Raw genomic sequence first — 55,184 nt, 5'->3', positions numbered from 1 at the left:
GAGGAGATTGCCGTCGTCGTCGTGGAAATCGAGCTGCCAACCCGCCGGGTGTTCCTCTCCAGGCCGGAGAGCGGCCAGTACGCAGGTGGCGTGCTGCCCACCTGACAGCCGCCGTGCCCAAATCGTTGAGGTGAGCATGGGGCGGGGCGATCCAACGGATGCCGAGTGGGCACGGCTGCGGCCGTTCCTGCCGGTCAGCAACGGGCGTTGCGGCAGGTGGCGGAATCACCGGCGGGTGATCGACGGGATTCTGCACCGGGTGCGGACCGGGGTGCAGTGACGTGATCTGCCCGAGAGGTTCGGACCGTGGAAGACCATCTATGCACGCCACCGTCTGTGGTCGGCCGACGGGACTTGGGAGCGTCTGCTCCAGCAGGTCCAGGCCGAGGCCGACGCGGTCGGGGAGATCGACTGGGACATCTCTGTCGACTCCACCGTCGTGCGTGCGCACCAGCATGCGGCCGGCGCCCGCACCGACCCGCCGCCAGCCCCCGCTTCAAAGGGGGCCGCGAATCAAGCCGGTCCTGGACAAGATCCGAGTGCCCAGACCCGGACCGGGCCGACCACGCAAGAAGCCGGACAGCCTCACAGCCGACAAGGCTTACAGTAACGGCCCCATCCGCGAGTACCTGCGACGGCGGGGGATCCGCCACGCCATCCCGGAGAAGACCGACAGCCAGGCGGCCCGCCTGCGCAAGGGCGCACGCGGTGGACGGCCGTCCGGCTTCGATGAGGACCGCTACAAGAAGCGCAACACCGTCGAGCGGACGATCAACCGCCTGAAGCAGTCCCGGGCAGTCGCCACTCGCTACGACAAGCGCGGCTACGTCTTCCTCGGCACCGTCACCGCAGCAGCCCTCGTCATCTGGCTCCGCAGGTGACCGCCCGGACAAGTCCTAGTCCGCCAGAGGCTGCCGCAGGCCGCCCGCCTCGGCGAAGAAGCCGGTGTGGTCGAGATAGAACAGCACGACTTCGCCCCAGTGTCCGGCGATCACCTGCAGGCCGGGTAACCGGTCGAAGACCCCGAGAAGATCATGCGCAGGTACTGGAAGCCGAGGTCGTCATACCAACCGAGCCCGGCTCCGGCCAGCAAGAGCCCATGGGGCCCGGGAGGTCGGAGTAGTACACGTCGATGACGGGCTGGAGCGGTGTCTGCGGGTGGAAGTGCAGCGGCACCGCCAGCCGAGAAGCGTCGGCACGCCGCCGACCGCGGATCCGGGCAGGTTCCGCTCCCGGGTCCCCCACCCGCGAGCTGCGTATCTACCTGCCGGCCTCACTCTGGGCGCAACTCAGGACCCAGACACCGTAGGCCTCGTTCGCGGGGTGCAGTTGGTAGGTGCCTGCCCGCAGGTCGACGCGGAGTCCGGCCGCCGCGAGATCCGCCTCGAACTCGGCCGCGGTGTAGGCGCGGGCGTGCGGCGGCTGGTCCTGGAGGTGGAAGCCGAGCAGGATCCGGCCGTTCTCGCCGAGCACGGCGCGCATCGCGCGCAGGGCCTCGATCTCGGTGCCCTCGGCCAGGTAGATCATGACGTTGCCGACGCAGACGACCAGGTCGAACGGGCCGTCCTCGGGGCCGAGGCCGAGGATGTCGCGCTTCTCGATCGGCAGGCCGGGGTAGATCTCCCGGGCCTGCCGGACCAGTGTCTCGTCGGGCTCGATCGCGACCACTTCGTGCCCGCGCCGCAGGAGTGCCGAGGTGACCCGGCCCATGCCCGCACCGGCGTCGAGCACCCGGGCGCCACGCGGCAGGAGCGTGTCGGCGAGTCGGGCTTCACCGTCGATGTCCTCGCCAGCCGAGACGAGATCGGCAAACCGCTTGCCGAAGTTCTCGCTGTTGCCCGCCTCCTGCCAGCGGGTCCGCCGCGTCGCCATCGATATGGGGTCTGCGTGTGCCGGCGTGGTCCTGTTCATGCTCCGCATCCTAGGCCGACAACAACGGCGTCGGTCGTGGCCGCTGGAACGACAGCCTGCAGGCCTGCGGGCCGAGTCGCGGAGATCGGTCACGGTCGACGTGCCGCCCGAGCTCGGACTGAGGCCACCCGGTCCATCAACGCGTCGGCTCATGGATCGTGTGCGATCTGACCTGCGAAGGCGGCGGTGCCCGGTGCGCAGAAAGGGCCTCATAGCGAGAACAACAAGTTTTGTATCCATCGCCACACGCGGCATCCCGGTTGTTGGCTAAGGCGTGACGTTGCATGGCCGGGCGTTCTCTCCTGACCAGCGCGTTTGCCTTGTCGCTCGCGTCGCGGCGCACCGTACGGACGGGCCGCGGCTTCGACTTCGCCTTCTGCTCGCCGCCGTTCTGGCACACCTGCGCCCTCGCGGCCCGCAGCGCTACCCGGGTCAGGTCCACGCCGGGTGGTTCTCGGGGACGAGCTCTTGGTCGTCCCCGATGTCGGCGTGCTCCGGCCGTGCAGCAGGGACGATGGCGACCCGGAGCGGCCTGGGCAGCAGGACGGGCGCCGTCAGCACGGCCGGGGCGCCGCCGGCTGGCTGCGCGGACGCAGCCTCCGTGTATCGCCTCACCGGGGACCGGATAGCCCCGGGACAACCCTTAGGTCTCGCCACCGGCGTTCAGCGATGCACCATCCAGAGCGGTATCCGTAAGGGTGGTGCGAGCCTCGGTGATGACCTCGGTGCGGCTGACTGCGGCGCAGGTCATCTCGCACAAGAGAAAGCCCACGCGATACTTTCCGCGCACCATGCTGGTGCCCACACACTCGTTCACGCCTTCGTGCAGCCAGTCGTAGAGGTCGTGGACATCGTCGTCCTGCCAGCCCTTGAGAGCGGCCGCGCGAATGCCAAGGGCCAGTTTCTCGGCCAGGTAGTTCGGGTCGAGGACGCTCCGGAAGCGAATGGTCAGACGCTCGAACTCATGGCCTGGGCCGAACTCCCACGAAGCCCGGAGCTCGTTGACGCCTCCTGCTACGGGCCGGGCTTCGAGGAACCACTGGTACTCATTCATGAAGGGTGCGTAACGGTCCAGCCACCGGTCGTGCTCCTGCGGCGTGATCGTCCAGGGACTCGGGACCTCGAGGAAGGCCGGCCATTCGACCTCCGGGCATTCCCAACGCGCCGCCCACGACCGGACCTTCTCACGGTTGGCAACAAACTTCGCCCGGAGTTCGTCTGCGTCGCGCCGCTTCGGTCTGCGTAAGCTCATACTCCTTCGCCTTCCCGCTCGGCCCGCCAAGGCATGCTCCCAGGCAACCATCGATGGCGCGAGGTGAATAGAGCCCGCGCGCGAAGATGCGGGCGCCGTTGTGGAAGGTCACGCTGAAGCCGTTCTGGCTGCTCGGCGTGACGCAGGTTGACCAGCGTTCGATGGCGACGAGAGGGTCCCGCCATCGCGGCGTCCCATGCTGGCGTCTCAATGCCGCGAGCGGGCTTGTCAGAGGCATCCGCTAGCTTCCTGACCATGGGAAACTCAGGCGGATCATTGACGACCCGGTCCACGGGGGAACTGCACCAGCTCATGCGGGCAGCCGGGTTCACGGGCATTGAAGACACGGAGGCGTTGGCGGAGGGCTGGCAGGTGACGGACTTCGCCGACGCCGGACGGCGCAGCCTGGCGAACCTCGTCCAGAGCACAGGGACACCGGCCATCATGGTGTCCTTCCTGGACAGCGACGTCGGGTTCGTCGAAGCCATCACGCCGGACGGCAGCAGTTGGGAGGGCCTGCTCAACCGCGAGATGGCGAAGAGTTACGAGATCCCTCTGGAGCACTTCCCCATCGAACCCGCCGTCGCCGGCGCACTCGCCTGGTCGGCAGCCGCCGGACTGACACCCGACGAGGAAACCATCCGGCAGACACTCACCGGGTCGGCTCTGTTCGCGGAACAGCTCTCCTCAGCCCTCCTGGCCGCCCTGGGACTACCCGGCGCAAGCTAGCCCTTCCAAGCCCAGCACCTGGGGAATTACGTGAACTTACCCCTGGGGAATAACGCGATCGTCCACAACAAGACCGGCGCCCCGGCCATGCGGTCGCTGGTCGCATTCGATCACTGAAGACATCGGACTTATTCGTCTAGGGCCGTTCGTGGGAGACCTTGTGCACGATGGTCTCGCCGGGGTGCAGCGGGCGTCCGTCCGCCGACAGCACCTCCAGTGCGCGGAGCGGCTGTCCATGCCGCCGGTCGACCAGTTCGGAGTGCTCCTCGCCGGGGGCGAAGAAGTTCCGCTCGCCCCACTGCCGCAGTGCCACGATGACGGGGAAGAGGGCTTCGCCCTTCGGGGTCAGCACGTACTCGCGGTAGGCGCTGCCGTCCGAGGCGGGGACGGTGGTGAGGATGCCGCCGGCGACCAGGGTCCGCAGGCGCGCGGTGAGGATGTTCTTCGCCACGCCGAGGCTGCGCTGGAACTCTCCGAAGCGCCGGCTGCCGTCGAAGGCGTCCCGGACGATCAGCAGGGACCACCAGTCGCCGATCGCGTCCACCGAGCGGGCGACGGGGCAGTCGCTGTCGTCGAAACGTGTCCTGGTGACCATGGCGGCGTTCCTCTCCCGAAGTGGTTGCAACATGCTACCTATCGCGGCTACCGTCCCCTACTGGTAGCAAGATGCAACCAGTAGGCAGGGGAAAGGGGCGGCAGTGGCGGGGACGGGAAGCGACGGGGGAGGGCCGATGGCTGGAGCGGGCGAGACCGTGCGGCGGACTGAGGCCGGGGTCGGGGGCGGTGAAGGGGGCGCCGTGTCCGCCCTGTCCCGGGGTGTCGTCCTGCTGTTCGCCGTCGCCTGCGGGGCGGCGGTGGCCAACGTCTACTTCGCCCAGCCCCTGCTGGTGACCATGGGGCACGACCTCGGCCTGAGCCCGGCCCTCGTCGGCGGGGTGATCACCCTCACGCAGATCGGGTACGGCCTGGGGCTCTTCTTCCTCGTGCCGCTCGGCGACATGGTCGACCGCCGCCGTCTCGTCGTGGGCCAACTGCTGCTCATGGTCGTGGCGTTGGCGGTCGTGGTCACCGCCCGTACGGCGACGGTCCTGCTCGTGGGCATGGCCGCGCTCGGGCTGCTCGCGGTCGTCACACAGACCCTGGTCGCCTTCGCCGCCTCCCTGGCGCCGCCCGGCGAACGCGGCCGGGTCGTCGGCCTCGTCACCAGCGGGGTGGTCGTCGGCATCCTGCTCGCCCGCACCGTGTCCGGACTGCTGGCCGATCTCGCGGGCTGGCGCTCCGTCTACCTCGCCTCGGCGGCGCTCACGGCCCTGCTCGCCCTGATCCTGCACCGCGTGCTTCCGCGCCGCTCCGGCACTTTGCCGACGAGGCTGCGCTACGGACAGCTGCTGCGCTCCACCCTCACCCTCTTCGCGCGGGAACGACTGCTGCGGCTCCGCGCCCTGTTCGGCCTGCTGGTCTTCGCCGCCTTCAGCACCCTGTGGAGCAGCGTCGCGCTGCCGCTCAGCGAGGCCCCGTACTCCCTGTCCCACAGCGCGATCGGAGCGCTGGGGCTGATCGGTGTGGCCGGAGCGCTGGCCGCGACCGTGGCCGGCCGGATGAACGACCGCGGGCTCTCCCGCCGTACCACCGGCATCGCGCTCGTCCTGCTCACCGCCTCCTGGCTGCCGCTGTCCCTGACGCGCGTCTCGCTCGCGGCCCTCTTCGCCGGGGTGATCCTGCTCGACCTCGCCGTCCAGGCGGTCCACGTCACCAATCAGACCGTGATCCACGCGCTCCACCCGGACGCGGGCAGCCGGCTGATCGGTGGTTACATGATCTTCTACTCGATCGGCAGCGCCACCGGAGCCCTCGCCGCGACCTCCCTCTACGCGGTGGCGGGCTGGGGCGCCGTCTGTGTCCTGGGCGCCGTGTTCAGCTGCCTCGGGCTCGTGCTGTGGGTGTGTACGCGGCACCTCGGCGACGCCATGGACCCGGCCGCCGTACGGCCTGCTCCCACAGGCGCCGCCGGCACGCGGCATTGACAAACTCCCTTCCTGTTTCTGCAATGGGCGCGTGACGGAAGAAGAGCACGAAGCGGAACACATCGATACGGTCCTGAACGAGGTCGGCCCCCGGCTGCGCCGTATCCGGCGCGAGCGCGGCGCCACCCTGGCCGGGCTCTCGGCCGCCACGGGCATCTCGGTCAGCACCCTCTCCCGCCTGGAGTCCGGGCAGCGCAAGCCCAGCCTCGAACTGCTGCTGCCGATCGCCCGCGTCCACCAGGTCCCGCTCGACGAACTCGTGGGCACGCGGCAGGCCGGCGACCCGCGAGTGCGGCCCCGCCGCCTGGTGCGCGGCGGCCGTACGCTCTACCCGCTCACCCGGCAGGCGGGCGGACTGCGGGCGTACAAGGTCGTCCACGAACCCGGAGCGACCCCCGAGACGCCCGACCCTCGGGTGCACGAGGGGTACGAATGGCTGTACGTGCTCTCCGGGCGGCTGCGGCTGATCCTCGGCGAGCACGACGTCGAACTGGGGCCGGGCGAGGCGGCCGAGTTCGACACCCGGGTCCCGCACTGGTTCGGGCCGGTGGGGGAGCGGTCGGTGGAGTTCCTGAGTCTGTTCGGGCCGCAGGGCGAGCGGATGCACGTACGGGCACGGCCGAAGCGCCAGAGCGGCCCGAGCGGCCCGAGTGGTCCGCCCGAGCCGTCCGAGCCGTCCGACGGGCCGTCCGCCTGAGCTGTCCACCCGGGCCCTCCTTCCGTCCATTCCCCCGCCTCCCTTCCCGGTCGCTTTCCGTTCCGCCCCCTTGCCTGGCGGGTGGTCCCTTCGGGTGGTTCTCCCGGACCGTTGCTCCCGCCGAACGCCCCGCGCCATGGCCGGGAAGCCGCCGTTGCCGGACCGGCCCGGTTCCGCTGGACCAAGCAACCGCTTAGTGTGCGACGCATCGTGCGCGCGGAACCCCGCGCGGCAGGGCACGGCGACGGCACCTGGAGGCCCGTATGCAGGCGTGGCGAGTGCGTGAGAACGGCGAACCCGGCGAGGTGATGCGGCGCGAGGAGACCGCCCCGCCCGTGCCGGGCGCGGGGCAGGTGCTCCTGAAGGTCCGTGCCACCGGCCTCAACTTCCCCGACGCGCTGCTCTGCCGGGGCCAGTACCAGGTGCGGCCCCCGCTGCCCTTCACCCCCGGGGTGGAGATCTGCGCCGAGACCGAGGACGGCCGCCGGGTGCTCGCGACACCCGCCCTTCCGTACGGCGGGCTCGCCGCCTACGCCCTCGCCGACGAGGCCGCGCTGCTGCCCGCCCCCGGCACACTGGACGATGCCGAGGCGGCGGTTCTCCATATCGCCTACCAGACCGGCTGGTTCGGATTGCACCGCAGGGCCGGGCTCCGCGCGGGCGAGACCCTGCTCGTGCACGCCGCCGCGGGCGGGGTCGGCGGTGCCGCCGTCCAGCTCGGCAAGGCGGCCGGCGCCACCGTCATCGGTGTCGTCGGCGGCGCCGCCAAGGCCGCCGTCGCCCGCGAAGCCGGCTGCGACGTCGTGGTCGACCGGCATGCCGAGGGCGTCGTCGCGGCGGTCAAGGAGGCCACCGGTGGCCGTGGTGCCGACGTCGTCTACGACCCGGTCGGCGGCACCGCCTACCAACAGGCCGCCAAACTGGTCGCGTTCGAGGGGCGCATCGTGATCGTCGGCTTCGCGAGCGGCACCGTGCCCGCGCCCGCCCTCTCTCACGCCCTGGTCAAGAACTACTCGATCCTGGGGCTCCATTGGGGCCTGTACGCCGCCAAGGATCCGGCCGCCGTGCGGCGTTGCCACGACACTCTCACCGAACTCGCCGCCAAGGGTCTGATCAAGCCGCACGTGAGCGAGCGGGTGCCCTTCGACGGCGCGGCCGGTGCCGTCCAGCGGCTTGCCGACGGTGTCACCACCGGCCGGATCGCCGTTCTCCCGGAAGGGGTCCGCGCATGACCGCGCAGCCCCCGGCGCACCCCACCGCACAGGCCGCCGACGGCCCGGCCGAGGACCCTGCGGGGCCGCCCGCCGACGCCGCCGGACTCACCGCCCGCACCCGCCGGCTGATCGCCGCGCACCCGCCCGCCACCACCGGCCGCACCGACTTCCTGCGCGCCCGCTTCGACGCCGGCCTCGCCTGGGTGCACTACCCGGCCGGATTCGGCGGACTGGGCGCCCCGCGCGCCCTCCAGACCGTCGTCGACGCCGAACTCGCCGCCGCCCACGCCCCCGACAACGACCCGCGCCGGATCGGCATCGGTCTCGGCATGGCCGCCCCGACCCTCCTCGCGTACGGCTCCGAGGAGGTCAAGCGGCGTTTCCTGAAGCCGCTCTGGGTGGGGGAGGAGGTCTGGTGCCAGCTCTTCAGCGAACCCGGTGCCGGCTCCGACCTGGCCGCCCTCGCCACCCGCGCCGTGCGCGACGGCGACACCTGGGTGATCGACGGGCAGAAAGTGTGGACCTCCGGCGCCCACCTGGCCCGCTGGGGGATCCTCCTCGCCCGAACCGACCCGGACCTGCCCAAACATCAGGGCATCAGCTACTTCGTCTGCGATATGACCGACCCCGGCGTCGAGGTCCGGCCGCTGCGCCAGATCACCGGGGAGGCCGAGTTCAACGAGGTCTTCCTGACCGGCGTACGCATCCCCGACGCCCACCGCCTCGGCGCGGTCGGCGACGGCTGGCGCGTCGCGCGGACCACCCTCATGAACGAGCGGGTCTCCATCGGCGGCGCCCGCGTGCCGCGCGAGGGCGGCATGATCGGGAAGGCCGCCGCGACCTGGCGCTCCCGCCCCGAACTGCGCACCCACGAGCTGCACCGCCGGCTGCTCGACCTGTGGGTGGACGCCGAGGTCGCCCGGCTCACCGGCGAACGGCTGCGCCAGCAGCTCGCCGCCGGCCGGCCCGGCCCGGAGGGCAGTGCCATGAAGCTCGGCTTCGCCCGGCTCAACCAGGAGATCAGCGCCCTGGAGGTGGAACTCCTCGAGGACGAGGGCCTGTTGTACGGCGACTGGACGATGGTCCGGCCCGACCTGGTCGACTTCACCGGCCGCGACGCGGGCTACCGCTATCTGCGGGCACGAGGGAACTCGATCGAAGGAGGCACCAGCGAAGTGCTGCTCAACATCGTGGCCGAGCGGGTTCTCGGCCTGCCGCCCGAGCCGCGCGACGACAAGGACGTCCCCTGGAAGGACCTCGCCCGATGACCACGTCCGAGACCGCAGCCACGCCCGGGACCGTGACCGCATCCACGCCCGGGGCCGTGACCACGACCATGACCGCACCCACGTCCGCGAGCATGCCCCCGTCCGGCACCGGGAGCAGGGGCACCGGAAGCGGCGACATCCTCGCACCGGCCGCCGCGCCCGATCCGGACCTGCTGTACTCCGACACCGAGGACGCTCTGCGCGCCACCGTCCGCGCCCTGCTCGTTGACCGGGCCGACGCGCGTACCGTGCTCGCCCGTGCCGAGAGCGGCAGCCCGTACGTCCCCGGCCTGTGGGACGCCCTCGCGGGCCGGATCGGCGCCGCCGGGCTGCTCGTCCCCGAGGAACTGGGCGGTCAGGGCGCGGGCCCTCGCGAGGCCGCGGCGGTGATGGAGGAGCTGGGCCGCGCGGTGACCCCGGTGCCGTATCTGACGAGTGCCGTCGTGGCGACCGGGACGCTGCTCGCGCTCGGCGACCCGGCGGGCCCCGCGGCCGGGCTGCTCGGCTCGCTCGCGAGCGGCGAACGGGTCGCCGTCGTCGTCGTACCGCTGTCCACGGCCCCCGGCGCGGACCCGGTGGCCGACGGGCCGGTCTCGGCCGTCGCGGACGCGGCCGCCGCCGACATCCTGCTCGTCCCGCGCGCCGACGGGCTGTACGCCGTCCCGGCCGCCGAGGCGCTGATCACCCCGCAGATCCCGCTGGACCTCACCCGCCCGCTCGCCACCGTCGACGCGGGCTCCGCCCCGGGCACAAGGCTCGCCGACGCGGCCACCGGCCGCGCGGCCGTGCGACGGGGGCTGCTCACGGGGGCGGGCCTGCTCGCCTCCGAACAGCTCGGGCTCGCCGAGTGGTGTCTGGAGGCGGCCGTCCGGCACACCCGGGAGCGTCACCAGTTCAACCGACCGGTCGGCTCCTTCCAGGCCCTGAAGCACCGGATGGCCCGGCTGTGGCTGGAGCTGGTCGGTGCCCGTGCGGCCGCGCGGGCCGCCGCCGACGCGCTCGCGACCGGGGCCGCCGACGCCGAGCTGACCGTGGCAGTCGCCCAGACGTACTGCGCGAGGACCGCCGTGCGTGCCGCCGAGGAGTGCGTCCAGCTGCACGGAGGCATCGGCATGACCTGGGAGCATCCCGCGCACCTCGCGCTCAAACGGGCCAAGTCCGACCAGACGGCGCTGGGTTCGGCCGGCCGGCACCAGGACGCCCTCGCCGCGCTGGTCGATCTCCCCGCTCCCCGGTAGGTCCCGGCGGCTCCCCGAGGCTCCCCGGAGGGCTCTCGGGGAGCCACCGGCACCCCCTCGGTAAGGGGCCTCCGGTGCTCCCACCCTCTACATACTGTTTAATTGCAATCTGTTCGCAAAAGCAGTTGATCTTCAAAAGAGTCCCAGAGGGGTGTGGACACCATGGCCGCCCGATCCGTCCGTCCGGTGATGGCCGCGATACTCGCCGGGGCCGTGGCCCTCACCGCCGCCTGCGCGGGCCCCGGCGGCGCCGACGGCGCCGGCCCGAAGGACTCCGCGGTCGTCGGCATCGCCTTCGAACCCGACAGCCTCAGCCCCCTCCTCGGCTACGGCAAGGACGGCAACTCCAAGATCTTCGACGGGCTGCTCGCCTTCGGCGCCGACATGAAGCTGAAGCCCGCCCTCGCCGCCGCCCTGCCCGAGGTCAGCGACGACGGCCTGACGTACACGTACAAGCTGCGCAAGGGTGTCACCTTCAGCGACGGCCACCCCTTCACCGCCGCCGACGTCGTCTTCACGTACCGCGCGATCCTCGACCCGAAGACCAACAACGCCTCCCGCGCCGAACTCGACGCCGTGAAGGACGTCCGGGCGGCCGGTGACGACACCGTCGTCTTCACTCTCGCGTACCCCTACGCGCCCTTCGCCGAGCGCACCGTCCTCGGCATCGCCCCCGAGCACGTCGCGGGCAAGCAGGACGTCAATACCGGCCCGTTCACCACCCGGCCCATCGGCACCGGGCCGTACGTCCTCACCGGCTGGTCCAAGGGCGAGAAGCTCACCTTCACCGCCAACGAGCACTACTGGGGCGGCGCCCCGGCCGTGAAGAAGTTCACCATGGCCGTGGTCAAGGACGACGACGTACGCGCCACCCGGCTGCGCGCCGGCGACCTGGACGCCGCCATCCTGCCGCCCAATCTCGCCGCGGGCTTCACCGGCACCACCGCCGGCAAGCCGTACAAGACCTACCGGGCCGCCACCTTCGACTACCGCCAGGTCACCCTCCCCGCGCACGACAAGGTCGCCGGCGACCCCGCGATCCGCCGCGCACTCGACCTCGCCGTCGACCGCCAGGCCATGGTCGACCGGATCCTCGAAGGCGCCGGCAAGCCCGCCTACGGGCCCGTCCCCACCGACAGCCCCTGGTTCGCGAAGGGCACCGAGCGTCGCCACGACCTCGCGGGCGCCCGGAAGATCCTCGACGAGGCCGGTTGGAAGCCCGGCCCCGACGGCGTCCGCGTCAAGAACGGCGTCCGCGCGGCCTTCCCCCTCTGGTACCTCTCCGGCGACAAGCTCCGCCAGGACCACGCCCTCGCCTACGCCTCCGACGCCAAGAAGGCCGGCATCGCGCTGACCACCCAGGCCGGCACCTGGGAGGTGATCGAGCCCCGGATGAAGACCGACGCGGTCCTCGCCGGCGGCGGTTCGCCCGGCGACCCCGACTTCGACCAGTACCTGATGCTCAAGTCCTCCCTCGCGGGCGACGGCTTCAACAACATGGCCCAGTACGCCGACCCGGTCGTCGACCGCGCCCTGGAGGACGGTCGCCGCACGAACGACCCCGCCAAACGGCGCGCCGCGTACGACACGATCCAGCGGCGGCTGCTGAAGAACCCCGGCTATACCTTCCTCACCCACGTCGACCACCTCTATGTCGTCAGCGACCGCTGGGAGACCGCCGACGGCGGTCTGACCACCCAGATCGAGCCGCACGACCACGGCCTCGGCTCCGGCCCCTGGTGGAACATCGAGGACTGGAAGCCGAAGGGCGCCGCGGGCACGGCGAAGAACGCGGCACTCGTGGCCCCCGGGGCCGGCGGCACGGCCCCGGCCCCGGGCACGGGGACCACTCTCGGCGCGGGGACGGCCCTGGCCGCCGCGGCCGGCGCGGCGAAGTCCTCCGGAGTGGCCGCCCGGTGAGCCGCCGCCTTCCCTGGGCGGCCATGGCACGGATGGCGGGACGGCGCGCGCTCGCCGCCGTCCCCGTCCTGTTCGCCGTCACCCTCGCGGTCTTCGCGGTCGCCGCCGCCTCCCCCTTCGATCCCGTCCGCGCCTACGCCGGCACCGCCGGACTCACCGCATCCCAGGAGAACCTCGACCAGCTGCGCGCCAACCTCGGCACCGACCGCCCCTGGCTCGCCCAGTGGGGGGACTGGCTCGCCCACGCGGTACGCGGAGACCTCGGCGACTCCGGTGTCATGCGCCAGCCCGTCACCGACGTGATCACCGAACGCATCGGCTGGTCCGTCCTGCTCGCCGCCACCGCGTTCCTCGTCGCCGTCACCCTCGGCACCGTCCTCGGCGTCCTCGCCGGGCGCCGCCGAGGCGGCCTCGTCGACCGGGTCGTCAGCTCCGCCGCGTACACCCTCGAAGCCGCCCCCGCCTTCTGGCTCGGCCTGCTCGCCGTCTGGTTCTTCTCGCTCACCCTCGGCGCGCTGCCGGCCGGCGGCCTCACCGACACCGCCAGCGACACCGTCACCGCCGGACAGGTCGCCCGCCACCTCGTCCTGCCCGCGCTCGTCCTCGGGGCCACCCAGCTGCCCTGGTTCTTCCTGTACGTCAGACAGGGCGTCGGCGACGCTCTGGAGGAGGACCCGGTGCGCGGCGCCCGCGCCCGCGGCCTCGCCGAACGCACCGTCCTCACCGGCCACGCCCTGCGCTCCGGAATGCTGCCCGTGCTCACCCTCGTCGGCTCCCGGGTCCCCGAACTCATCACCGGGGCCCTCCTCGTCGAGACCGTCTTCAGCTGGCCCGGCATCGCCGCCGCCACCGTCCAGGCCGCCGTCTCCGTCGACTTCCCGTTGCTCGCCGCGCTCACCGTGCTCGCCACAGCCGCCGTCCTGCTCGGCAATCTCCTCTCCGACCTGCTGTACGGGCTCGCCGACCCCCGGGTGGGCTTCGATGGCTGACCCGCGCACCCGGCGGCTCCGGCTCTGGAGTTCCGCCCTCGTCACCGGACTCGTCCTCGCCGCCGTCCTCGCCGTCCCGCCGCTCGCCCAGCTCGACGAGCAGGCCGTGGACCTCGCCCGAAAGCTTCAGGCGCCGTCCTGGTCCCACCCCTTCGGCACCGACGACCTCGGTCGTGACCTGCTGCTGCGCTGCGTCTACGGGCTGCGCGTCTCCCTGCTCGTCGGCCTGGTCGCCGCCCTTGTCGCCACTGTCGTCGGCACCGTCGTGGGCGCGGCGGCGGGCGCGCTCGGCGGACGCGTGGACCGCCTCCTCATGCGCGTCGTCGACGGCTTCTCGTCCGTACCGCACCTGCTGCTCGGCATCTTCGTGGTCGCCATGTTCCGGCCCGGGGTCTGGCCGGTGATCGCCTCCGTGGCGGTCACCCACTGGCTCTCCACCGCCCGGATCGTCCGCTCCGAGGTCCTCTCGCTGCGCTCCCGGCCCTTCGTCGACGCGGCGATCTCCGGCGGCGCTTCCCGGTGGCGGATCGCCGTCCGCCACCTGCTGCCCGCTGTCCTGCCACAGGCCGGTCTGGCCGCCGTACTGATGGTGCCGCACGCCATGTGGCACGAGTCGGCGCTCTCCTTCCTCGGCCTCGGCCTGCCCAGCCACCAGGCCAGCCTCGGCAACCTCGTACAGACCGCCCGCTCCTCCCTGCTCGCCGGCGACTGGTGGCCCACCCTCTTCCCCGGACTGCTGCTCATCGTCCCCACCCTCGCCCTGGCCGGCCTCGCCGGCGTCTGGCGCGACCGCCTCAACCCGCGCCGCCGATCGGAGCTGATGCTGTGAACGAGCAGCTCGCGCGTGCCTTCGGTGACCCGCCCCCCGACGCCTCCGGACGCGTCGATGCCACCGCCGCCGGACGCGCCGGGACCTCCCTGCTGAGCGTCCGCGACCTGACGGTCCGCTTCCGGCTGCGCGGCGGCCGAAGCGTGGCCGCCGTCAGCGATGCCTCGTTCGACCTGGCGCCCAGGGAGTGTCTGGCCCTGGTCGGCGAGAGCGGCTGCGGCAAATCCGTCCTCGCCTCCGCCCTGCTGGGCCTGCTGCCCGCCAACGCCGAGGCGCGGGGCACAGCCCGGCTCGCGGGCGCGGCCGGCACCGCGTCCCCGGACGCCCCCGCGCGCCCCGCCCTCGACCTCCTCGCCGCCGACGAACGGACCCTCGCCCGCACCGTACGCGGCCGCCTCGTCGGCCTCGTCCCGCAGAGCCCCGCCGCCCACCTCACCCCCGTGCGGACCGTCCGGTCCCAACTGGAGGAGACCGTCCGGGCGCTCACGGACACACCCCGCCGGGAGCGGCGGGCCGCCGCCGAGGCCGCCGCCGAACGCGCCGCCTTCCCCGCCGGGCACCTCGACCGCTATCCGCACGAACTCTCCGGCGGCCTCGCCCAGCGCGCCGCCACCGCGCTCGCCCTGATCGGCGACGCGCCCCTGCTCCTCGCCGACGAACCCACCACCGGGCTCGACCGCGAACTGGTCGACCGCACCGCCGACGAACTGCGGCGGCACACCGACACCGGCAAGGCCGTGCTGCTCATCACCCACGACCTGGCCGCCGCCCGCCGTGTCGCCGACCGGGTGGCCGTGATGTACGCCGGGCGGATCGTCGAGACGACACCCGCCGCCCGCTTCTTCGACGGCCCCGGTCCCCGCCACCCCTATGCCCGCGGGCTCCTCGACGCCCTTCCGGAACGTGAGTTCACCCCGATCCCCGGGCTGCCGCCCGAGCTGTCGAACCTCCCCGAGGGCTGCGCCTTCGCCCCGCGCTGCCCCCGCGTGAGCGCCGCCTGCGCCGTCCGCCCCGAACCCCGTTCCCAGGTCGCCTGCCACCACCCCCACGGAGAGCCGGGAGACCCCGACCGTGCTTGAACTCCACCGGATCACCGCCGGATACGGCCGCCGCGCCCCCGTCTTCCGCGACGCCTCCCTCACCGTCGCCCCCGGCGAGGCCGTCGGCCTGCTCGGCCCCAGCGGCTGTGGCAAGTCCACCCTCGCCCGGGTGGCCGCCCTTCTGCACCGGCCCGACGCGGGCCGGGTCGTCCTCGACGGTACGGAGATACGGGCCTGGCGGCACCGCGCCCCGCGCGCCCAGCGCACCGCCGTCGGGGTCGTCTTCCAGCAGCCCCGGCTCGCCGCCGACCCGAGGCTGCGGCTCGCCGACCTGATCGCCGAACCCCTGCGTGCGACCGGGTGCCGCGAGGAGATTCCCGACCGCCTGGCCGAACTCGTCCCCGCCGTCGGTCTCACCGGAGATCTGCTCACCCGACGCCCGCACGAGGTCAGCGACGGTCAGCTCCAGCGCGCCTGCCTGGCCCGCGCCCTGGTCCTGCGCCCCCGCTGGCTGGTCTGCGACGAGATGACCGCCATGCTCGACGCGTCCACCACGGCCGCGCTCGTCGCCGCCGTCGAGACCTACCGCGCCGAGACGGGCGCCGGCCTGCTCGCGGTCGGCCACGACCGTGTCCTGCTGAACCGCTGGTGCGACCGCACACGGAACTGGGCCGACTGTCTGGACGCCCCCACCACCCCCGTCCGACCCGGGCGGGGTCGCCTCATCGGCCCGCCGAAGTGATCGCACATGTCTTCGTAATTCGAAAACATGAATGTCGGTGAATCCACCCGGATGGCCGCGCTGCCATACCGACGCACTGGTCGCTCATTCCGTCACACTGTCGGCCAAACGCCGCAATTCGGGCGCGGCGCAAGGAGGGTGAGCGCGATGGCCATTTCCATTTCCGCGGTGCTGCTTCTACTGATCCTGGCCGTGATCTTCCTCCGCAACGGCGGACTGAAGCTCTCCCACGCCCTGGTCTGTGCCTTGCTCGGCTTCTATCTGGCCGGCACCAGCATGGCCCCCACCATTCACGAGGGGGCCACCGCCACCGCGAACGTGATCTCCAGCCTCAGGCCCTGACCCCGGCCCCCGCCTCGCCGCCTCGCGGCGACCGGACGATCGGATGCCCGGAGCCCCCGTGGCCCCGGGCATCCGTGATCCGGGAGGGTCACTCCATCTCGGGCATGTCGCCGACCGTCGTCTTCATGTCGATGACCGCGAACGCCGCCCCTTCCGGGTCGAGGATCGCCGCGAAGCGGCCGAACGGGCTGTCCATCGGGCCGAACACCTTGCGCCCGCCGCCCCGCTCCGCTGCCTCGACCGCCTTGTCGCAGTTGTCGACGGCGAAGTAGATCTGCACATACGAGGGGACCTCGGGCGGGAACTCCGATCCCATGGCCATCCGTCCGAGCACCGATTCGGAACCGGCGTCGAAGACACGGAAGTCCATCTTGTCGTCCTTGACCTTCTTCGAGGTGTAGCCGAAGACGGCCGTGAAGAACGCGTCGGACTTCGCCGGCTCACGGGTGAACACCTCGGCCCACGCGTAGCCGCCCGGCTCGCCCTCCAGCTCGAAGCCCTCGTGCTTGTCGGCCTGCCAGACGCCGAACGTCACCCCGGCCGGATCCTTCGCCAGGCACATGGTGCCGAAGTCGCCCACCGCCATGGGCTCCATCAGTACCGTGCCGCCCGCCGACTTGATCTTCTCGGCGGTGGCGGCGGCGTCCGGCGAGGCGAAGTACAGACACCAGGCCGACTGCGGCTCGCCGTCCTGGCCGGGCATCGGCGGCACGACCGCCGCGACGGCCTTGCCGTTCTTGTAGGCCTGGGTGTAGTTCCCGTACTCCGAGGACGATTCTCCGAAGGTCCAGCCCAGCACATCGCCGTAGAACGACTTCGCACGCTCGACGTCGCGGTACATGGCGTCGGTCCAGACCGGCGTACCTTCAGGTCGTGAGGCCATGGAAATGACTCGCTTCCGATCGATGACGGCAATTCGCCCCCATCGGCCACGCTAATCAGCAACCGCCCGGTCCGCTCGGTGACGCCGGTGACGGGCGACCGGCCGGCCGCCGCTCAGCCGCGCGCGAAGACGCCTATGCCGTTCGACACCGGCCGCTCGGTGCCGTCGCTCGGATGGTTGCGGACCACCACCGCCGGCTCGTCCGCCGCCCGGCTCACCAGCGTCGACGAGCCGCCGCCGTCCAGGCTGAACACGTCCCGCGCCCCCTCTCTCGCCATCAGCGCCGCCACCTCGGCGACCGTCATCCCCGACCGCCATTCCGGTGCACCGTCCAGGGCCATCAGCAGCAGTCGCCCCCCGCCGTCCGCGCTCCCGGCGGCCGTCCGCACGGCCGAGGTGGTGTCGTCGAGCCCGGGCCGCGGAATCCCGTTCCGGAGCAGCGGATACCCGCCGACGGCGAACCGGAACGGGACCGGGGAACCGTTCGCGACAAGACGGTGGCGCACCCGTACCCGGTCCCCGGCGGTCAGGGTCCGCAGCCGCCCGGCGCCCGCCTCCCGTCCCACCAGGACCTCGGTTCCCTCGGGGATCGGACCACGCCCCGGGGCGCCGGCGACCGCCACGACCCTGCCGCCGCGTACCGTCACCTCGTACGCGTCCGTGGTGCACGGCGCGGCCCGGTCGGTGTCCGACCCGCACACGGCGCGGGCCCGGGAGGCCGTCCCCCAGTCGGAGGTGTAGACGCCGACCGAGCCGACGGGCAGCGCGTACTGGTTGAGCCCGCCCAACGGGTACCCGCCCGCCGGGCCGGTGACCGAGCCCTCCAGGACGAGTCCGCCCATCCGCGCCCGGTGGTCCACCCCCACCCCGAACACCTCGGACGTCCCCGTGTCCGGCGGCAGCGCGGGCCCGAACCGCTGCCCTCGCGGCACCGCCGACTTCAGTACGCGGCGGGCGGCTATCGCCGGGCCCACCGCGGCCCCCGTCGCCTCCGTGCCCGGATGCTGGCTCTCGGAGATGTTGAAGAAGTCCCCGTTGATCCCCGCGAGGGCCCCGCGCGCGTCGGCGAGCCGCGATATCGGTGCCCGTGCCGCCACGGCGCCCGGGTGCAACAGGTCGACATCGACACCCCGGGCCCGCAGGTCGACGGACAGCAGATGCACCCGCACCGTCCCGTGCGCGGCCGGCGCGTCGAAATCGCGGTACGCGACCCCGGGCGCCAGCTCCTGCCACGACCCGGCGGCCCTCGCGTCCGGCGCGAGACCCCACAGCACCGCGCACCACACCAACAGCAGCGCGACCACCGTCCGCGGTCGCCTCCCTACCTGGAAACGCGTCACAGTCCCCCCGAACCTCCGGCGTCACCGCCTCCTCTGACGACGCTTCAAATGTCCCAAAGCATCCAAAGATTCGCCAGACACCCGTTCGGGTGAAATGTCAGCGGCGGATCTCGCGGGCCTGCGGGCACAGCTCCTTGACCAGCGCCCAGAAGACCGGGAAGTCGGGGATCTCCTTCGACTCGCGCGTCCAGCGGCCCGCCCCGGCCGTCCGTACGACCACCAGCCCGTCCCCGCGCCACTCGCACCGCCGCACCCGCTCCCACGGCGCGGTTCCCGACGGCAGCCCGATGCCCGAACCCTCCAGTGCCACCTCGCCGAACACGACCCGCTCGCCGGCCTCCAGCGCGGACATCGCCGGCGGCAGCGCCCGGCGCACCGTCTCGTCGAGGACGATCTGCGCCAGCTCGCGGACCTGCGAACCATCCGGCGGCTGCGCTGTCTCCTCGTCGAGGAAGCCGCCGACGGTCACCTCGCGCGCCCCGCCGAGGCTCAGCCGGTACGCGTAGTGGGTGCCGGTGTAGCCGCCGTTGACGCTGGTGCGAGTCACGTCCTGGCGCATCGCCGTCACCGACCGCCAGGGCACCGCCCGCGCCCCGCCGTCCGCCGCCGGGCAGACCAGGCCCTGCTCGTACAGGTAGACGTATTCTCCGGGGCGCAGTGCCGCCCCCGTCGCGGGGACCCGAAGCGAGCGCCACAGTGCCAGGGTGAAGACCCCGAACGGCAGCAGGAGCAGCGGTACTCCGAGCCCTTGCCCCACCAGCCGGGTGGCGAGCGCGGGCAGCCCCAGGGATACCCCCGCGAGCAGCAGCACCACACCCCGCCGCGCGGCCCCGGACCTGGCCTTGGCCTCGGACCCGGATTCCCGTCTGGTCCCGGCCCCTGATCCCGGCCCGGCCCCTGATCCCGGCCCGGCCCCCGATCCCGGGCCGGACGCGGATCCGGCCCGGTCCGGTCCGCCGCTCTCGCGGTGGCGGGCGCGGAAGGCCCGCAGATAGACGCCGAGACCCGCCTCGCGTGCCGCGACGGTCGCGGCCTCGCCCGGCGGCGGTACGGTCACGCGGTCGGACTCTCCCATGGCGCACCCCCGTCGGCATGATGACAGCGGCTCACGGCCCGTGTCAGGCCTTCCGTCACGATCCGCCGGAAGTCCGGACAGAACGCGGCGATCGGCCCGGCCCGCTCGGACCGTCCGTCACTCCCGCCCGCTCGTCACCCGGCCGTTCCCGAACCGCCGCCCCTCCGCCCGCCGCCTTTCCGCTCCTCCCCTTCCCGATACCTCCGGTCCCCCGATTCCCCCTCCCCCTGACTCCGTCAGTCCGATTTCCTCTGTTCCCCCGGTGCCTCCAGCACGCCGATGGTCTCCGCCAGCCACGCCCGCTCCTCGCTCCCGGTGGCGCGCGCGATGCGCAGCATGCCCTGCCGGAACGCGTCGGGTGCCTCCTCGGCCCGCACCGGCTCGCCCTCCTGGTAGAAGAAGCTGGTCGGAGCGTCGAGGAACGCCTGGCGGCGGCGGAGGACGGTGGCCTGCGCGGCGCGGTCCGGCAGGTGGCGGAGGAACGAGAGCAGGGTGAAGAAGCGCTGCCCGTCGCTGATCTCCACATCCTTGGGCTCGCTCAGCCGGGTCAGCAGCCGGGCGCGTCCCGCCGGAGTGAGGGACAGGATGCGGCGGGTCGTGGCGCCGCTGCCGGGCTCCGTGCGCTGATCGACGAGGCCCGCGGCCGCCAGCCGGTTGAGAGCCGGGTACAGCGCGCCGTCGCTCACCGGGCGCACATGGCCGCTCAGCGCGTGGATGCGGGACTTCAACTCGTAGCCGTGCAGGGGTTCTTCGTACAGGAATCCCAGAATCGACAGCTCCAGCATGCCGTCCTCCGCCCCTCGCTCGCGCGCCGCTCCCGGCACTTGTCCTTCCGGTGACGGCATGTTACCTCTATGCGATGCACCTCGAATCGAGGTGCATCGCATAGAGGTACAGCAGACAGGGGGATCATGAAAGCCGCGGAACACCGCCGGTCACTCACCCGGCTCGCCGGACCCGTCTACGTCGAACTCCTCGCCGGAGTCGTCGCCGGGATCATCAACGTGGTCTGGGTCGCCCGGCTCGGCGCGGACGCCGTCGCCGCGGTGGCCGTCGCCACGAACGTCGAGAACCTGCTCCTCGGCGTCGTCCTGGTGGCCGGCTCCGGTACGACGGTGCGGGTCGCCCGGGCCAGGGGCGCCGCGGACCCGGCGGCGGTCCGGTCCGCGGTGCGCGGCGGCTGGACGCTGTGGGCGCTGATCACCCCCGTGGTCGCCCTCGGCGGGTATCTGTGCCGCGAGCCACTGGCCCGGCTCGTGCTCGGCGGCGAGGCGGGAGGAGAGGCACCGGCGCTCGCCGTCGCGTACTTCTCGATCGCCCTGCCGGGCATCGCCGTGTTCTACGCCACCCATGTCGTCGACGCGATCCTCAAGGGGATGGGCGACACCCGCACCCCGATGAGGCTTTCCGCCCTCGCCAACGTACTGATCCTCGTCCTGGACCCCGTGCTCATCCTGGGGCTCGGCATGGGTGTCCGCGGGGCCGCCGTCGCCACCGTGCTCGGCCGGACCGCCGCCCTCGGCTGCGGCCTCGTGGCGCTGCGCCGTGCCAAGGCCCGCCGTGAGGCCATGGCCCCGGAGCCGCGGGGGCCGGGCGCGTCCCCAGGGCTGCGGCGGCTCGCCGCCGACGCCCGCCGCACCGCCGCGATCGGTCTGCCCATGGCGGCGGACTTCCTCACCCGCATGGCGGGAACGCTCGCGCTGGTCCGGGTCGTCGCCGGGATCGGTGTCGGCGAGGTGGCGGCCTACGGGATCGCGACCAAGGCGATGTACGTGGCGACCATGGCGTTCTACGCGGTGCGCCAGGCCGCCTCCATCCGTACGGCGCACCTGCTCGGCGCAGGCCGGGACGAGCGGCGGGCCGTGGGGCGCGAGGCCCTGCGACTGTCCGGCGGCCTCGGGCTCGCCGCCGCCCTGACGCTCCTCGCGGCCGGACCGTCGCTCATGCGCGGGTTCGGCGCCGAGGGCCCGGTCGCCGAGGCCGGCGCGCTGTATCTGCGCTGCGTCGGCCCCTACCTCGTCCTGCTCGCGTGCTTCATCGCGCTGGGCGGCGTGTTCGAGGGGAGCGGCCGGAGCCCGGCGCTGGCCCGGATCACCGCGTGCGGGACGGTGACGCAACTCGTGGGCGCGTACGTCCTGTCGGGCTGGGGACTGCCGGGCATCTGCGCGGCCATGGCGCTGGCGATGGCGGCCCAGTGTGCCGCCCTCGCCGGCTTGTACGGGCGTACGGCCCGGTCCGGGGAGGCGAGCGGTCCCGGGGCCCCGTCGAAGGAACCGGCCGCGACCCCCGGACCCGCGGTCGGCGACGAGCGCCGCATCCCCTGAGCGACGACGGTCGCGGAGGTCCTGCTCCCGGCCCCGATCCCGCGCCCGGTCCTACCCCTGAACCCGGCCCCGGCCGTGCCCGGCGGCATTGCCCGACGTCACCCCGTAGCGGTGGAACGGGCCGTCCGGAGACGGGAGTTCGGGTCGCCAGAAGCGCAGCACCTGGCCCGAGGGGACGAACAGCGCCTCCGGCAGCCGGTCGGGTGTGAACCACTCCCACCGCTCGATCTTGTCGGGTTCCGCGACCGCCGGGGTGCCCTGATGGGCGCGGATCACGGTCGCCGCCGACACACGGGTCAGCTCGGTGGAGGCGGCGGTGTCGAGGACGAAGCCGATGACCGTCACATCGGCGGGCTCGGCGACGAGCGTGGTCTCCTCGGCGAGTTCGCGCACCGCCGCCTCCTCGACGGACTCGCCCGGCTCGACCGCGCCGCCCGGCAGTTCCCAGACGCCGGAGCGGTGCAGACCGAGCAGGACCCGCCCGGCCTCGTCGAGGACCACGACGCCCGCCCCCAGGGAAGCCTGGGCGACGGGCGGCTTGGCGTTGCGGTGCGGAACGGTCGTGGGCATGAGCGGCATCTCCTGGTGCGGGACTGCGGTGGTACGTAGGCGCCTCCAGCCAACACCACGGCACTGACACACCACGCCCCGGGGCGCCCCGCCGAACCCGCCGAAGCCGCCGGACCGGGAGCGGACGGAGGAGCAAGGCAAGGCCCAGGGCCCACCCTCGCTCTCCGTCCGCCGCCCGCTCTCGCTTCGCCCCGGCCTGCCCCGGTCCGCCACGTAGTGGCCTCACCCTGGCGAGTACAGCCGAACGGCCGCCCCGGGCAACGGCGTTCCGGCCGGCTCAGACCACGACCACGTCGGCGACCGCCACCGCGTTGCATCCGTACCCGCGCGCGTTCCACGGCGCCCGCGTCGGCTGGACCGCGCCCTCCGCGTCCGTCGCCCGAGCGAGGATCCGGTACCGGCCGGGGGTGCGCGGAGTCCAGCGGAAGGACCAGTCCGTCCAGGCGTACGGGCCCGAGGGGCGGTCCAGTTCGGCGTCCTGCCACCCGGTCTCCGGCTCGTCGGGTTCGTCCTCGTGGACCGCCCGCACCTCGACCCGGCGCACGGCCACCCCGCCGCCCGACCACGCGTGCCCGCGTACCTCGGTCTCCTGCCCGCGCCGCAGATCCTCGTCCGGTTCGGGGGCGGTGATCAGGGACTTGACGAGCAGTTCGCCGACCGGCCCCTCAGGGCGGCCGGCGGAGTCGACGTACACGTACTCCTCGGTCTGGAAGACTCCCTCGAACGGATCGGTGACCGCTCGCGCCCCGGTCAGCCACTTCACGTCGGCCACCGCGAACCGGCCGGGCACCACCAGCCGGACCGGGGCGCCGTGGGCGGGCGTCAGCGGCGCGCCGTCCAGCCGGGTGACGAGCAGGGTGTCCGGATGCAGGGCGAGCGCGCGCGGCAGGCTGCGCGCGAACGTCGTTGGCCGGCCGTGCGCCATCCCGGAGTCGGCGCCGGTGAAGACGAATTCGACCGTCGCGGGATCCAACCCGGCTCGTTCGACGAGGGATTGAAAAGGGACTCCCGCGAACCGGGCGCAACCGACCGCCCGTTCCCCCCATGCCAGACCGGGCGCGGGTGGAGTCATCCGGGTGCGTCCGTTGCCCGCGCACTCCATCACCACGTCCACCTCTCGGTGCGGGAGCGCGGTCAGTTCGTCGTAGCCGATGCTGTACGGCGTGCCCACCGCGCCGTCGATCCGCAGCCGCCAGCGGTCCGCCGGAAGGTCCGGGACGTCGAAGTGGCTGCGTACGAAGAGGGCGTCGGCGGGCGTGAGACGCGGGACGAGCGCGGCCGCCGGCGTCTGGGCGTTGTAGGGGTCGGAAGTCACCGTCTCAGGGGACCAGGCGGTGGCGCCGGGGCCGGGGGGAGGTACGGAGAGATACATGGTGCGCCAGGCTACGCCGGGTACCGCGTGAGGCAAGGGAGCGCCATGGGGCGTACGGGACAGGCCCGGCCGTCGCCACCGCCCCGGCCCGCCGGATCCGGGGCATGGTCAAGCGCTCTACCCGGCGGTAACGTCCCTGCCCGGCGGCCGGCGATCCCAGACCGGCCGAGGGGTGCGGGGAGCGCGCGATGGACCAGCGGTTCGGCGACTACCAGAACGAGATCTACCTGAACGGGCTCTTCGGCACCCTGCCGAGACTGCCGATGACCTTCGCCGAGCTGGAACGGCGCGCCGAGGCCGCGCTGCCGCCGTCCGTCTGGTCGTACGTCGCCGGCGGCGCGGGCGACGAACACACCCAGCGCGCCAACACCGAGGCGTTCACGCGCTGGGGCCTGGTGCCCCGGATGATGGTGGGCGCCACCCACCGCGACCTCGGCGTCGACCTGTGCGGGATCGCCCTGCCCACCCCGCTGCTGATGGCGCCCGTCGGCGTCGTCGGACTGTGCGCCCAGGACGGGCACGGCGATCTCGCCACCGCGCGCGCCGCCGCCCGCACCGGCGTCCCGATGATCGCCTCCACTCTGAGTGTGGACCCGCTGGAGGACGTCGCCGCCGAGTCCGGCGCCACCCCGAGCCTCTTCCAGCTCTACACGCCGACCGACCGGGCCCTCGCCGAGAGCCTGGTGCACCGGGCGGAGACGGCCGGGTACCGGGGCATCGTCGTCACCCTCGACACCTGGGTGACCGGCTGGCGCCCCCGTGATCTCGCCACCGGCAACTTCCCCCAGCTGCGTGGCCACTGTCTGGCCAACTACACCTCCGACCCGGTGTTCCGGGCCCGCCTCGCCAAGAGCCCCGAAGAGGACCCGCAAGCCGCCGTCCTGGAGTGGACCGGCATCTTCGGCGCCCCACTGACCTGGGACGACCTTCCCTGGCTGCGCTCACTGACCGACCTGCCGATCCTGCTCAAGGGCATCTGCCACCCCGAGGACGTCCGGCGCGCCCGGGACGGCGGCGCCGACGGCGTCTACTGCTCCAACCACGGGGGCCGGCAGGCCAACGGGGGACTGGCCGCCCTCGACGCCCTGCCGGACGTGGTCGCCGCCGCCGACGGCCTGCCCGTGGTCTTCGACTCGGGCGTCCGCAGCGGCGCCGACGTGGTCAAGGCGCTCGCGCTCGGCGCCACCGCCGTCGCCGTCGGCCGCCCGTACGTCTACGGGCTCGCCCTCGACGGCACCGACGGTGTCGTCCACGTCCTGCGGTCCCTGCTCGCCGAGGCCGATCTGCTCATGGCCGTCGACGGCTATCCGTCCCTCGCGGACCTCCGGGCGGAGGGTGCCCTGCGCCGGCTGTGACGGCTGTGACGGGCTCGGGTGGGGAGGGCCGGGGCCTTGGGGCGGGCGCACCCGCCCCAAGGCCCCGGCCCTCCCGAACGCATCGGGCGGACCGGGGCCGTGGGGCGCTGTCCGGCGGATCTCGGCCGGGCCCCAGGGGCTGCTACGCGGGCCGGCTTTTACGGCGCCAGGAGCGCCGGGGACGGTCGGGTACCCAGCCGAAGATCAGGGTGCTGCCGATCAGACCGAAGAGCATGCCGATGAAGAAACCGCCCAGGTTCGACGTCACCCAGGTGGCCAGTGAGGCCAGGACGCCGATGATCGAATAGAACAGCCGCTGGCCGGGGTTGACCACGACGAGCAGTCCGCAGACGATCATCATGATCGGCAGTACGTACCCCGCCAGGCTGTCGGCGCCGGCGGCGAGGATCACCGAGACGCTCGCCCGCTGGGTGAGCAGGATCTCCGCGCCGCCGAACGCCAGGGCGAGGCCCGCCCCGAAGGGGCGCCGGTGGCGCCAGGTCCGAAACGCCCGCCAGGGGTGCCGGCGGTCGTCGGGAGGTGCGTCCGCCGCGGCCCGAGGGGCCTCGGGGACGTCCGCCGCGGCCTCGTCCGTGCCCGGTGCCATGGTCAGCAGCCCTCCGAGCTGAAGTTCATGTGGAGGTCGGGCAGGGTGAACCGGACCGCCGTGGTGGCGTAGTTGGTCTGGCGGAAGTCGTTCATCTCCACCGTGTCGGCCTGCTGGCCGAAGGAGCCGAGCGGGCCCTTGATCGGAGGCTTCTCGTACTCGCTGGCGTCACCGCCGATCTCGATGTTGTCGAAGCTCGCCGACTTGCCGGTGATGTCGGTCGAGTCGGTGGTCAGACCGGTCGCCTCGACCGGGCGGTCCTTCTTCCCGCCCGCCGTGATGTGCAGGTAGGTGCCCCCCAGCGCCACGCTCTGGCACAGATTGGTGATCTTCGCCTTGCGGATCGCGGTCACGATGGTCAGCACCTGGCCGCCGGTGTCGCCCGCGTTCGGGCTGTTGTCCGCCATGTTGTCGATGGCGCCCCACTGCCCGAAGCCGTCGCCCTTGAGCGAGTCGCCGGCTACGACGAACGGCATTCCGGAGATGGCGAACTGGGCGGCGAGAGCACCCTGGGCGGTGAGGACCACCAGCGTGCCGGCGGCGAGGAAGGCGGGTACCCCCATGAGGGCCGCGCGACGGTAGCGCACCCCGCCCCGTCTCTCCTGGCCGGCCGCGGCGGGCGGGCCGCCGGGCGAGTCGGGGGTGGTGGTGTCTTCGGACAGGGCCATGCGGTGCTCCTGACAGTGATGAGGAAACAGAGCGCGGCTTCGTCCTGGCGCGGACCGGTTCCCCCCACCCACCCTGGGTCTTCCTGGTAACGCGCGGAGGCAGCCGTGCCGCAAGGGAACCGATTCGGACCGTACGCGCGGTAACAAGTCACGTCAACTGCCCAGTAACCAAACGTTCTTGACGATCATTCGGAAACCGGGAAAGGTGCTGTGACCACATGGACGAGAACGTCCAGAAGCGGATCGGGACCGGCCGCCGACCTGCCCTCGGGCAGGGTGAACCGCCCGGCGTCGACCGCCCGTTGCACCGCCGCGTGCACGGCGCCGACGACCGTGTCCACCAGCTCGTCGCGCGCCATTCCGGGCGGGCCGGGCGGGGCATCCCTGAAGAAAGGGCGGAATCCGGCCAGAAGTTCCGCCCGCGCCCGCCGCCCCGAGGGCCCCAGGGACTCGATCTCGACCGCCATCGTCGCGAAGGCGGGCGTCTGGGCGAGCAGGGTCAGCAGCGCCCGCAGTCCGGCCCGGACGGCGGTCGGCCAGTCCGTCGCGCCGCCCGCCTCGTCGTAGGCCCGCTGCATGGCCCGCACCACGGTCCGGGTGCCGCCCCGGAAGGCGGCGAGCACCGCGTCCTCCTTGCCGGAGAACAGCTCGTAGAAGACGGGGCGGGTCACCCCGGCGGCCCGGCAGATGTCGCTGATCCGGGCGCCCGCGTAGCCGTTCGCGGCCACGGTGCGGGCCACACCGTCGAGCAGTCGCTCGCGCTGACGCGACGCCACCTGCTCGGGTGTGAGCCGGCGCGGTCCCGGCCGCAGCGAGCGCTCCGGCTCACGCCCCGTGCGGGCGCCTGGCAGGACGAGATCTCCCTCGGGGCAGCGAGCACTCGTCATCGGCCACATCCTTCTGCGGTTGTTGACGTCGGATACTCGGCGGGTTTACAACCCTCGTGGGTTTTCCTTTCGGTGCGCCGGGAGAACCGGTGGCGCCGCACCCCGCGGGACGGGATGCGCGCCGCCGGATCCCGTACACCGAGTATTACGCTCCACCCCGTATCGCGACACCGCCGCCGGAAGGCCCGTGGCGCCGGATCCCCGGCGGCGGCCGTCGTCGCCGTGCCGCGTCCGCGTCGCCAAGTCGGCGGCTACACGGGCCCGTTCGGACGGATTTCGGAACCAGGGCTATCGCGGAGGACGCGCCACCTGCATCATGTTCCACCCGCACCATGTTCCACGCGGACCCCGTTCCACGCGGACCTCGTTCCGCCAGGTGCGACCGACCAGTTCCGCGGAGCGGCACACATGCGACCGCGAGCCATGGGCGCACGGCGTGACACCGCTCCGTCCCGCTTCGAGTGTGTCCCGTTCCGGGTGTGTCCCGGACCGTAGGCGCGGCCGTGCGTGTGCCGTACGCCTTCGGGGCGATCCCGTACGGCGTGCTCGTCCGTTTCCACCCGTACCGCCGTACCGCCGCACCACCCGTACCGCCGTCCCAACCGCACGGCTGTGTCGCCGTACCGCAGCGCCGTACCTCCGTACCGCCGTTCTGCCGTACCGCCCGGGTGCACCGCCCGCGTCCCCACGCGGGCCACGGCCACCCACACCGACCGCCGAACCATCCCACCCTCCGCCCTGTGCGAAAGGACCCCCCCCATGAACAAGCGTCTGCTCTCCGTCGCCTTCGGAGCCGCCTTCGCCGCCGCGCTCGCGGTGACCACCTCCGCCTCCGCCACGACCGCCGCCGGCGCTGTCCTGACCGTCGGCAGCCCGACCGGCCCGGCCGTCGCCGCGAACGACAGCCTCAGCGCGACACTGGCCTCCGGTGGCACCGCGAGGATCGCCACCACCGCCGGCGGCAGCACCGGAATCACCTGTAACACCTCGGCCTTCGCGGCCACCGCCGACTCCAACCCGGCCGCCCCCGGCACCGCCACCGAGACGGTGACCTCCCACACGCTGGCCAACTGCACGACCAACATCATCGGCGCGACCGGTGTGCAGAGCATCACGGTGAACAACCTGCCGTACAAGGCGTCCGTGGTCTCCGGAGGCCCGCTCACCGTCACGGCGGGTGCCGCCGGACCCATCCAGACCACCCTCAAGATCAACACGATCCTGGGTGTGACGACCTGCGTCTACCAGGCCGGCAACCTCACCGCGACCCCGTCCAACGCCGACAACTCGCTCACCTTCAAGGACCAGCTCTTCAGCAAGACCAGCGGCCCGGCCACCTGCCCCGGCAGCGGCTACTTCTCCGCGAAGTACGGCCCGGTGCTGGACGGCTCCCAGGGCAACGGCGCGGTGTTCGTCAACTGACCTTCCCCGCCCGAGAGACGACCCCGGCGCCGTACGGCCCGGGGTCGTCCCCGCGCGCCCCGGGCGTCTCCCGTCCGCCGTGCGTCCCGGTCCGTCATCCCCCGTACACCTCCGCCGTGTTGGGGCGCGGTGCGGGACGATGCCGGGCGGCCGGGCCCTCGGCGAAGGCGCGCAGGAGGTTCTCCGTAGTCCGGGTGACGAAGACCCGGGTACGGGCGTCCATGCCGTGATCGCGGCCCCCGTCCGGAGTCCCGGCCATCAGGGCCTCCACCCACCGCATGGTGCCCGTCGCGAAGACCCCCGCCCCGCTCTTCGCGGTGTAGTACGCCGAGTCGCTGTGGCTGCGGCTCTTCTTGCACACCAGAGGGGAGTGGGCCGTGATCTCCAGCGGCCCGGGGACGGCCGGGCCCGGGGTGACCCGGTCGTACTCCACCCCGACCAGATGGGCGAAGCCGTCGCCGCGGCGCACCCTCGTCCCCTCGTACACCCAGTGGTCCGCCGCGTGGACGACGTAGGGCGCGTCCGTCGGATATCCCTCGTAGAGCACACCGGTCAGCGAGGACTCGGGGTCGGGCGCCGGGGACGCGCGGAAGTCCGTCGTCACCAGGGAGGGCCGGGAGGCGTACAGCGGGTCGGACCGGCAGGAGGACTTGTAACAGACCACCGTCCGCTCGGGCCGCGCTCCGTCCGGTTCCAGACGGACCCGGCGGAAGCAGGTGTTGGCGCCCAGGAAGGCCAGATTGGTGCCGGCGTCCCGGGCCCGGGTGACGTGCTCACGCTGCTGCGGGGTCCAGTACTCGTCGTGCCCGAGGCAGACGACGGCGGCCGCCCCGACCAGCACCTCGGGGGAACGGTGTACGTCGACCCCGGTGGTGTACGCGAGGGGAATGCCGAGCCGCTCGGCGAGAACCACCGCCGCCCGCTCGTACGCCAGGAACTTCTCCGCCCCGTCCAGGTCGTAGGGGCGGTCGAAGCTCACGGCGAGGGACCGGGTGTCGTAGTTGCCGAAGGGCCCCTGATAGAGGCTGTAGCCGCCCCACCGGTTGTACGCCTGCCAGGTCGCGGGCGCGTGCATCAGTACCGTGCGGCCCGCGCCCCGCGCGGAGCGCACGATCAGCGGGACATGGCGCTGGTGCCCGTCCTGCGAGTCGAGCCGCAGCAGATACGCGCCCTCCGGCCAGCCCGTCGTGTCGAGCCCGAGGGTGCGCCGCCAGCCGGCGTGGACCGTACGGGTGGCGGGCACGAGACGCGGCTGCGCCTGAACCCGGCCCGGAACGCGTCCGGACCGCCACACCAGCCGGGCCTCGTCGCCGCCGTACCAGCCGATGCGGAAGGCCGAGACCCGGAAGGACGGCGCGGTCGTCGAGACGTACAGTCCGCACTCTTCGCCCGGGAGCACACTCACCCGGTCGGTGTACCCGAGGACGGCCGGCGCCGGACCCCGCGACCGGATACGCCAGTCGTGTGTTCCCTGGCGGTCCCGCTCCGTCTCGGCCCGGGGCGAGGCCTCCGCCGCGCGGTCGCGGGCGGTGTGGGCGGACGGGGCAGGGGCGCAGGCGCCGACCGTCGCCGAGGCGAGCCCGACGCCCGCCCTGAGGAGGGTTCGGCGGCCCGGCGCGGCCCCGCCGGACGGCTGGTGCCGCTGGTGCCGCGGGGTCTCCTGCCCGTCGGGGCCCACGTCGCCTCCCGTGTGTCCGGTCCCTCCCTCCGGTGCCCTGCGTCCGGTGCCCGGCTTCACGGGGCACCGCCCCCGTGAGCAGCGTGGCACGGCGCGGAGGACTCGGCCGGGCGGGAGAGCGTGTGGGAGGAGGCGAGGGAGGAGGCGAGGGAGGACGTACGGCAGACCGGGTGAGCGGATACTCCGGAGGCTTCGCGCGGGGCCGGGCGGCCCGGTGGCCGTACTTTGTCCTCTGTTCCTGTCGCTTCTCCGTGGGCAGGTTCGGTCGGCCGTGGGGGCAAGCGGATGCGATGCCCGGATGGGTGTCTTCGTGAAGCTCTTGACGGCGCTCGGGGGCACGCCGGTGGACCCGGCCCCTCCTTGCCTCTCTCCGCCGTTCACGGGGAGACCGGCGGCCAGGGGTAGCCCAGTCGCTCGGCATCGTGCGAACCTCCCCAGACCTCGGCGGCGGCACGGGGATCACCGGCGGTCAGCCGCGCTTCGAAGCGCTCGGCTTGGACCGATGGGGCGTCAGGCGAGATGTGGAGGGTCATCCCGAACTGGAGCCAGGGCAGAGCGGGATCGGCCCGGTCGCGGGGATGCGTCAGGACCACGTGGACGCGATCGGGCTCCCTGTGGGAGGCCCAGACCCCTTCCAACTCGCAGTCCCACCTGACGAGCCAGTCCTCGCGCCTCCTCAGCCCCCCCTCCAGCAGCCGCGCGACCGCTCCCGCCGGCCACTCCCACCCGCGGTCCTCTCCGGCGCGCAGGACCTCGGCCTCGTACCGGTCCGTGGCGAACCTGAGCTCCGGCAGTTCGAGGTTCTCATGGGCCGGGTCTCGCCAGCCCGCCCAGACGACATGACCACCGTGACGCGTGATCGTCGTGTACAGCGCGCCACAACACTCCTCCACGCCGCACCCGGACCGGGCGAGACGCACCTCGTGGGGCGTCCGCCCGGAGTGCAACGGCCCGTCCTGGCCCAGCAGATACCGGGGACTCACTCCCTGGTACCAGGAGTCTCCCAGGCCGGTGGGTGCCACCTCGGCCAGAAGATCCCGGCCGTTGACGATCGGGCGGACCCTCGCATCGCCCTTGTCGGGTGGCGGGCACACGATGTTCAGAGTGAGAAGGTCGGGTCCCATGGTCATCGGCCCATGGTCGCGAGCCGGCTCGCGGTTGTCACTCGGTTAGGTGTGGCCACGGCGTGGGCGCCACTTCGGTCGCCTCGCCACCCCGACCCTTCGCGAGGGCCGCCCCGCCCGGCCCGGTGTCGGCCGTGACGATTCCGGGACATTCCCGGTCAGTGCGAGTGGGAACGGATCGTACCGACCATGGTCCAGTGCGGCATACGCACGGGGCCATCGCGCAAGGCAAGGAGTGCCCATGCATCCCGACCGCAAGTCCGTCGTCATCCTCGCCGCCGTCCTGCTGGCCGCCACGGCCCCCGCGGTCGCGCAGGCCTCCCCGGCGACGGGGCGGGGTGCCGCCCCCTCCGCGTGCCGGCCGGCCAACCACACCGCGAAGATCGCCGAGGCACCCGCCAGCGCGGGCCACCACCACTACCGGGTCACCCTGACCGCGCCGCGCGGATACGACCCCTGCCGGCTGGCCGGTTCGCCGGCCGACGCCCGGTTCCTGCGCCAGGGCAAGCCGTCCGGGATCACCGCCGGCCGTTACGGCGAGCAGGGCACCGCGGTGACCTTCGGCCCCGGCCACCCGGTGCACTTCGACGTCCAAGTCCCCAACGACGCCCGCCAGGTGCCGGTGGACGAGATGTCCTTCACGCTTCAGGCGCCGGGCGGGCAGATCCCCGGTTCGTCCTTCGCCGAGGGCAGGATGAACATCGCGGCCGGAACCCTCATCGGCCCGGTGGAGCAAGGATCCTGAGGACCGAAGGCGGGGTCGGCCCCGGCGGTCGTGGCGCCGCCGGGGCCCGCGGGTCCGGCAGGATCCGAAAGACAGGACTTGGAGATTCCGCGGGTAGGGGCGCGCCCTCGCGAGCGCTGCGATACCGCCGCCCGGACCAGCGGAACCCGCCCACGCCTCCGAGTTTGCGTTGGAGCACACTCCAACTCCTAGGTTCGGCGCATGCGATACATCAAACTCGGAACGACCGGACTGGGAGTCTCCGCCATCGCCCTCGGTTGCATGAGCTTCGGCGAGCGGGACCGGGGCGGCGAGCCCTGGTCGCTGGGCGCGGACGCCAGCCGGGACATCATCAAGCAAGCCCTCGAAAGTGGCGTCAACTTCCTCGACACGGCCAATGGGTACAGCGCCGGGAGCAGCGAGGAGATCGTCGGCCAGGCGGTCAAGGACTTCACCCGGCGCGAGGAGGTCGTTCTCTCCACCAAGGTCTGGATGCGGATGCGCCCCGGCCCGAATGGCGCTGGGCTGTCCCGCAAGGCGATCTTCGCCGAGCTCGACGCCTCCCTGAAGCGACTGGGGACCGACTACATCGACCTGTACCAGATCCACCGCTGGGACTACGACACCCCGATCGAGGAAACCCTCGAGGCGCTGCACGACGCGGTCAAGTCCGGGAAGGTCCGCTACATCGGAGCCTCATCCATGTACGCCTGGCAGTTCGCCAAGGCCCTGTACCTGGCTGACCTGAACGGCTGGACCCGGTTCGTGTCGATGCAGGACCACTACAACCTCATCCACCGAGAAGCAGAGCGGGAGATGCTCCCGCTCTGCGCCGACCAGGGCATCGGCGTGATTCCGTGGAGCCCGCTGGCGCGGGGCAGGCTGACGCGGGTCCGGGACACCGCCACGGCGCGTGCCAGGACCGATGAGGGCGGCAAGATCCTCTACCGCGACGGGGACCAGGCAGTGGCCGAGCGCGTTCACGAGATCGCGGGCAAGCGGGGTCTGTCCCCGGCCCAGGTCGCCCTGGCCTGGGTCATGCGCAACCCGGCGGTGACCTCGCCCATCGTCGGGGTCACCAAGCCGGCCCAGCTTGCCGACGCACTCGCCGCGGTGAACGTCGAACTCGACGAAGACGAGGCTGCCTACTTGGAGGAGCCCTACCAGCCGCACGAGGTCGCCTACCTGGAGGAGTCTTTCTACAAGTCGCGCCCTGTGGCGGGCTCCCGGTAGCCCGGGCTACCGCCGGGCCTTCGACGAGTCCTTGGCCTCGGCCTTCACAGTCCTGTGGTGGGCCTGGCGGTATGTGCGGGTGGTCGCGCGCGACTGCATGATCTGCGTGTTGCCCTGCTGCTGCCCGCCACCTCGGCCAGCGGTAAGGCCACGCGCAGCGGGACGCACGGCCGGCCCGCCGACCATGACGCCTTGTCCTCTACCCGCGGAAGCGCTTAACCGCGTGCCGACTGTCAGTGGTCGATGCGAGACTCGGCCCCATGAAGCTCGATGATCCCAAAGACGACCTGCACCGCTACCTCAAGAGCGCCCGCGAAGCGGTCGTCTGGAAGCTGGACGGACTGTCCGAGTACGACATCCGCCGCCCGATGACACCGACCGGGACCAACCTTCTCGGCCTCGTCAAGCACCTCGCCTGCGTCGAGTTCGGGTACTTCGGCCCGACCTTCGGCCGCCCGCACGGCGAATCCCTTCCCTGGGACGAGGACATGGACGCGGACGCGGACGTCGAGCCCAACGTGGACATGTGGGCCACGGCCGACGAGTCGCGTGAGGAGATCCTCGGCCTCTACCACCGCGCCTGGGCGCACACGGACGCGACGATCGAAGCGCTGCCGCTCGACACGGTGGGGCACGTTCCGTGGTGGGGCGACAAGGGCGCCGCGACGCTCCAGCGGCTCATGCTGCACGTGACGGCCGAGACGCACCGCCATGCCGGCCACGCCGACATCGTCCGCGAACTGATCGACGGCAAAGCCGGGATGCGGGAGGACGCGGACAACATGTACGGCGGCGACGAGGCGTGGTTCCGGGAGTACCGAGGCCGGCTGGAGGAGGCCGCCAAGGAGGCCCAGGCCAAGCGGGGTTGAGGGGGCGGCCCCTGGGGAACCGGGGGCCGTCGCTCAGCGGTAGTCCTCCGGATGGCCCTGCATCCAGGTGTTGATCCGGTCGCGGGTGTCGAAGAGTTCCTTCTGGTGGGTGCGCAGGTTCTCGGTGGAGGTGTCCTGGCCCAGGGTCTCGTTCAACTTCCCGATCAGTTCCAGGGGTTCGGCGAAGTGTGAGGATCCCTGCGGGTCCTTGCGCATGGCGCGGTCGAGGTTGCCGAGTTCCAGATGGACGCGGTCGAGGTTGTCGCCGCAGTCCGCGCAGGGCGCCACCAGGGTGGTCTGAAGGCCGGCGAAGGCGTCGCGGACCCGGGGGCCGGTGAACTCCTGGGTCGCGTCGGCGGCCGTCTCCGCTGCCGCCGTCTCCTTCCCGGCCGTCTCCTTCCCGGCCGTCTTCTCCGCGGCCGGCGCGGATCGCGCCGTGTCGGGACCGGAGGCTGCCGAGCAGGACACCGTGAGGCAGGCGAGGGCGGCGACGGCGGCAGCGGCGGCGATGTGCCGGAGCCGCGGGTACGTGGATGCTGTGGACAAGGTCCCCCCTTGATCGACAAGTCCGCCGACCCTACAGGGACGTGCGCCTCCTCGCCCGCCCGGCCCGGCTCTCGCCGCGGACCCGTTGACGGCCCCGCTACGGTCCCGGCACGGCCTCCGGCCGGGCGGCGGGAGCCGACTCTTGAGGTCCGTGAGGCCCGTGAGGCCCGTGGAGCCCGTGGAGGCGGTGGAGTTGGGTGTCCGCGCGCAGCACGCTTTCCTGGTAGCCGTGGGCGAGCCCCAGCCGGCGGGCGCGCGCGAGCACGGCTCCGGCCTCCTCCGTCCGGCCCAGGTCGAGCAGGGCCGTGCCCGCCGTCGCCGTCAGCATGCTGTGGCGGACCCCCACCAGACCGTTGACCGTGTCGCCGTCGAGGGCGAGTCCGCGTTGGGCGCAGTCGAGCGCGGCGGCCGGGTCGCCCGCCGCCAGAAGCTGCCGGGATCGGTGCTCCAGAGCCAGCAGCTCGGTCATCACGTCCCCGCTGCCGTGGACGAGTTCGGCGGCCCGGGCCGTGAGTGCCAGGGACTCCTCCGTCACCTCGTGCCGGTCGAGCGCCACCGCCAGGTTCACCAGGGCCGTCGCCTCGCTGGACTTCTCGCCGGCGCGGGCCGCGAGGGCGGGGGCGAGCCGTAGATGCGTCAGGGCCTCGTCGAGCCGGTTCTCCTGGGTGAGGACCCAGCCGAGCAGCGCGCGGGCGCGGGACTCGGCGTCCGCGTCGCCCGCCCGGGCCGCCGAGTCGACGGCGTCGTCGAGCAGTGGCGCCCAGCCGTCGTGGCTGTTCCACAGGATGTACGGCCACTGGAGTACGCCGAGCCGCCAGGCCCGGTCGTGCAGTCCGGCGGCCCGGGCGGCGGCGACGGCCGCGGCGAGGTTGTCGCGTTCGGCCGCGTACCAGAGCAGCGCCGCGTCCCGTCCCGCGAACCGCACCGTACTGCCGGTCAGCCGGGCGTCGGCGGGCGGTGCGCAGCAGTCGTGGTCGTCGGGCTCCGCGATCCGCGCGGCGGCCATGGCGGTGAGAGTGTAGTGGTCGAGCAGCCGGACCAGCCCTTCCCCGTCGGGGGAGAGGCTGCGCGCGTAAAGCCGCACCAGATCGTGCAGGGTGTGCCGGCCCGGCGCGTACTCGGTGAGCAGATGCGCGTCGCACAGCCGGTCCAGGGCCTCGGCAGCGGCCGCAGGGGTGTGGCCGAGCAGCGCGGCGGCGGCGTGCCGGTCCAGATCCGGTCCCGGCACGGAGCCCAGCCGCCGGAACAACAGGGCGGCCGAGTCCGGAAGTTGCTGCACGGTGACCCGCAACGCGGCAGCCACCCCTTGCCCGTCGGCGCCCGCCGATCCGTCGTCCACCGAGAGCAGTGCCAACCGCCGCTGTTCGTCGGCGAGTTCGGTGGCGAGATCGGCGAGCCGCCAGTGCGGGCGGGCGGCGAGCTGGGCGGCGGTGACACGCAGCGCGAGCGGCAGCCCGTCACAGAGTTCGGCGAGCCTGCGGGCGGCGGCCGGTTCGGCTCCGATGCGTTCGCCGCCGACCGCGGCGGCCAGCAGCGCGGCCGACTCGTCGAGTCCGAGCACCCCGAGCGGCACCGGCCGGGCCAGCTCGGTGACCACCAGGCCGCCGAGCCGCAGCCGGGAGGTCACCACGGCGGCGCTGTCCGGACCCGCGGGCAGCAGCGGCCGGGCCCGGTCGGCGCCCCGCACGTTGTCGAGGACGACGAGCAGCGCCCGGTCCTCGGTCAGCGAGCGGTAGAGCGCGGCCGCGGCCGTCGGCGACTCCGGCACCTCGCGGGGCGGCACCCCGAGTGCGGGCAGGAACTCGCGCAGCACCTCGGCGGCGTCCACGCCGTCGCCGTCGCCAGGTCCGAAGCCGCGCAGATCGGCGTAGAGCACCCCGTCCGGGTAGCGGTCGGCCCGCCGGTGCGCCCAGTGCAGGGCGAGCGCGGTCTTGCCGACGCCGGCGGGGCCGGTGACCAGCGCCACCCGGGCCTCGTCCACGGCCGCGTCGAGTGCGGCCAGTTCACGTTCGCGGCCGAGGAAACCGCGCGGGGTGCGGGGCAGCAGATCGGGCGCCGGCAGCGGCGGGGGAGTGGCCGCCGCCGGGCGCACCGGCGACGTCGGCTGCCTGTGCGAGGGCTCACCCGCCGTATGCCCCGCCGCGCGTCCGGCCGCGTGACCGTCCGCGGGGACGTCCGGGGCCGGGCCGTCCGCTCCCGGGGCCGGCGCGGGAGCCGGGACGCGAGCGGAGGGGCCCGGCGCCGTCGCGCCCGGACCGCCGCCGTCGGACGCGTCCGCCCCCGCCGCCTTGGCGGTCCCCGTGACACCGGCGGTCCCCGCGGTCGCCGAAGCCGCGTCAGCCACTCCCGCCGCCGGGGGCCACGGGGTGCCGGCGGGCGCCTCGGGACCCGGCCAGGACACGGTCTGCGCGGCCGACGGCAGCCCGCGGAGCACCGCCTCGTACGCCGCCCGCAGCGCGGGCCCGGGATCGACGCCCAGGTCGTCCGCGAGCTGGGTGCGCGTGCGGTGGTAGCAATCAAGGGCGTCCGACTGGTGCCCGGCGCGGTACAGCGACAGCATCAGCGCGGCGAGCAGCGACTCCCGCAGCGGGTTCGCCGCCGCCTCGGCGCGCAGCAGCGCCGCCGCCTTCACATGCTCGCCGAGCCGCCCGTACGCGGCCGCCAGCTGTTCCACGGTGACAAGACGCGTCTCCTCCAGCGCCTGCGCCGCCACCAGCAGCGGTTCGCTCGCCACCGTGCCCGTCAGGGCGGGCCCCCGCCACAGCGCGAGCGCCTCGCGCAGCATCAGGACCGCGTCCCCCGGGTGCTTCTGGTGCCCGGCGAGCTGGACGAGTTCGTCGAAGCGATGGGTGTCCAGGAGCTGGTCGGGCATGCGCAGCTCGTACGCCTGGGTATGGGTGGCCAGCTCGATGCCGTAGTCGTCCGCGCCGCCCTGCTCGAACAGCGCGCGCAGCCGGGACACATGGCCCTGGACGACGGTACGGGCCCGGGCCGGCGGTTCCTCCTCCCACACCGCGTCGATCAGCCGGTCGACGGGAACGGCGGAATTCGCGCGCAAGAGCAGTGCGGCGAGCACACTGCGCCGCTTGGCGGGGCCGAGCGGCAGCTCGCCCGCTTCGGCCGCGATGGACACCGTCCCGAGCAGGCGGAACTCCACCCGGCCCTCCCTTTTTCTGTGATCCCGTGGGGCTTCCAGTATCCCCGCGCCCCCGTGCGGCGACGTGGCCGGACCCCTCAGGATGTCCGGATATGACCGGATCGAGCCGGGTTCGGGTCGGAACCTTTGCCGGACCGTTGCCGGATTCCTCCCGTACGCCCGGCGGTGCCGTTCCTGCGTCAAGCCAGGGCCCGATCGTCGCCGGATCGTGTGGCTTGGGGCCGGATGACCATGGAATCGGGGGCGGGACACGGCAAGATCGGTGCAGCCGGGTCGCAGGTACGAGGGCCGTGGGGGCTCTTGGACCCGGCGCGCCACGAGCGTCGTGCGCCGACATCGCCGCTCTCCGCCGCCCCCGGAACGAGGCTCCGCTCCGGGGGCGGCCCTGGTGTCGGGGCCGCCCTCCCTCTCGTCAAGTATGTAAACAAGGCACGTGTTCTGATGCGTTGTCAGACGTGGCGCAAAACCTGTCTGGACGCTACTACCGGCCGGTTCTACTCTCAGGTCACTTCGCGTGCGCCCCCACCCCACGCGCTCCCGCGAACGCCGCACCGCGCCCGGGAACGTCCCCGCACCCGCACCGTGCACCGTGCACCGCGCACGTCCGAACGCACCGCGCATGTCCCGCACCGCGTACGGCGCATCACGCGCCAAGTACCCCGCACCTCCTCGTATCCCCACCCTCCGAACCCGAGGAGATCCCCATGTCCAAGCTGCTCGTCGCCGCGACCGGTCTGGCCGCCGCCACCGCCCTCACCTTCGGCGGCACCGGCATACAGGCCGCGTCCACCACCGTGCTCCCGGCCGGCCACTCCTTCGCCGCCAAACTCACCGGCAACGCCACCTTCACGGCCGGCTCGACCACCATGACCTGTACGGTCTCCGCGTCCACCGGCGCCGCCAACAAGGTGCCCGCCGCGCCCGCCAACCACAACGACGCCGGCGCGGTCTCCCTCCCCATCAACCCGCCCACCTTCAGCGGCTGCAGCACCAGCATCTTCGGTGTCAGCGTCACCGTCACCACCAACTCCACCAACGGCGCCTGGGCGCTCACCACCCAGAACGGCTCGCCGGCCACCGCCGGATTCACCATTCCCAAGGGCGGCGTCGTCCTCAAGACCAGCGGGCTCGCGTCCTGCACCATCACCGGCTCGCCCGGCGGCACCACCGCCGTGAACGGCGGCTGGACCAACGGCGCCCCGTCCACCCTCGCCATCTCGGGCGCGGCCGTGCCCGCCACGGTCACCGGCGGCCTGCTCTGCCCGACGGGCAGCCAGTCGGCGAACTTCAGCGCCACGTACCAGATCACCGACACCACCGACGCGACCCAGCAGATCACCGTGACCGGCTGACCCGTCCGATCGCGGGACCGCCCCCCCCCACCGGACCCTCCCGCTCCTCTTGCCCGACCCGCCCCGTACCGCGCTCCCGTCCGGCATCCTGGTGGCTCTGACGGAGGTGCCGGGCGGGGCGTGCCGGGCACGGCGGGGGCGGGCAGCGGAGGGGAACCGTGGCCATGAGCGAGCACGACGAGCAGGGGACGGGCGCCGGCGGCGCGGGTACACCGGCCGGCCCGGAGGGCCCGGACGGTCCGGAGCACCGGAACGGTCCGGACCTCCCGGACCCCGCCGCCGGCCCCGACGGCCCCGAGAACCCGGACACGGATACGTCCCCCACCGCGTCCGACGGGCCGAAACGCCGGCGGAGACGGCGCCCGAGGGGCCGGACGGTCCTGCTGGTCGCGCTCGGCCTGCTCGTCGGCGCCCTCCTGCTCACCGCGGGCACCGGCTACTGGGCGTACCGCCACTACACCGGCCGGGTCCAGCGCATCCCGCGCACCTTCCCGACCGGTGTGCCGGTCCCGGCCGCCTCCAAGGGCGGTCAGAACTTCCTGCTCATGGGGCTCGACTCGCGCTCCGAGGTCCCGACGACCGGCAGCGACGCCAAGGGCAGGCTGTGGACGTACGGCGACCAGCGCAGCGACGCGATGATGCTGGTGCACATACCGGACGACCACTCCGCCGCGTACGTGGTCTCCCTGCCGCGCGACTCGTGGGTGGACATCCCCGGCAAGGGCCGCGCCAAGCTCAACGCGGCCTTCTCCTGGGGCGGACCGCCCCTGCTCATCGACACCGTGCAGCGCCTCACCGACGTCCGCGTCGACCACTTCGCCGTCATCGACTGGAACGGCTTCCGCAAACTCACCGACGCCGTCGGCGGCGTCGACATCCTCATGACCACCGGCGAGCGCCGGCACATGAACGGTGCCGAGGCCCTCGCCTATGTCGGCGAACGCAAGAGCCTGCCGAACGGCGACTTCGACCGCACCCACCGCCAGCAGAACTATCTGCGCACCGTCCTGGAGAAGGTGATGTCCGCCGACTCCCTCAAGGACCCCCTCCAGCTGAAGAAGACCCTCGACATCTTCACCGAGACCGTCTCCGTCGACGAGCGCTTCGGCGACGGCGACATGCGCGAGCTGATCTGGAACATGCGCGACGTCCGCGCCCGGGACATGACGTTCATGAACGCCCCGGTGAAGGGCACCGGCACCGAGCGGGGCCAGTCGGTGGTCCGCCTCGACCGGGCGCGCTGCGACGCGCTGTGGCGGGCGTTCAAGGACGACGAGGTCGCGGCGTACGTACAGACCCACCCGCTCGACCTGCTCCGCCCGGCCCCTCACTGACGCCCCCCCGGCGCCCTGCCGGTCTCTCCCGGCACCCGGACGGTCCGCCGCGTCCGGACGGCCGCCGCCGTCCGCGCGGGTGCGCCGCGCCCCGGCCCGGGGTCGAATGGGGGGAGGGCGGCGGCACGCCGGGGCCGGGTGCCGGACACGGCCCCGGGGGCGAGGACGGAACGGAGCGGAGCGGAACGTGAGCGGACTCATCGCCGTCACCGGAGCCACCGGGCGGATCGGCCGCCGGGTCGTGCGCCATCTCGCCGAGCGGGGCGCGCCGGTCCGCGCCCTGGGCCGCGACCCGGAGAAACTGGCGGCCTCGCCCGCCGACGACACCCGGACGGCGGCCTACGCCGACGCCGCCGCGACGCGGGCCGCCCTCGACGGCGTACACACCCTCTTCCTGGTCTCCGCCCACGAGGCGCCGGACCGGGTACGGGACCACGCCACGGCGGTCGACGCCGCCCTCGCCGCGGGGGTCCAGCGGATCGTCTACCTCTCCTATCTGAACGCCGCACCCCACGCGACCTTCACCTACGCCCGCGACCACTGGCACACCGAGCAGCACATCCGCGCCACGGGCGTCCCCTTCACCTTTCTGCGGGACAGCGCCTACCAGTCCGCTCTCGCCGCGATGACCTCGCCCGACGGGGTACTGCGCGGCCCCGCCGGGGACGGCCGGGTGGGTGCCGTCACCCACGACGACGTGGCCGCCGCCGCGACGGCGGTCCTCCTCGGCGACGGCCACGACGGCGCCACCTACGACCTGACCGGCCCCGAGGCGCTCTCCTTCGCCGAGATCGCCGCCGCGCTCGGCGCGGCCGCCGGGCGCGAGGTCGTCTACCGGGCGGAGAGCCGTGACGAGGCCTATGCCTCCCGGGCCGCCGACCAGGCCCCGGACTGGGAAGTGGACGGCTGGGTCACCTCGTACGAGGCGGTCGCGGCGGGCGAGATGGACGACGTGTCCGACGACGTCCGGGACCTGACCGGGCGTCCGCCCCAGTCCTTCGCCGGCTTCCTCGCCGAGCACCCCCACGCGTACCGGCATCTGCTGCCCCCTGGGTAGGTGGGTGGGCGCCCGCGTCGCTCAGAGCCACCCCGCGCGCTGCGCCTGGAGCGCCATCTGGAACCGGTTCGCCGCGCCGAGCCGGGCCATCAGGACCTGGAGACGGCGGAACAGGGTGCGCCGGCTGACCCCCAGCTCGCGCGCGATCACCTCGTCGCTCGCGCCGCCCGCGAGCAGCCGCAGCAGCGTTCGGTCGGCGGGCCCGGGCCCGCTCGGGCCGCCCGTCGTCGCCGGGCGACCGCCGTACAGTGGCAGCGCGCGGTGCCACGACTGGTCGAAGAGGGCCACGAGCGCCGAGAACAGCCCGCACGGCTGCACCACCAGCATCGTGTGCACCGCGTCCGCCTCCCGGATCGACAACGACACCAGGGCGCAGTCGTCATCGATGATCAGGAGCTTCACCGGCACCGACGGCAGCACCCGCGCCTCCTCGCCGGCCGCGACGCACGGCTCGATGGAGTCCTTGAGATGCCCCGGGTGCTCCAGGGACTCCCGCGCGTACACGACCTGCTGCCGCACCCCGCGTGCCAGGGTGGCCAGCGCGTCCTCGGCGGCGCCGGTCATCCGCGCGTACGGGGGCGACTCCAGCTGCCGGATCCGCGTTCGCGCGCTCGCCCACGCCAGCCGCATCCGGGGACCGATCGCCTCGCCCGTGACCACCTCCACCAGGTGCTCGTCGTGTCCGGGGAGACGGCTCCTGCGGTACGACTCGAACGCGCCGCCCACCGCGACGCGCGACTCCTCCAGCTCCGCCGCCCGGTGCCGGGCCAGCACCTCCAGACCCGCCGCAGGCGGCACCGGAGCCACCTGATCGGCATCCCCGTCCGCCGGGCGGGCCAGTCCGGCATCCACCAACTCGCCGTAGGCAAGCGCGAGTTCGAGGCCCGTCAGATCTCCGAGAGCGGTCTCGGCGCCGATGGCGGCCAGCGGGGCCGGTGCCCGATCGAGCAGGGCGAGGTAGACGCGGACCGCGTGGTCCCCCATCCCCAGGAGGGCGAGGGCCCGGCCGAGCTTCTCACGTGTCATGCGCGCATTATCGCCACCGCCGTCACTCGCCTCGTGGCCGATCGGTGCCAGCGGCACTTTTGTGCCCCGCCGGCCCGCCGCGAGGGCTACCGTCGGTTTGCCGCCGCCCGTCCGGGGCGGCGCGGCCCACACCCACGTCGTTGAAGGGGCACAACGTGTCGAAGGCCCGCAAGAACAGTCTGTACACCGAGATATCCGGCGAGCTGTCCGCGCTGATGCGCACCGGCTGGGCGGACACCGAACGGCACGACCTCACCCTCGACCCGCAGGCGGAGTACGCGGCCCGCCGCCGGGACGCGCTCTCCGCCCGTTTCCCCGGCGAGCGTCTGGTGATCCCCTCGGGCAACTTCAAGACCCGTTCCAACGACACCCCTTACCCCTTCCGGCCCCACTCGGCCTACGTCCACATGACCGGCGACCTGGCCCGGGACGGCGCGCTCGTCCTCGAACCACGCCCGGACGGCGGCCACGACGCGTACTGCTACCAACTCCCGCGCGACGCACGGGACTCCGACGAGTTCTGGATCGGCTACACCGCCGAACTGTGGATGGGCCGCCGGCGCTCCCTCGCCGAGTCCGAGCGTGTCCTCGGCCTGCCCTGCCGCGATGTCCGCGCCGCGGCGAAGGACCTGGCCGCCGTCACCGGCGTACCCACCCGGGTCGTGCGCGGCGTCGACCCGGCCCTGGAGGCCGCCCTCACCACCGACGAGGAGCGCGACGACGAGCTGGAGGAGGCGCTCGACGACCTCCGGCTCGTCAAGGACGCCTGGGAGATCGGCGAGATGCGCCGGGCCGTCGACTCCACCGTCCGCGGTTTCACCGATGTCGTCGGCGAACTCTCCCGCGCGGTCGAGACCTCCGAGCGCTGGATCGAGGGCACCTTCTTCCGCCGCGCCCGGCTGGAGGGCAACGACGTCGGCTACGGCTCCGTCTGCGCCGCCGGCAAGCACGCCACGATCATGCACTGGACCGACAACGACGGCCCGGTCCGCCCCGGCGAACTGCTGCTGCTCGACGCCGGCGTGGAGACCCGCACCCTCTACACCGCCGACGTCACCCGCACCCTCCCCGTCAGCGGCACCTTCACCCCCGTGCAGCGCAAGGTGTACGACGCGGTGTACGCGGCGCAGGAGGCCGGCATGGCGGCCGTGAAGCCGGGCGCCGCGTACCGCGACTTCCACGAGGCGGCCCAGCGCCATCTGGCCGCCACGCTCGTCGAGTGGGGATTCATCGAGGGCCCCGCCGACCGGGCGTACGAACTGGCTCTCCAGCGCCGCTTCACCATGGCCGGCACCGGCCACATGCTCGGCCTCGACGTCCACGACTGCGCGCGGGCGCGCCACGAGGAGTACGTGGCCGGAGTCCTGGTCCCGGGCATGGTGCTCACCGTCGAACCCGGTCTGTACTTCCAGCCCGACGACCTCACCGTCCCCGAGGAGTGGCGCGGCATCGGGGTCCGGATCGAAGACGACCTGCTCGTCACCGAGAGCGGCCACGAGAACCTGTCGGCCGCGCTGCCCCGGAGTGCCGACGAGGTCGAGGTGTGGATGGCCCGTCACATGGGCTGAGCCGGGGGCATTCCGCCGGATCCCGCCGGGCCTTCGGATCCCGCCGGGCCTTCGGATCCCGCCGGGCCTTCGGATCCCGCTGCGCCTTCGGGGCCCGGCGGGATTGCCGGTGCGGGACTTCGCGGGGCCGCACGGGCCCCAGGGCCACCGGGTGCCGCGAGCCGGGCGCCCGCTGGCCCCTCTCCCGGCCGGTGCTACGCCGTGTCCCCGGCCCGCGCCGTGGACGCCTCCCGCACCCGGCCTCCGGCCAGTTCGAGCCGGCGGCCGTCGAATCGGTCGCGGAACGCCCGGTCGTGCGAGACCGCCACCACCGCACCCGGGAACGCGGCGACGGCCTCCTCCAACTCCTCCACCAGCGCGGGCGCGAGGTGATTGGTCGGCTCGTCCAGGATCAGCAGATCGGCGGGGCTGCTGACCAGCAGGGCCAGTTCGAGCCGTCGGCGCTGGCCCGCGGAGAGCGCGGCCACCGGCACGGCCAGATCCTCGGCCCGCAGCAGCCCGAGGGCGAGCAACTCCTCGGCATGGTCCTCGGCCGGGCCGGGCCGGGTCGCCGCCCAGACCGCGAGAACCGAGCGGCGGGTGGCCGGGTGCGGCAGCTCCTGGGCGAGGTAGCCGATTCTTCCGGTGGCGCGCACCACGCCCGTGTCCGGGGCGAGCCGGCCGGCCAGGAGCCGCAACAGGGTCGTCTTTCCCGCTCCGTTCGGGCCGGAGACCAGCAGTCGCTCGCCAGGGGCGATCCGCAGCCCGTCCACGGCGAGCCGGTCGCCGACGGTCACGTCCGTCAACTCCACCAGCGGGCCGTCATCTTGACGTGACTGCGTGACGAACCGGCCGTCGAAACGCAGCGGTTCGGGCGGCGCGGCCACCGGTTCCCGCAGCAGCTCGTCCAATCGGCGGCGGGCGGACCGGATCTGCCCGGAGAGCTTGTTCTCGCTGGAGCGCCGGTGCTTGCCGAAGCCCTGGCCCGGGTCCTTCCCGGTCGCGGAGAGCCGCTGCCCCGCCGCCGCGACCAGTTCCTCCGTACGGGCCAGCTCCTCCCGCCACTCCAGGTGCTCCCGCACCCGGCGGCGCTGCTCGGCGGCGCGTGCGGCCCGGTAACCGGCCCAGCCGTCCCCGTACCGCAGGACGCCGCGCTCGTCCCGGTCGACCTCCAGGACGGTCGTGGCGAAGCCGCCGAGGAAGGCCCGGTCGTGGGTGACGACCAGCGCGGTGCCCCGGTGCGCGGCGAGCTTCGCGCGCAGCCAGTCGACGGCGTCGTGGTCGAGATGGTTGGTCGGCTCGTCGAGCAGCAGCAGTTCGGCGCCGGAGGACAGGACGCAGGCCAGCGCGAGCCGCGCCTGCTCGCCGCCGGACAGGGTGGCGAGCGGCCGCTCGCCGGTGAGGTGGCCGATGCCGAGCGCGTGCAGGGCGGCGGCCACTTCGGCGTCGGCGCGGTAGCCGCCCCGCTCCTCGAAGCGGTCGAGGAGCTCGCCGTACGAGGCGAGCTCCGTCGGGCCGGCCGAGCCGAGAGCGGCCTCGGCGGCCCTCAACTCAGCTTCCATGGAGCGTAGTTCGGTGAGGGCGAGATCGATGGTGTGTCGCACGGTGTCGGCGGGGCCGACGGGGTACGTCTCCGGCAGCGTCTGGGCGAGCCGGGTGACGGAGCCAGGGAAGCGGACGACGATCTCCCCCTCGTCCGGGGTCAGGCCGCCGTCGATCAGCCGCAGCAGCGTGGACTTGCCGGAGCCGTTCTCGCCGACGACGACGGCCTTTTCGCCGGGGCGGACGGTGAACGAGACCTGGTCGAGGACTCGGCGGTCCCCGAAGGCGAGAGAGACATGACGGAGGGAGAGCTGGGCGCGCTCGCGCATGGGTGGATTCCTCTGGCGGGTTCATGGAAAACGGGTACGCGAAACCGGCCGTCGGCCGCTCATGCGGCCGGTCCGGCACCCGGTATCAGAGGAAGAAGTAGAGACAACCCATACGGCCAGGCTAACAGTCGGCCCGTGCGAGGCCGCGGGATTTTCCGGCCCCGCAGGTCCCGGCGCCACGGCCCCCCTCCGGAGGTCCCCGCTCCGGGACTCGCGTGGGCCGCCGGGGGGAGGGTCCGGCGGCCCACGCGCTCAGGAGAGGATCACGGGGTGTGGAACCGTACCTCCGGGTGGAGCGGGCTGGGTCCGTCGAGCAACGGCTGCGGCGTGCCGCGCAGCTCCCGGTCGAAGAAGGCGGCGACGTAGGCCCGGGTCACGGCCAGGGCCCGGCCGTCCGGGATGACCGCGTCGCTCGGCACTCCGAAGTGACGCAGGAGCACCGGGGCGTCGGTGAAGGTCATGTGGTCGGCCCCGGCCACCGTCAGCCAGTACTTGCGCCCGCCGAGCGCCCGCCAGGTGGTGTCCCAGGAAGTGTCGCCGCCGCCCGGGAAGTGCGTGTCGTCCGCGCCGAGGAACAGGAACGGCCGGCCGCCGAGCCCACCGGCCGGAAGGGCGTCCCAGAACGAGCCGTCCATGTTCGCCCCGGCGTCGATCCGCCGGTCCTTGAGCATGGCGGCTTCAGCGCTCGCGCCGCCGATCGAGTGCCCGGCCATGCCGATCCGGTCCCGGTCGATCAGGTGCGCGTACGGCTGGACGGCGTGCGGCCCGGTCAGCCGGTCCAGCAGGAAACGGACGTCCGCCGCCCGCGCCGCCGTCACGTCCGCGCCCTCGACCCGGCCCGTCGCCAGCAGCTCGCACGCCACACACGGGGCGAGGACCCGGCCGCCGGGCACCGAGGTGCCCGAGGTCTCGTAGGCGTGATCGACCGAGGCGACGACATAGCCGCGGGAGGCGAGGTCGACGGCGAGCGCGGTGAGCGTGAAGCGGGGCATCCCGAACCCCGGGGACAGCACGACGAGCGGATGGCGGCCCGGCGCGGGCCGCGCGTCTTTCACGCTGTACGTGTTCATGGCGGCGAGGTCGCGGATGCCGGCCGGGTCCACTTCGCCGACGCCCGTGAGGAGGAGCCGGGACTCGTCCTCGGTCGCGTACGGCGCGGGCGTACCCCCGGTGCGGCGGGCCGCCGGGTAGTGCAGGGTCGCCGGGTAGTGCAGGGTCGCCATCAGCTCGCGGCCGTCCGCCGTGGGTACCCAGGGGTCGGGGCGGGAGTGGTCGACGAGATGGAGGTCGCCGGCTCCGACGGCGAACCGGCCGGTCGGGGCGGGCAGTTCGAGGGGCGCGGAGGTGGTGGGCAGGGCAGCCGGGGCGGGGGCTCGCAACGCCGCCGCCACGGAGGGAACGGGCGGCGGGGTGGTCGTGGCGGAGGCGGGAAGCGTGGCCGCGGGCAGGGCGAGCGCGCAGGCGAGCAGGACCGTCGCGGCGGCCCGAGTGGCTTTGTTCATGGTGAGGACGCTAGGGCGCGGTCCCTACCGTGCGCGTCCGACCGTGGGCGGACTCCGCACGCCACATGGGGGACCTCGGATGTAGGGGACGGGTGCGGCCTGGAGAGTGAAGATGCCCCTCCGGTCGTGTCGGACGGGGCCCCGGCCGGGCATGGGAAGTCCCGCCGCGCGAACTGTGCGCGCGGTCTGGTGTCCCCGGCCGAAAGGAAGGTCCGATGGCGGGTAGAGCGTTGATCGTCGTCGATGTGCAGAACGACTTCTGCGAAGGCGGCAGTGTCCCCGTGAAGGGCGGCGCGGAGCGGGCGCGGGCCATCGGGGAACTGGTCCGGCGCGGCAGCGGAGCGGAGTACCGCGAGGTGGTGGCGACCCGGGACCATCACATCGACCCCGGCAGCCACTTCTCCGACCATCCCGACTGGGACCATTCGTTTCCCGCGCACTGCGTCGTCGGCAGCGAAGGAAGCGAATTCCACCCGGAGTTCGCTCCGGTCGTCGACTCGGGTGCCGTCGGCGAGATCTTCTTCAAGGGCGCGTATTCCGAGTCGAAGAGCGGCTTCGAGGGGACGAGCGGCGATGGCGTCGGGCTCGCCGCGTGGCTGCGCGCGCGGGACGTGGACGCGGTCGACGTCGTCGGCATCGCCACCGACCACTGTGTGCGGGCGACGGCCCTGGACGGGGTCCGGGCCGGCTTCGGGGTGCGGGTGCTGCTCGACTACACGGCGGGGGTCGCCCGCGAGAGCACGGACCGGGCGATGGCGGAGCTGCGGGAGGCCGGTGTCGAACTGACCGGAACTCCCGTTGTGGGGTCCTGAGCCCCGGGGCCGGGGCGGCAGCCGGGGCGTGGCAGCCGGCGCGGTGCGGGTAGGGCAGGGAGACGGCGGAGGCCCGGCGGGACGTGCGGCTGCGGATGCGGGGTGTGAGGGTCTCCGGGATCCTGTGAAGGACGGGGGAACCAGGCCAAGGAGGATCTCCATGTCCATGCTGGACAAGCTCAAGCAGATGCTCAAGGGGCACGAGGACCAGGCGGGGAAGGCTGTCGACAAGGGCGGCGACATGGTCGACAAGCGGACCCAGGGCAAGTACAGCGGCCAGGTCGACACCGCGCAGGAGCAGGCCAAGCGGCACATCGGTGCCGAGGGCAAGCCTCCGGAGCAGCCGCCTCAGTAGCAAGGAGACTTTCCGGGCCGGCCGGCCCCCGAGTGCGGCCCCGCCGGGGTCCCGGGACCCGCTCCGAGTACGGGGGTATCGGGTCCCGCCCGGCCGGGGCCGCGCGCGGTACGGGCGGCGCCTTGGACTTCGTACCTGGGCCCGTACCGTCACCGGCCCCTGCCCGGTGTCGGCGGGGCCGGCGGACAGGCGATCCTGGGGGCATGGAACACCACGAGCACAGGCGGCACCCGATCACCACCGGCGCCACCGACGCGGACACCGCGCGCACCGGTGGCGTACGCGTGGAAGTCCTCGTCGTACCCGACTGCCCCCACCAGGGGCCGGCCGAGGAACGGGCCCGCGAGGCCCTCGCCGACGTGGGACTGGCCGGCCGGGAGGTCACCACCCGGGTGATCGCCGACGAGGAGGCCGCCGAGCGGGCCGGATTCACCGGATCGCCGACGATCCTCGTCGACGGCCGCGATCCGTTCGCCCCGGCCGGCGCGGCGAAGCCCGCGCTGACCTGCCGTCTCTACCGCACCCCCGACGGCCTCGACGGGGTGCCCGACCGCGCCGCCCTGCGCCGCGCGCTCGAAGCCGCGCTCGCGATCCGTGCGACGGCGGTCCGACAGGGCAGCGTGGACTGACGATCGGGACGGCGTGTCACGCGGTAGGGGCGAGGGCGGCGGCCTCCGCTGACGGCCGTGAGTGTGGGTGGCGTTCGGGCCGTGACGCGAGAAGGACCGTACGAGCCAGGCGAGTTGTGTCGATCGCCCTGCCGTCCGCTCTGCCGTCCTCCTGCCCTGCCCTCGTATCCCCCTTGCGATGTCGGCGAGTTGAGCGAGGACACCGCAAGCGAGCGGCGCGCCCGGGCGGCCCCTTTCGAGAGTGGTTACTTCGTCCCGCGTACGAGCACGAAGTCGGCGGGCGCTCCCGGGGTGAAGTCGGCGTGTGCGAGTCCCCTCACGTCGGCGCCGTCGTCGGCCGCGAGACGGTGACAGCCCGTCAGTTCCTCGTCGAGGCGCGCGTCGGTCACCCATTCGAGCAGGTGGGCCCGGTGGAGCATGTCGGCGTTGCCGAACGGGCTACAGGAGTCGCGCACTCCGTCCGAGCCGAGACCGACCCGCACGCCGTCCTCGCGCAGCCGGGCGACGGGCAGGACCAGCGGAGAGCAGGCAAGGAGCCTTGCTTCGGGAGGGGTTTTTAAGAGTACCGGCCTCGTGGGGCTGAAGGCTTGGTATACGAAATCAGATCTCGCCGTCGGACGGGTCGTCCTCGCCGAACAGGCCGCGCAGCGCCACCGTCCGGCTGTCGCGCACATGCAGCAGCGTGCAGGCCGCCGCGGCCTCCGGATCGCCGGCGGCGATGTGCCGGTACATCTCCGCGTGCTGGGACCGCATGCGTCCCGGCTCCGCGCGCAGCCCGAACAGCAGGCGCAGCTGCCGGCTCAGCTGCTCCAGGGTGCGGCTGAGCAGCGGGTTGCCCGCCATGGCCACGATCCGGTCGTGGAACGCCGTGTGCGCGGCCACCTCCCGTGCCCCCTCGCCCGCCGCCGCGGCCTCCTCCGCCTGCCGCAGCAGTTCCGACAGCGCCGCCGGTCCTGCGGTGTCCCCGCGGGCGGCGGCCCGGGCGGCGAGCCGCGACGCCTGGACGGCGAGCGGCTCCCACACCTCGTACAGATGCTCCACGTCGGCGTGCTCCAGCCGCCGGACGCGCACGCCGCTGTGCGGCAGCAGTTCCAGCAGCCCCTCCGCGACCAGCGCGCGCAGCGCCTCGCGTACGGGCACGCGGGACATGTGCAGTTCCTCGGCGACCTCGCGTTCCACGAGCCGGGCCCCTTGCGCGTACCGCCGGTCGACGATCCTGCGCAGGATCTCCTCGTGCGCCCGCACGCTCAGTGGCGCCGGTCCGGCCGCCGCCGGGGCCTTGGCCGGAGCTGCCGCCTGCGCGCCGCTCCTGTTCCGCTGCGCCACCTCGTCCGACCTCTTCCCGTCCCTCGGCCCACACGCCCCGCGCGGAGAAACGCGCGGAACAGAGAAGCAGAGGATACGTCGCCCGCTCCCGGCTCCCCGGGCCGCTCCCGGCTCCCGGCCCGCACGCGGCCCGGGCGCCGGGGCGGCGGTCCCGTCCCGGGGGGCGCGTCGCGCGTCCGCCGCCCAGGCCGGGGCTACGGTGGGTGGATGCGAGCCGTTCCCCGCTGGACGCTGATCTCCTCCGGGATCGCCCCTGTCCTGCTGATCGGCGGCTGGGCCGTCGCGGGTGCGCTGGAAGGCGACGGTTACGACCCCGCCCGGGAGACGATCAGCGCGCTCGCGGCCTCCGGCGCCGCCGGGTCCTGGGTGATGACGGGCGCGTTCCTCGGGCTCGGGGTCTGCCATCTCGTCACCGCCTGGGGGCTGCGCGCGGCGCGGCCCGCCGGGCGGCTCGCGCTCGCGGCGGGCGGGGTGGTGGCGCTGGTGGTGGCTCTGTTCCCGGTCCCGCTCAGCGGCGGATCGATACGGCACGGCTCCGCGGCGGTCGCCGGGTTCGCCCTGCTCGCGCTGTGGCCGATGCTGGCCGCCGCGCCCGGCGGCCCCGTGCCGTGGGCGCTGCGACCGGTCCCGGCGGTGGCGGTGACCACTGTGATGACGCTCGGCGCGGCCTGGTTCCTCGTCGCGACGGAGCTCCACGGCGCCGCCGGAGTCGCCGAACGCTTCGTCACCTGCCTCCAGGCGCTGTGGCCGCTGGTGGTCGTCGGCTCCTGCCTGTCGTACCGGCCACGGGCCGATGCCGTGTCCCGTCCGTGACGCGTCGGTCCGCCGGACCGGGCGGAGGCCGTACGGGAGTGGGCCGTACGGGAGCGGGCGGTACGGCAGCGGGTTGCACGGGAGCGGTGCGCGACCCCGCTCGCTCTCCAGCGCCACGCGTCGGCGGCGCGCGGGCTCGGACGGACGCGCTACGTCGCCGGCGGCGTAGCGAGGAGCGGTGCGAGACCGTCGAGGAGGCGCTGGAGGCCGAACTCGAAGAGGGCGTCGAGGTCGAGGTCGTACCCCGCGCGGGCGACTTCGGAAAGGGCGGGGAAGCGGCCTCCGGTCAGGATGTCCAAGAGGGCGGGTTCCTGGCCGTCCATCCATTCCTCGCTGTCGAGACCGGTGTCCGCCTCCGCCTCCCGCTCGGTCTCCAGGTTCATCGCGATGGCACGCGCGTGGTTGAACAGGGTCAGCTGTGTGGTGAAGGCGGTGTCGAGATCGAGGCCGTGGGAGTGCAGGGCCTGGAGGACCCACTCGCTGAACGGCAGGGCGGAGACGATCAGTTGGGGGCGGGTCATCGACAGGGCCGGGGCGAGCCAGGGGTGGCGCCGGAAGTGTTCCCAGAGCAGCCGGGACGACAGTTCGAGGGGGGCGCGCCAGCCCGGCGGCGGTGTGCCGGGCAGCGGGTGCTCCGCGAAAGCCGTGTCCATCATGTGTGTCAGAAGGGCGTCCTTGTCGGCTACATGCCGGTAGAGCGACATGGTGGCCACTCCCAGATCGGCCGCCACCCGGCGCATCGAAAGCGCCGCCAGGCCCTCGGTATCGGCCACCGCGACGGCGGTGGCGACGATCCGTTCAAGGGTGAGCGCGCCGGAGGGCGGGGGAGTGCCGGTGGCGCGCGCGGGGCGCGCGAGGCCCGCGGGGCGGGGCTGCGGCGCCCCTGCCCGGGGGGCGGATCCGGTCCCGGGGCGGGGCTCGACGACCGTCCCGACCCCGGGCACGGCGCGGACCAGACCCGCGCGGCGCAGTTCGGTGAGCACCTTGGTCGCCGTGGCCATCGCCACTCCCCACCGCTGGGTGATCTGGCGGGTCGACGGCACCCGGTCGCCCGGCGCCAGTTCCCCCGACACGATCCGCTGCCGTAGTTCGTCGACGATCCGCTCGTAACGCGGTCCCGCCGGTCCGTTCGCCGCCCCGTTCGCTGGTCCGTTCGCCGCCCCGCTCGCCGGTCTGTCCGTCCCCATGCCGCCATCCCTCCGCACTAGTGCACCCAGTGCCGCGCATCCTAGCGGCCGACGGCGTCCGGGGACCCCGCGCGGGGGTCATTCGCCCGTATCGCACTAGTGCACTGATCCTCAATCTCCCATGTTTTCATGGCTTTTCTTCTTGTGCATCACTTCGCGTACGCCGTACATTCGCCGACATGACGAACAACGGGATTCTCATCAGCGGCGCGGGCATCGCAGGGCCGGCGCTGGCGTACTGGCTACGCAAGCAGGGCTTCACGGTCACCGTCGTCGAACGCGCCCCGGCCCCCCGCCCCGGCGGGCAGACCGTCGATCTGCGCGGGGCCGGCCGCACCGTCGTCGAACGCATGGGCCTCATGGACCGGGCCAGGGCCGAGAGTGTCGACCAGCGTGGCCTCGCGCTCGTCGACACCCGAGGACGCGTCACCGCCCGCGTGCCGGCCGACAGCTTCGGCGGCGAGGGCATCGTCTCCGAGATCGAGATCCTCCGAGGCGACCTCGCCCGGCTGCTGTACGAGGCCACCGTCCCCGACACGGAGTACCTGTTCGACGACACCATCACCCATCTGGCGCAGGACGCCGACGGTGTCACCGTCACCTTCGAGAAGGCCGCGCCCCGCCGCTTCGGCCTGGTCGTCGGAGCCGACGGACCGCACTCCGTGGTGCGGTCACTGGCCTTCGGCCCGGAGCGGGAGACCGTCCGGCCGCTCGGCCTCTACACCGCCTGGTTCACCGCCACCGGCCTCGACCTCGGACTCGACGGCTGGTACCTCATGCACAACGCGCCCGGCGGCCTCGTCGCCTCCGCCCGGCCCGGCCGCCTCCCCGGCGAGATCAAGGCCGGCTTCAGCTTCCGTACGGCCGAGCCGCTCGCGTACGACCGCCGTGACTCCGCCGCCCAACGGGCACTCGTCGCCGAACGGTTCGCCCGGGTCGGCTGGGAGGCCCAAAAGCTGGTGCGGGCGATGCGCAACGCCGACGACTTCTTCTTCGACTCCATGGGGCAGGTCCGCCTCGACCGCTGGTCCCGGGGCCGGGTCGTGCTGCTCGGCGACGCCGGTTACTGCGCGACCCCGCTGACCGGCCTCGGCACCAGCCTCGCCCTGGTCGGCGCCTATGTCCTGGCCGGTGAACTCGCCGCCGCAGGGGGCGACCACCGCCTCGCGCTGCGCCGCTACGACACGGTGCTGCGCCCGTACGTGGACCAGGCCCAGGAACTTCCGCCGGGCGGCGCCTCGGGCTACGCCCCCTCCGGCCGGCTGGGCATCCGGATGCGGGACCTCTCGATGCGTTCGATGACCCGCTGGCCCCTGCGGAACCTGCTCGCCGCCCAGTTCGCGAAGGCCGGCGACATCGCCCTGCCGGACTACGCCACCACCGCGAACGCCGCCGCGCTCCGCTCCGTACGGTGACCACTCCGTATGGAGACCGCCCCGCACGCCACGCCGCCGGGACCGGCGCGGGGATGCGTCCCCGTACCGGCCCCGGTTCGCCGCGGTCACCGTGAAGACGGATCCCGTGGCGGTGTGCTGTGCGCGCCCCGCGTGCCCTGTGTCTCCCGGGCGCGGATCAGCGGTTTCAGCAGGAGCCGAGGTCCTGCCACACGCCCCACTCGCCGGTGGTGCCGGGCTCCTCGCCCGTCGTCCACCACTTGGCCTTCCAGTTGTGTCCCTTGTGGGAGACCTGCTGGCCTCCGGTGTAGACGGTGGCCGAGGCCCACGGCGCGGCCGTGCACTGGCTGCCGCTGCCGCCGGTGATCTTCAGCGTGTACGTGGCGGTGTGCGCCGCGGACGGGCCGCTGCCGGTGACGGTGATCTGGTACGTCCCCGACACCGCGTTCGCGGTGGTCGCCAGGGTGAGCGTCGAGGACCCGCCCGCCGTGACCGAGGCCGGGCTGAACGAGGCGGTGACCCCCGCCGGCACCCCGCTCGCCGCCAGGCTCACCGACTGGGCCGCGCCCTGGGTGACCGAGGTGCCGATCGTGGTGGTCGCCGAGGCGCCCGCCGTGACGGTGCCCGAAGACGGGGTGGCCGTCAGCGAGAAGTCGTCACCGGGGACGGTCGGCCCGCCGCTCGTGAACGGGCTGAAGATGTGGCTGAAGTCCCAGGTGTTCTGCGCGATGCCGGAGCAGTTGTCGGCGGCCGGGCCGCCCGGACAGCCGCCGTTGTCCCGCTGGAGCGCCCAGAACGACAGGGTGTTGATGCCCTTGGCGGTCGCCCAGTCGTACACGGTGCGGGCGTTGACCAGACTGAAGGTCTCGGCCGGGCCGAAGTCGTCGACGCCGATCATCTCGGTGACGCCGACCATGCCCCACAACTGAGCGGCCGACTTGGCCGGGTAG

Annotated in this window: 51 protein-coding genes and 2 pseudogenes (2 of these 53 running past the window's edge); 29 read left to right on the top strand and 24 right to left on the bottom strand. The window is 73.2% G+C overall.

Features of this window, described 5'->3' with window-relative positions:
- On the top strand, positions 1 to 105 hold the 3' end of the coding sequence (locus tag ACGFRB_RS25575; protein WP_393246283.1) for a S1 RNA-binding domain-containing protein. The gene continues 480 nt to the left of window position 1, outside the view; the window shows 105 of its 585 coding nt (coding positions 481-585); its start codon lies off the left edge, out of view; the stop codon is at positions 103 to 105.
- Positions 106 to 136: 31 nt separating this feature from the next.
- Positions 137 to 881 (top strand): annotated as a pseudogene (locus ACGFRB_RS25570) (IS5 family transposase).
- A gap of 379 nt (positions 882 to 1,260) precedes the next feature.
- On the opposite strand, the gene ACGFRB_RS25565 reads toward ACGFRB_RS25570, so the two are convergent.
- The 3 genes from ACGFRB_RS25565 to ACGFRB_RS25555 form a co-directional block, all read right to left on the bottom strand.
- Entirely contained in the window at positions 1,261 to 1,911 is a 651-nt protein-coding gene (locus ACGFRB_RS25565) for a class I SAM-dependent methyltransferase (RefSeq protein ID WP_393246281.1), read from the bottom strand.
- A 432-nt stretch (positions 1,912 to 2,343) separates the two neighbouring features.
- Entirely contained in the window at positions 2,344 to 2,526 is a 183-nt protein-coding gene (locus tag ACGFRB_RS25560; protein ID WP_393246279.1) for a hypothetical protein, read from the bottom strand.
- Positions 2,527 to 2,554: 28 nt separating this feature from the next.
- Positions 2,555 to 3,163 carry a hypothetical protein gene (locus ACGFRB_RS25555; protein WP_393246277.1) on the bottom strand — a complete coding sequence of 203 codons (609 nt, stop codon included), beginning with the start codon at positions 3,161 to 3,163 and terminating at the stop codon, positions 2,555 to 2,557.
- A gap of 255 nt (positions 3,164 to 3,418) precedes the next feature.
- Here ACGFRB_RS25555 and ACGFRB_RS25550 point away from each other — a divergent pair, with 255 nt between their 5' ends.
- A complete protein-coding gene (locus ACGFRB_RS25550; protein WP_393246275.1) occupies positions 3,419 to 3,892 on the top strand; it encodes a hypothetical protein in 474 nt (157 codons plus the stop codon).
- Positions 3,893 to 4,028: 136 nt separating this feature from the next.
- Here the strand turns inward: ACGFRB_RS25550 and ACGFRB_RS25545 are convergent, their stop codons facing one another.
- On the bottom strand, positions 4,029 to 4,487 hold the full coding sequence (locus ACGFRB_RS25545) for a winged helix-turn-helix transcriptional regulator (protein ID WP_393246273.1): 459 nt from the start codon (positions 4,485 to 4,487) through the stop codon (positions 4,029 to 4,031).
- Between the two features lie 136 nt (positions 4,488 to 4,623).
- On the opposite strand from ACGFRB_RS25545, the gene ACGFRB_RS25540 reads away from it, so the two are divergent.
- The 11 genes from ACGFRB_RS25540 to ACGFRB_RS25490 all read left to right on the top strand — a co-directional run bounded on the left by ACGFRB_RS25540 (position 4,624) and on the right by ACGFRB_RS25490 (position 16,195).
- Positions 4,624 to 5,916, top strand: coding sequence for an MFS transporter (locus ACGFRB_RS25540; RefSeq protein ID WP_393246271.1), 1,293 nt, complete (start codon positions 4,624 to 4,626; stop codon positions 5,914 to 5,916).
- A gap of 31 nt (positions 5,917 to 5,947) precedes the next feature.
- Positions 5,948 to 6,613, top strand: coding sequence for a helix-turn-helix domain-containing protein (locus ACGFRB_RS25535; RefSeq protein WP_393246269.1), 666 nt, complete (start codon positions 5,948 to 5,950; stop codon positions 6,611 to 6,613).
- 263 nt (positions 6,614 to 6,876) lie between these two features.
- On the top strand, positions 6,877 to 7,845 hold the full coding sequence (locus ACGFRB_RS25530; protein WP_393246267.1) for an NADPH:quinone oxidoreductase family protein: 969 nt from the start codon (positions 6,877 to 6,879) through the stop codon (positions 7,843 to 7,845).
- A complete protein-coding gene (locus ACGFRB_RS25525; protein ID WP_393246265.1) occupies positions 7,842 to 9,095 on the top strand; it encodes an acyl-CoA dehydrogenase family protein in 1,254 nt (417 codons plus the stop codon). Before ACGFRB_RS25530 ends, ACGFRB_RS25525 begins: the two co-directional genes overlap by 4 nt.
- Before the next feature lie 92 nt (positions 9,096 to 9,187).
- Positions 9,188 to 10,333, top strand: coding sequence for an acyl-CoA dehydrogenase family protein (locus tag ACGFRB_RS25520; RefSeq protein WP_393246303.1), 1,146 nt, complete (start codon positions 9,188 to 9,190; stop codon positions 10,331 to 10,333).
- Positions 10,334 to 10,495: 162 nt separating this feature from the next.
- A complete protein-coding gene (locus tag ACGFRB_RS25515) occupies positions 10,496 to 12,253 on the top strand; it encodes an ABC transporter substrate-binding protein (RefSeq protein WP_393246263.1) in 1,758 nt (585 codons plus the stop codon).
- 23 nt (positions 12,254 to 12,276) lie between these two features.
- Complete coding sequence (locus tag ACGFRB_RS25510; protein WP_363007337.1) at positions 12,277 to 13,242, top strand: ABC transporter permease; 966 nt, start codon at positions 12,277 to 12,279, stop codon at positions 13,240 to 13,242.
- Positions 13,235 to 14,071: an ABC transporter permease gene (locus ACGFRB_RS25505; RefSeq protein WP_393246261.1), complete on the top strand. Its 837-nt coding sequence runs from the start codon at positions 13,235 to 13,237 to the stop codon at positions 14,069 to 14,071. The genes ACGFRB_RS25510 and ACGFRB_RS25505 overlap by 8 nt, the downstream gene beginning before the upstream one ends.
- An 89-nt stretch (positions 14,072 to 14,160) precedes the next feature.
- Positions 14,161 to 15,150, top strand: a complete 990-nt coding sequence (locus ACGFRB_RS25500; RefSeq protein WP_393246301.1) for an ABC transporter ATP-binding protein — start codon at positions 14,161 to 14,163, stop codon at positions 15,148 to 15,150.
- The gene (locus ACGFRB_RS25495; RefSeq protein WP_393246259.1) at positions 15,143 to 15,853 is read left to right on the top strand and encodes an ABC transporter ATP-binding protein; all 711 of its coding nucleotides are present in this window, start codon (positions 15,143 to 15,145) and stop codon (positions 15,851 to 15,853) included. Before ACGFRB_RS25500 ends, ACGFRB_RS25495 begins: the two co-directional genes overlap by 8 nt.
- A 147-nt stretch (positions 15,854 to 16,000) precedes the next feature.
- Positions 16,001 to 16,195, top strand: coding sequence for a hypothetical protein (locus tag ACGFRB_RS25490; protein ID WP_363007220.1), 195 nt, complete (start codon positions 16,001 to 16,003; stop codon positions 16,193 to 16,195).
- An 88-nt stretch (positions 16,196 to 16,283) separates the two neighbouring features.
- Here the strand turns inward: ACGFRB_RS25490 and ACGFRB_RS25485 are convergent, their stop codons facing one another.
- From ACGFRB_RS25485 to ACGFRB_RS25470, 4 genes are all read right to left on the bottom strand, one after another.
- Complete coding sequence (locus tag ACGFRB_RS25485) at positions 16,284 to 17,078, bottom strand: VOC family protein (RefSeq protein ID WP_363007218.1); 795 nt, start codon at positions 17,076 to 17,078, stop codon at positions 16,284 to 16,286.
- A 113-nt stretch (positions 17,079 to 17,191) separates the two neighbouring features.
- Positions 17,192 to 18,382, bottom strand: coding sequence for a phosphodiester glycosidase family protein (locus ACGFRB_RS25480; RefSeq protein ID WP_393246256.1), 1,191 nt, complete (start codon positions 18,380 to 18,382; stop codon positions 17,192 to 17,194).
- A gap of 133 nt (positions 18,383 to 18,515) precedes the next feature.
- Positions 18,516 to 19,493 carry a DUF6585 family protein gene (locus tag ACGFRB_RS25475; protein WP_393246254.1) on the bottom strand — a complete coding sequence of 326 codons (978 nt, stop codon included), beginning with the start codon at positions 19,491 to 19,493 and terminating at the stop codon, positions 18,516 to 18,518.
- Between the two features lie 236 nt (positions 19,494 to 19,729).
- The gene (locus ACGFRB_RS25470) at positions 19,730 to 20,278 is read right to left on the bottom strand and encodes a PadR family transcriptional regulator (RefSeq protein ID WP_393246299.1); all 549 of its coding nucleotides are present in this window, start codon (positions 20,276 to 20,278) and stop codon (positions 19,730 to 19,732) included.
- A gap of 126 nt (positions 20,279 to 20,404) precedes the next feature.
- Between ACGFRB_RS25470 and ACGFRB_RS25465 the strand changes: the two genes are divergently transcribed.
- The gene (locus tag ACGFRB_RS25465) at positions 20,405 to 21,817 is read left to right on the top strand and encodes an MATE family efflux transporter (RefSeq protein WP_393246252.1); all 1,413 of its coding nucleotides are present in this window, start codon (positions 20,405 to 20,407) and stop codon (positions 21,815 to 21,817) included.
- 51 nt (positions 21,818 to 21,868) lie between these two features.
- On the opposite strand, the gene ACGFRB_RS25460 is transcribed toward ACGFRB_RS25465, so the two are convergent.
- Both ACGFRB_RS25460 and ACGFRB_RS25455 read right to left on the bottom strand, forming a co-directional pair.
- Positions 21,869 to 22,387, bottom strand: a complete 519-nt coding sequence (locus ACGFRB_RS25460; protein WP_393246250.1) for an NUDIX hydrolase — start codon at positions 22,385 to 22,387, stop codon at positions 21,869 to 21,871.
- A 277-nt stretch (positions 22,388 to 22,664) separates the two neighbouring features.
- Positions 22,665 to 23,702, bottom strand: coding sequence for a sulfite oxidase (locus ACGFRB_RS25455; RefSeq protein WP_393246248.1), 1,038 nt, complete (start codon positions 23,700 to 23,702; stop codon positions 22,665 to 22,667).
- Between the two features lie 245 nt (positions 23,703 to 23,947).
- Here ACGFRB_RS25455 and ACGFRB_RS25450 point away from each other — a divergent pair, with 245 nt between their 5' ends.
- On the top strand, positions 23,948 to 25,114 hold the full coding sequence (locus tag ACGFRB_RS25450) for an alpha-hydroxy-acid oxidizing protein (protein WP_393246246.1): 1,167 nt from the start codon (positions 23,948 to 23,950) through the stop codon (positions 25,112 to 25,114).
- Positions 25,115 to 25,256: 142 nt separating this feature from the next.
- Here ACGFRB_RS25450 and ACGFRB_RS25445 read toward each other — a convergent pair whose 3' ends face one another.
- The 3 genes from ACGFRB_RS25445 to ACGFRB_RS25435 form a co-directional block, all read right to left on the bottom strand.
- The gene (locus ACGFRB_RS25445) at positions 25,257 to 25,721 is read right to left on the bottom strand and encodes a DUF6114 domain-containing protein (RefSeq protein WP_363007202.1); all 465 of its coding nucleotides are present in this window, start codon (positions 25,719 to 25,721) and stop codon (positions 25,257 to 25,259) included.
- A gap of 2 nt (positions 25,722 to 25,723) precedes the next feature.
- Positions 25,724 to 26,389, bottom strand: a complete 666-nt coding sequence (locus ACGFRB_RS25440; RefSeq protein WP_363007200.1) for a DUF6230 family protein — start codon at positions 26,387 to 26,389, stop codon at positions 25,724 to 25,726.
- Between the two features lie 185 nt (positions 26,390 to 26,574).
- Positions 26,575 to 27,276, bottom strand: coding sequence for a TetR/AcrR family transcriptional regulator (locus ACGFRB_RS25435; RefSeq protein ID WP_393246244.1), 702 nt, complete (start codon positions 27,274 to 27,276; stop codon positions 26,575 to 26,577).
- Between the two features lie 759 nt (positions 27,277 to 28,035).
- Here ACGFRB_RS25435 and ACGFRB_RS25430 point away from each other — a divergent pair.
- Positions 28,036 to 28,698: a Tat pathway signal sequence domain protein gene (locus ACGFRB_RS25430; protein ID WP_363007196.1), complete on the top strand. Its 663-nt coding sequence runs from the start codon at positions 28,036 to 28,038 to the stop codon at positions 28,696 to 28,698.
- 94 nt (positions 28,699 to 28,792) lie between these two features.
- Here the strand turns inward: ACGFRB_RS25430 and ACGFRB_RS25425 are convergent, their stop codons facing one another.
- Together ACGFRB_RS25425 and ACGFRB_RS25420 are read right to left on the bottom strand one after the other, a co-directional pair.
- A complete protein-coding gene (locus tag ACGFRB_RS25425; RefSeq protein WP_393246242.1) occupies positions 28,793 to 30,103 on the bottom strand; it encodes a N,N-dimethylformamidase beta subunit family domain-containing protein in 1,311 nt (436 codons plus the stop codon).
- Between the two features lie 650 nt (positions 30,104 to 30,753).
- Positions 30,754 to 31,506, bottom strand: a complete 753-nt coding sequence (locus ACGFRB_RS25420) for a hypothetical protein (RefSeq protein ID WP_393246240.1) — start codon at positions 31,504 to 31,506, stop codon at positions 30,754 to 30,756.
- A 235-nt stretch (positions 31,507 to 31,741) separates the two neighbouring features.
- On the opposite strand from ACGFRB_RS25420, the gene ACGFRB_RS25415 reads away from it, so the two are divergent.
- From ACGFRB_RS25415 to ACGFRB_RS25405, 3 genes are all read left to right on the top strand, one after another.
- A complete protein-coding gene (locus ACGFRB_RS25415) occupies positions 31,742 to 32,245 on the top strand; it encodes a DUF4232 domain-containing protein (RefSeq protein ID WP_363007192.1) in 504 nt (167 codons plus the stop codon).
- A 201-nt stretch (positions 32,246 to 32,446) separates the two neighbouring features.
- Complete coding sequence (locus ACGFRB_RS25410; RefSeq protein WP_393246238.1) at positions 32,447 to 33,457, top strand: aldo/keto reductase; 1,011 nt, start codon at positions 32,447 to 32,449, stop codon at positions 33,455 to 33,457.
- A gap of 260 nt (positions 33,458 to 33,717) precedes the next feature.
- A complete protein-coding gene (locus ACGFRB_RS25405) occupies positions 33,718 to 34,326 on the top strand; it encodes a DinB family protein (protein ID WP_393246236.1) in 609 nt (202 codons plus the stop codon).
- A 33-nt stretch (positions 34,327 to 34,359) separates the two neighbouring features.
- On the opposite strand, the gene ACGFRB_RS25400 is transcribed toward ACGFRB_RS25405, so the two are convergent.
- Together ACGFRB_RS25400 and ACGFRB_RS25395 are read right to left on the bottom strand one after the other, a co-directional pair.
- The gene (locus ACGFRB_RS25400; protein WP_393246234.1) at positions 34,360 to 34,872 is read right to left on the bottom strand and encodes a hypothetical protein; all 513 of its coding nucleotides are present in this window, start codon (positions 34,870 to 34,872) and stop codon (positions 34,360 to 34,362) included.
- A 97-nt stretch (positions 34,873 to 34,969) separates the two neighbouring features.
- Entirely contained in the window at positions 34,970 to 38,029 is a 3,060-nt protein-coding gene (locus tag ACGFRB_RS25395) for a BTAD domain-containing putative transcriptional regulator (protein ID WP_393246232.1), read from the bottom strand.
- A 704-nt stretch (positions 38,030 to 38,733) separates the two neighbouring features.
- On the opposite strand from ACGFRB_RS25395, the gene ACGFRB_RS25390 reads away from it, so the two are divergent.
- From ACGFRB_RS25390 to ACGFRB_RS25380, 3 genes are all read left to right on the top strand, one after another.
- Positions 38,734 to 39,381 (top strand): hypothetical protein, encoded by a 648-nt coding sequence (locus ACGFRB_RS25390; RefSeq protein ID WP_393246230.1) that lies wholly within the window; start codon positions 38,734 to 38,736, stop codon positions 39,379 to 39,381.
- A gap of 164 nt (positions 39,382 to 39,545) precedes the next feature.
- Entirely contained in the window at positions 39,546 to 40,715 is a 1,170-nt protein-coding gene (locus ACGFRB_RS25385) for an LCP family protein (RefSeq protein WP_393246228.1), read from the top strand.
- Positions 40,716 to 40,902: 187 nt separating this feature from the next.
- A complete protein-coding gene (locus tag ACGFRB_RS25380; RefSeq protein WP_393246226.1) occupies positions 40,903 to 41,772 on the top strand; it encodes an NmrA family NAD(P)-binding protein in 870 nt (289 codons plus the stop codon).
- A 21-nt stretch (positions 41,773 to 41,793) separates the two neighbouring features.
- Here the strand turns inward: ACGFRB_RS25380 and ACGFRB_RS25375 are convergent, their stop codons facing one another.
- Entirely contained in the window at positions 41,794 to 42,798 is a 1,005-nt protein-coding gene (locus ACGFRB_RS25375) for a LuxR family transcriptional regulator (protein ID WP_393246224.1), read from the bottom strand.
- Positions 42,799 to 42,953: 155 nt separating this feature from the next.
- Between ACGFRB_RS25375 and ACGFRB_RS25370 the strand changes: the two genes are divergently transcribed.
- Positions 42,954 to 44,366, top strand: a complete 1,413-nt coding sequence (locus tag ACGFRB_RS25370; RefSeq protein WP_393246222.1) for an aminopeptidase P family protein — start codon at positions 42,954 to 42,956, stop codon at positions 44,364 to 44,366.
- 194 nt (positions 44,367 to 44,560) lie between these two features.
- Here the strand turns inward: ACGFRB_RS25370 and abc-f are convergent, their stop codons facing one another.
- The gene (gene abc-f, locus ACGFRB_RS25365; protein ID WP_393246220.1) at positions 44,561 to 46,216 is read right to left on the bottom strand and encodes a ribosomal protection-like ABC-F family protein; all 1,656 of its coding nucleotides are present in this window, start codon (positions 46,214 to 46,216) and stop codon (positions 44,561 to 44,563) included.
- Between the two features lie 263 nt (positions 46,217 to 46,479).
- Positions 46,480 to 47,718, bottom strand: coding sequence for an alpha/beta hydrolase family protein (locus ACGFRB_RS25360; protein WP_393246218.1), 1,239 nt, complete (start codon positions 47,716 to 47,718; stop codon positions 46,480 to 46,482).
- A 215-nt stretch (positions 47,719 to 47,933) separates the two neighbouring features.
- Between ACGFRB_RS25360 and ACGFRB_RS25355 the strand changes: the two genes are divergently transcribed.
- The 3 genes from ACGFRB_RS25355 to ACGFRB_RS25345 all read left to right on the top strand — a co-directional run bounded on the left by ACGFRB_RS25355 (position 47,934) and on the right by ACGFRB_RS25345 (position 49,514).
- Entirely contained in the window at positions 47,934 to 48,530 is a 597-nt protein-coding gene (locus ACGFRB_RS25355; RefSeq protein WP_363007168.1) for an isochorismatase family protein, read from the top strand.
- A gap of 160 nt (positions 48,531 to 48,690) precedes the next feature.
- Positions 48,691 to 48,885, top strand: a complete 195-nt coding sequence (locus ACGFRB_RS25350; RefSeq protein ID WP_363007166.1) for an antitoxin — start codon at positions 48,691 to 48,693, stop codon at positions 48,883 to 48,885.
- 203 nt (positions 48,886 to 49,088) lie between these two features.
- Positions 49,089 to 49,514, top strand: a complete 426-nt coding sequence (locus tag ACGFRB_RS25345; protein WP_393246216.1) for a hypothetical protein — start codon at positions 49,089 to 49,091, stop codon at positions 49,512 to 49,514.
- 254 nt (positions 49,515 to 49,768) lie between these two features.
- On the opposite strand, the pseudogene ACGFRB_RS25340 reads toward ACGFRB_RS25345, so the two are convergent.
- Positions 49,769 to 50,038 (bottom strand): annotated as a pseudogene (locus ACGFRB_RS25340) (amidohydrolase family protein); the annotation flags it as partial.
- A gap of 76 nt (positions 50,039 to 50,114) precedes the next feature.
- A complete protein-coding gene (locus ACGFRB_RS25335) occupies positions 50,115 to 50,840 on the bottom strand; it encodes a GntR family transcriptional regulator (RefSeq protein ID WP_393246214.1) in 726 nt (241 codons plus the stop codon).
- A gap of 207 nt (positions 50,841 to 51,047) precedes the next feature.
- On the opposite strand from ACGFRB_RS25335, the gene ACGFRB_RS25330 reads away from it, so the two are divergent.
- On the top strand, positions 51,048 to 51,653 hold the full coding sequence (locus tag ACGFRB_RS25330; RefSeq protein WP_393246212.1) for a DUF998 domain-containing protein: 606 nt from the start codon (positions 51,048 to 51,050) through the stop codon (positions 51,651 to 51,653).
- 149 nt (positions 51,654 to 51,802) lie between these two features.
- Here the strand turns inward: ACGFRB_RS25330 and ACGFRB_RS25325 are convergent, their stop codons facing one another.
- Entirely contained in the window at positions 51,803 to 52,840 is a 1,038-nt protein-coding gene (locus tag ACGFRB_RS25325; protein WP_393246210.1) for a TetR/AcrR family transcriptional regulator C-terminal domain-containing protein, read from the bottom strand.
- Positions 52,841 to 53,019: 179 nt separating this feature from the next.
- On the opposite strand from ACGFRB_RS25325, the gene ACGFRB_RS25320 reads away from it, so the two are divergent.
- Positions 53,020 to 54,255, top strand: coding sequence for an FAD-dependent monooxygenase (locus tag ACGFRB_RS25320; RefSeq protein ID WP_393246208.1), 1,236 nt, complete (start codon positions 53,020 to 53,022; stop codon positions 54,253 to 54,255).
- 166 nt (positions 54,256 to 54,421) lie between these two features.
- Here the strand turns inward: ACGFRB_RS25320 and ACGFRB_RS25315 are convergent, their stop codons facing one another.
- Positions 54,422 to 55,184 carry the 3' end of a glycosyl hydrolase family 18 protein gene (locus ACGFRB_RS25315; RefSeq protein WP_393246206.1) on the bottom strand. Its footprint extends 764 nt past the window's final position, so only the last 763 of its 1,527 coding nucleotides appear in the window; its start codon lies beyond the right edge, outside the window; it ends in the stop codon at positions 54,422 to 54,424.

The sequence above is a fragment of the Streptomyces sp. NPDC048718 genome (genome assembly GCF_043198875.1).
Taxonomy (GTDB): Bacteria; Actinomycetota; Actinomycetes; order Streptomycetales; family Streptomycetaceae; genus Streptomyces.
The sequence above is the reverse complement of the archived record's forward strand: the minus strand, read 5'-3'. Positions and strand labels throughout refer to the sequence as shown.

Excerpts from the sequence above, each read along its gene's own strand:
- ACGFRB_RS25320 (WP_393246208.1), top strand. The coding sequence starts at position 53,020 with ATGACGAACAACGGGATTCTCATCAGCGGCGCGGGCATCGCAGGGCCG.
- ACGFRB_RS25385 (WP_393246228.1), top strand. The coding sequence starts at position 39,546 with ATGAGCGAGCACGACGAGCAGGGGACGGGCGCCGGCGGCGCGGGTACA.
- ACGFRB_RS25505 (WP_393246261.1), top strand. The coding sequence starts at position 13,235 with ATGGCTGACCCGCGCACCCGGCGGCTCCGGCTCTGGAGTTCCGCCCTC.
- ACGFRB_RS25330 (WP_393246212.1), top strand. The coding sequence starts at position 51,048 with ATGCGAGCCGTTCCCCGCTGGACGCTGATCTCCTCCGGGATCGCCCCT.
- ACGFRB_RS25410 (WP_393246238.1), top strand. The coding sequence starts at position 32,447 with ATGCGATACATCAAACTCGGAACGACCGGACTGGGAGTCTCCGCCATC.
- ACGFRB_RS25530 (WP_393246267.1), top strand. The coding sequence starts at position 6,877 with ATGCAGGCGTGGCGAGTGCGTGAGAACGGCGAACCCGGCGAGGTGATG.
- ACGFRB_RS25465 (WP_393246252.1), top strand. The coding sequence starts at position 20,405 with ATGAAAGCCGCGGAACACCGCCGGTCACTCACCCGGCTCGCCGGACCC.
- ACGFRB_RS25430 (WP_363007196.1), top strand. The coding sequence starts at position 28,036 with ATGAACAAGCGTCTGCTCTCCGTCGCCTTCGGAGCCGCCTTCGCCGCC.
- ACGFRB_RS25375 (WP_393246224.1), bottom strand. The coding sequence starts at position 42,798 with ATGACACGTGAGAAGCTCGGCCGGGCCCTCGCCCTCCTGGGGATGGGG.
- ACGFRB_RS25515 (WP_393246263.1), top strand. The coding sequence starts at position 10,496 with ATGGCCGCCCGATCCGTCCGTCCGGTGATGGCCGCGATACTCGCCGGG.
- ACGFRB_RS25475 (WP_393246254.1), bottom strand. The coding sequence starts at position 19,493 with ATGGGAGAGTCCGACCGCGTGACCGTACCGCCGCCGGGCGAGGCCGCG.
- ACGFRB_RS25345 (WP_393246216.1), top strand. The coding sequence starts at position 49,089 with ATGGAACACCACGAGCACAGGCGGCACCCGATCACCACCGGCGCCACC.
- ACGFRB_RS25445 (WP_363007202.1), bottom strand. The coding sequence starts at position 25,721 with ATGGCACCGGGCACGGACGAGGCCGCGGCGGACGTCCCCGAGGCCCCT.
- abc-f (WP_393246220.1), bottom strand. The coding sequence starts at position 46,216 with ATGCGCGAGCGCGCCCAGCTCTCCCTCCGTCATGTCTCTCTCGCCTTC.
- ACGFRB_RS25540 (WP_393246271.1), top strand. The coding sequence starts at position 4,624 with ATGGCTGGAGCGGGCGAGACCGTGCGGCGGACTGAGGCCGGGGTCGGG.
- ACGFRB_RS25420 (WP_393246240.1), bottom strand. The coding sequence starts at position 31,506 with ATGACCATGGGACCCGACCTTCTCACTCTGAACATCGTGTGCCCGCCA.
- ACGFRB_RS25325 (WP_393246210.1), bottom strand. The coding sequence starts at position 52,840 with ATGGGGACGGACAGACCGGCGAGCGGGGCGGCGAACGGACCAGCGAAC.
- ACGFRB_RS25470 (WP_393246299.1), bottom strand. The coding sequence starts at position 20,278 with ATGCTGGAGCTGTCGATTCTGGGATTCCTGTACGAAGAACCCCTGCAC.
- ACGFRB_RS25525 (WP_393246265.1), top strand. The coding sequence starts at position 7,842 with ATGACCGCGCAGCCCCCGGCGCACCCCACCGCACAGGCCGCCGACGGC.
- ACGFRB_RS25450 (WP_393246246.1), top strand. The coding sequence starts at position 23,948 with ATGGACCAGCGGTTCGGCGACTACCAGAACGAGATCTACCTGAACGGG.
- ACGFRB_RS25555 (WP_393246277.1), bottom strand. The coding sequence starts at position 3,163 with ATGAGCTTACGCAGACCGAAGCGGCGCGACGCAGACGAACTCCGGGCG.
- ACGFRB_RS25490 (WP_363007220.1), top strand. The coding sequence starts at position 16,001 with ATGGCCATTTCCATTTCCGCGGTGCTGCTTCTACTGATCCTGGCCGTG.
- ACGFRB_RS25355 (WP_363007168.1), top strand. The coding sequence starts at position 47,934 with ATGGCGGGTAGAGCGTTGATCGTCGTCGATGTGCAGAACGACTTCTGC.
- ACGFRB_RS25545 (WP_393246273.1), bottom strand. The coding sequence starts at position 4,487 with ATGGTCACCAGGACACGTTTCGACGACAGCGACTGCCCCGTCGCCCGC.
- ACGFRB_RS25520 (WP_393246303.1), top strand. The coding sequence starts at position 9,188 with ATGCCCCCGTCCGGCACCGGGAGCAGGGGCACCGGAAGCGGCGACATC.
- ACGFRB_RS25565 (WP_393246281.1), bottom strand. The coding sequence starts at position 1,911 with ATGAACAGGACCACGCCGGCACACGCAGACCCCATATCGATGGCGACG.
- ACGFRB_RS25510 (WP_363007337.1), top strand. The coding sequence starts at position 12,277 with ATGGCACGGATGGCGGGACGGCGCGCGCTCGCCGCCGTCCCCGTCCTG.
- ACGFRB_RS25415 (WP_363007192.1), top strand. The coding sequence starts at position 31,742 with ATGCATCCCGACCGCAAGTCCGTCGTCATCCTCGCCGCCGTCCTGCTG.
- ACGFRB_RS25485 (WP_363007218.1), bottom strand. The coding sequence starts at position 17,078 with ATGGCCTCACGACCTGAAGGTACGCCGGTCTGGACCGACGCCATGTAC.
- ACGFRB_RS25435 (WP_393246244.1), bottom strand. The coding sequence starts at position 27,276 with ATGACGAGTGCTCGCTGCCCCGAGGGAGATCTCGTCCTGCCAGGCGCC.
- ACGFRB_RS25440 (WP_363007200.1), bottom strand. The coding sequence starts at position 26,389 with ATGGCCCTGTCCGAAGACACCACCACCCCCGACTCGCCCGGCGGCCCG.
- ACGFRB_RS25350 (WP_363007166.1), top strand. The coding sequence starts at position 48,691 with ATGTCCATGCTGGACAAGCTCAAGCAGATGCTCAAGGGGCACGAGGAC.
- ACGFRB_RS25360 (WP_393246218.1), bottom strand. The coding sequence starts at position 47,718 with ATGAACAAAGCCACTCGGGCCGCCGCGACGGTCCTGCTCGCCTGCGCG.
- ACGFRB_RS25550 (WP_393246275.1), top strand. The coding sequence starts at position 3,419 with ATGGGAAACTCAGGCGGATCATTGACGACCCGGTCCACGGGGGAACTG.
- ACGFRB_RS25460 (WP_393246250.1), bottom strand. The coding sequence starts at position 22,387 with ATGCCCACGACCGTTCCGCACCGCAACGCCAAGCCGCCCGTCGCCCAG.
- ACGFRB_RS25405 (WP_393246236.1), top strand. The coding sequence starts at position 33,718 with ATGAAGCTCGATGATCCCAAAGACGACCTGCACCGCTACCTCAAGAGC.
- ACGFRB_RS25390 (WP_393246230.1), top strand. The coding sequence starts at position 38,734 with ATGTCCAAGCTGCTCGTCGCCGCGACCGGTCTGGCCGCCGCCACCGCC.